Origin of the sequence: Bordetella parapertussis (genome assembly GCF_020735925.1) — a bacterium.
Lineage (GTDB): Bacteria > Pseudomonadota > Gammaproteobacteria > Burkholderiales > Burkholderiaceae_B > Bordetella > Bordetella pertussis.
This window is the reverse complement of record NZ_CP085971.1, coordinates 170,122-226,570: the sequence shown is the minus strand read 5'-3', so window position 1 is coordinate 226,570 and position 56,449 is coordinate 170,122. Positions and strand designations below refer to the sequence as shown.

The 56,449-nt window shown below is 68.2% G+C and carries 50 protein-coding genes and 3 pseudogenes (2 of these 53 running past the window's edge); 21 read left to right on the top strand and 32 right to left on the bottom strand.

Going from position 1 to position 56,449, the window contains the following annotated elements; all coding sequences use genetic code 11:
* The 4 genes and pseudogenes from LK409_RS01095 to LK409_RS01080 all read right to left on the bottom strand — a co-directional run.
* A protein-coding gene (locus LK409_RS01095) for a cyclase family protein (RefSeq protein ID WP_003819337.1) crosses the window boundary here: on the bottom strand, positions 1-146 show its start. The gene continues 874 nt to the left of window position 1, outside the view; only the first 146 of its 1,020 coding nucleotides appear in the window; its start codon is at positions 144-146; its stop codon lies off the left edge, out of view.
* A gap of 31 nt (positions 147-177) precedes the next feature.
* Positions 178-1,686 (bottom strand): class I adenylate-forming enzyme family protein, encoded by a 1,509-nt coding sequence (locus LK409_RS01090; protein ID WP_010927612.1) that lies wholly within the window; start codon positions 1,684-1,686, stop codon positions 178-180.
* The gene (locus LK409_RS01085) at positions 1,683-2,378 is read right to left on the bottom strand and encodes an acyl-CoA dehydrogenase family protein (protein WP_229131178.1); all 696 of its coding nucleotides are present in this window, start codon (positions 2,376-2,378) and stop codon (positions 1,683-1,685) included. The genes LK409_RS01090 and LK409_RS01085 overlap by 4 nt, the downstream gene beginning before the upstream one ends.
* 169 nt (positions 2,379-2,547) lie before the next feature.
* Positions 2,548-2,868: pseudogene (locus LK409_RS01080) on the bottom strand (acyl-CoA dehydrogenase family protein); the annotation flags it as partial.
* A gap of 186 nt (positions 2,869-3,054) precedes the next feature.
* Here LK409_RS01080 and LK409_RS01075 point away from each other — a divergent pair.
* The 3 genes from LK409_RS01075 to LK409_RS01065 all read left to right on the top strand — a co-directional run bounded on the left by LK409_RS01075 (position 3,055) and on the right by LK409_RS01065 (position 5,713).
* The gene (locus tag LK409_RS01075; RefSeq protein ID WP_010927611.1) at positions 3,055-3,840 is read left to right on the top strand and encodes an IclR family transcriptional regulator; all 786 of its coding nucleotides are present in this window, start codon (positions 3,055-3,057) and stop codon (positions 3,838-3,840) included.
* 143 nt (positions 3,841-3,983) lie between these two features.
* Positions 3,984-4,325 (top strand): helix-turn-helix transcriptional regulator, encoded by a 342-nt coding sequence (locus LK409_RS01070; protein ID WP_226376486.1) that lies wholly within the window; start codon positions 3,984-3,986, stop codon positions 4,323-4,325.
* Between the two features lie 11 nt (positions 4,326-4,336).
* The gene (locus LK409_RS01065) at positions 4,337-5,713 is read left to right on the top strand and encodes a type II toxin-antitoxin system HipA family toxin (RefSeq protein ID WP_010927609.1); all 1,377 of its coding nucleotides are present in this window, start codon (positions 4,337-4,339) and stop codon (positions 5,711-5,713) included.
* A gap of 26 nt (positions 5,714-5,739) precedes the next feature.
* On the opposite strand, the gene LK409_RS01060 is transcribed toward LK409_RS01065, so the two are convergent.
* The 4 genes from LK409_RS01060 to LK409_RS01045 all read right to left on the bottom strand — a co-directional run bounded on the left by LK409_RS01060 (position 5,740) and on the right by LK409_RS01045 (position 9,205).
* Positions 5,740-6,717, bottom strand: coding sequence for a Bug family tripartite tricarboxylate transporter substrate binding protein (locus LK409_RS01060; RefSeq protein ID WP_010927608.1), 978 nt, complete (start codon positions 6,715-6,717; stop codon positions 5,740-5,742).
* 67 nt (positions 6,718-6,784) lie between these two features.
* On the bottom strand, positions 6,785-7,534 hold the full coding sequence (locus LK409_RS01055) for an SDR family NAD(P)-dependent oxidoreductase (RefSeq protein ID WP_010927607.1): 750 nt from the start codon (positions 7,532-7,534) through the stop codon (positions 6,785-6,787).
* Between the two features lie 96 nt (positions 7,535-7,630).
* Positions 7,631-8,296: a Crp/Fnr family transcriptional regulator gene (locus tag LK409_RS01050; RefSeq protein ID WP_225665738.1), complete on the bottom strand. Its 666-nt coding sequence runs from the start codon at positions 8,294-8,296 to the stop codon at positions 7,631-7,633.
* A gap of 66 nt (positions 8,297-8,362) precedes the next feature.
* The gene (locus LK409_RS01045) at positions 8,363-9,205 is read right to left on the bottom strand and encodes an IclR family transcriptional regulator (RefSeq protein WP_225665741.1); all 843 of its coding nucleotides are present in this window, start codon (positions 9,203-9,205) and stop codon (positions 8,363-8,365) included.
* A 230-nt stretch (positions 9,206-9,435) separates the two neighbouring features.
* Here LK409_RS01045 and LK409_RS01040 point away from each other — a divergent pair, with 230 nt between their 5' ends.
* From LK409_RS01040 to LK409_RS01000, 9 genes are read left to right on the top strand one after another with little or no spacing between them, the layout of a single operon-like run.
* Positions 9,436-10,542 (top strand): LLM class flavin-dependent oxidoreductase, encoded by a 1,107-nt coding sequence (locus LK409_RS01040; RefSeq protein WP_003808035.1) that lies wholly within the window; start codon positions 9,436-9,438, stop codon positions 10,540-10,542.
* 31 nt (positions 10,543-10,573) lie between these two features.
* On the top strand, positions 10,574-11,650 hold the full coding sequence (locus tag LK409_RS01035) for an ABC transporter substrate-binding protein (RefSeq protein ID WP_003819325.1): 1,077 nt from the start codon (positions 10,574-10,576) through the stop codon (positions 11,648-11,650).
* 27 nt (positions 11,651-11,677) lie between these two features.
* Positions 11,678-12,493 (top strand): ABC transporter ATP-binding protein, encoded by an 816-nt coding sequence (locus LK409_RS01030; RefSeq protein ID WP_003808032.1) that lies wholly within the window; start codon positions 11,678-11,680, stop codon positions 12,491-12,493.
* Positions 12,494-12,508: 15 nt separating this feature from the next.
* A complete protein-coding gene (locus LK409_RS01025; RefSeq protein ID WP_003808030.1) occupies positions 12,509-13,294 on the top strand; it encodes an ABC transporter permease in 786 nt (261 codons plus the stop codon).
* 7 nt (positions 13,295-13,301) lie between these two features.
* Positions 13,302-13,910, top strand: a complete 609-nt coding sequence (ssuE, locus tag LK409_RS01020) for an NADPH-dependent FMN reductase (RefSeq protein WP_003808029.1) — start codon at positions 13,302-13,304, stop codon at positions 13,908-13,910.
* Between the two features lie 7 nt (positions 13,911-13,917).
* Positions 13,918-15,375: an aldehyde dehydrogenase family protein gene (locus LK409_RS01015; RefSeq protein ID WP_010927606.1), complete on the top strand. Its 1,458-nt coding sequence runs from the start codon at positions 13,918-13,920 to the stop codon at positions 15,373-15,375.
* 38 nt (positions 15,376-15,413) lie between these two features.
* Positions 15,414-15,857 carry a hypothetical protein gene (locus LK409_RS01010; protein ID WP_003808024.1) on the top strand — a complete coding sequence of 148 codons (444 nt, stop codon included), beginning with the start codon at positions 15,414-15,416 and terminating at the stop codon, positions 15,855-15,857.
* 17 nt (positions 15,858-15,874) lie between these two features.
* Complete coding sequence (gene hutG, locus LK409_RS01005) at positions 15,875-16,708, top strand: N-formylglutamate deformylase (RefSeq protein WP_010927604.1); 834 nt, start codon at positions 15,875-15,877, stop codon at positions 16,706-16,708.
* 3 nt (positions 16,709-16,711) lie between these two features.
* Positions 16,712-18,193 carry an amidase gene (locus tag LK409_RS01000; protein ID WP_010927603.1) on the top strand — a complete coding sequence of 494 codons (1,482 nt, stop codon included), beginning with the start codon at positions 16,712-16,714 and terminating at the stop codon, positions 18,191-18,193.
* A 40-nt stretch (positions 18,194-18,233) separates the two neighbouring features.
* Here the strand turns inward: LK409_RS01000 and LK409_RS00995 are convergent, their stop codons facing one another.
* The 6 genes from LK409_RS00995 to LK409_RS00970 all read right to left on the bottom strand — a co-directional run bounded on the left by LK409_RS00995 (position 18,234) and on the right by LK409_RS00970 (position 24,267).
* Positions 18,234-18,992, bottom strand: a complete 759-nt coding sequence (locus tag LK409_RS00995; RefSeq protein WP_003808019.1) for an enoyl-CoA hydratase/isomerase family protein — start codon at positions 18,990-18,992, stop codon at positions 18,234-18,236.
* A 22-nt stretch (positions 18,993-19,014) separates the two neighbouring features.
* Entirely contained in the window at positions 19,015-20,199 is a 1,185-nt protein-coding gene (locus LK409_RS00990; RefSeq protein ID WP_226376485.1) for an iron-containing alcohol dehydrogenase family protein, read from the bottom strand.
* On the bottom strand, positions 20,196-21,167 hold the full coding sequence (locus LK409_RS00985; RefSeq protein ID WP_010927600.1) for a Bug family tripartite tricarboxylate transporter substrate binding protein: 972 nt from the start codon (positions 21,165-21,167) through the stop codon (positions 20,196-20,198). The genes LK409_RS00990 and LK409_RS00985 overlap by 4 nt, the downstream gene beginning before the upstream one ends.
* 98 nt (positions 21,168-21,265) lie before the next feature.
* Complete coding sequence (locus LK409_RS00980) at positions 21,266-22,528, bottom strand: CaiB/BaiF CoA transferase family protein (RefSeq protein WP_003808014.1); 1,263 nt, start codon at positions 22,526-22,528, stop codon at positions 21,266-21,268.
* Between the two features lie 57 nt (positions 22,529-22,585).
* Entirely contained in the window at positions 22,586-23,365 is a 780-nt protein-coding gene (locus tag LK409_RS00975; RefSeq protein WP_003808012.1) for an enoyl-CoA hydratase-related protein, read from the bottom strand.
* Positions 23,362-24,267: a hydroxymethylglutaryl-CoA lyase gene (locus LK409_RS00970; RefSeq protein ID WP_076879792.1), complete on the bottom strand. Its 906-nt coding sequence runs from the start codon at positions 24,265-24,267 to the stop codon at positions 23,362-23,364. Before LK409_RS00970 ends, LK409_RS00975 begins: the two co-directional genes overlap by 4 nt.
* Positions 24,268-24,542: 275 nt before the next feature.
* On the opposite strand from LK409_RS00970, the gene LK409_RS00965 reads away from it, so the two are divergent.
* On the top strand, positions 24,543-25,229 hold the full coding sequence (locus LK409_RS00965; RefSeq protein ID WP_003808010.1) for a TetR/AcrR family transcriptional regulator: 687 nt from the start codon (positions 24,543-24,545) through the stop codon (positions 25,227-25,229).
* Between the two features lie 79 nt (positions 25,230-25,308).
* Here LK409_RS00965 and LK409_RS00960 read toward each other — a convergent pair whose 3' ends face one another.
* Complete coding sequence (locus LK409_RS00960) at positions 25,309-26,070, bottom strand: nitroreductase (protein ID WP_010927599.1); 762 nt, start codon at positions 26,068-26,070, stop codon at positions 25,309-25,311.
* Positions 26,071-26,283: 213 nt separating this feature from the next.
* On the opposite strand from LK409_RS00960, the gene LK409_RS00955 reads away from it, so the two are divergent.
* Both LK409_RS00955 and LK409_RS00950 read left to right on the top strand, forming a co-directional pair.
* Positions 26,284-27,090 (top strand): enoyl-CoA hydratase/isomerase family protein, encoded by an 807-nt coding sequence (locus LK409_RS00955; RefSeq protein ID WP_041937102.1) that lies wholly within the window; start codon positions 26,284-26,286, stop codon positions 27,088-27,090.
* Positions 27,091-27,131: 41 nt separating this feature from the next.
* Positions 27,132-28,553: an MmgE/PrpD family protein gene (locus LK409_RS00950; RefSeq protein WP_010927597.1), complete on the top strand. Its 1,422-nt coding sequence runs from the start codon at positions 27,132-27,134 to the stop codon at positions 28,551-28,553.
* A gap of 52 nt (positions 28,554-28,605) precedes the next feature.
* Here LK409_RS00950 and LK409_RS00945 read toward each other — a convergent pair whose 3' ends face one another.
* The 4 genes from LK409_RS00945 to LK409_RS00930 all read right to left on the bottom strand — a co-directional run bounded on the left by LK409_RS00945 (position 28,606) and on the right by LK409_RS00930 (position 33,041).
* Positions 28,606-29,217, bottom strand: a complete 612-nt coding sequence (locus LK409_RS00945) for a TetR/AcrR family transcriptional regulator (protein WP_003808006.1) — start codon at positions 29,215-29,217, stop codon at positions 28,606-28,608.
* 150 nt (positions 29,218-29,367) lie between these two features.
* On the bottom strand, positions 29,368-30,357 hold the full coding sequence (locus LK409_RS00940) for a tripartite tricarboxylate transporter substrate binding protein (protein WP_010925895.1): 990 nt from the start codon (positions 30,355-30,357) through the stop codon (positions 29,368-29,370).
* 62 nt (positions 30,358-30,419) lie between these two features.
* Positions 30,420-31,391 (bottom strand): Bug family tripartite tricarboxylate transporter substrate binding protein, encoded by a 972-nt coding sequence (locus LK409_RS00935; RefSeq protein ID WP_003808004.1) that lies wholly within the window; start codon positions 31,389-31,391, stop codon positions 30,420-30,422.
* 225 nt (positions 31,392-31,616) lie between these two features.
* The gene (locus LK409_RS00930; protein ID WP_010927596.1) at positions 31,617-33,041 is read right to left on the bottom strand and encodes an MmgE/PrpD family protein; all 1,425 of its coding nucleotides are present in this window, start codon (positions 33,039-33,041) and stop codon (positions 31,617-31,619) included.
* Between the two features lie 110 nt (positions 33,042-33,151).
* On the opposite strand from LK409_RS00930, the gene LK409_RS00925 reads away from it, so the two are divergent.
* Positions 33,152-34,108 carry a LysR substrate-binding domain-containing protein gene (locus LK409_RS00925; protein WP_010927595.1) on the top strand — a complete coding sequence of 319 codons (957 nt, stop codon included), beginning with the start codon at positions 33,152-33,154 and terminating at the stop codon, positions 34,106-34,108.
* A gap of 111 nt (positions 34,109-34,219) precedes the next feature.
* Here LK409_RS00925 and LK409_RS00920 read toward each other — a convergent pair whose 3' ends face one another.
* The 4 genes and pseudogenes from LK409_RS00920 to LK409_RS00905 all read right to left on the bottom strand — a co-directional run bounded on the left by LK409_RS00920 (position 34,220) and on the right by LK409_RS00905 (position 37,977).
* Positions 34,220-35,068, bottom strand: coding sequence for an FAS1-like dehydratase domain-containing protein (locus LK409_RS00920; protein ID WP_010927594.1), 849 nt, complete (start codon positions 35,066-35,068; stop codon positions 34,220-34,222).
* Positions 35,069-35,131: 63 nt separating this feature from the next.
* Positions 35,132-36,070 (bottom strand): electron transfer flavoprotein subunit alpha/FixB family protein, encoded by a 939-nt coding sequence (locus tag LK409_RS00915; RefSeq protein WP_003808000.1) that lies wholly within the window; start codon positions 36,068-36,070, stop codon positions 35,132-35,134.
* Between the two features lie 9 nt (positions 36,071-36,079).
* Positions 36,080-36,792 (bottom strand): annotated as a pseudogene (locus LK409_RS00910) (electron transfer flavoprotein subunit beta/FixA family protein).
* An 18-nt stretch (positions 36,793-36,810) separates the two neighbouring features.
* On the bottom strand, positions 36,811-37,977 hold the full coding sequence (locus LK409_RS00905) for an acyl-CoA dehydrogenase family protein (RefSeq protein WP_010927593.1): 1,167 nt from the start codon (positions 37,975-37,977) through the stop codon (positions 36,811-36,813).
* A 112-nt stretch (positions 37,978-38,089) separates the two neighbouring features.
* Between LK409_RS00905 and LK409_RS00900 the strand changes: the two genes are divergently transcribed.
* Positions 38,090-39,019, top strand: coding sequence for a LysR family transcriptional regulator (locus tag LK409_RS00900; protein ID WP_003807997.1), 930 nt, complete (start codon positions 38,090-38,092; stop codon positions 39,017-39,019).
* A gap of 23 nt (positions 39,020-39,042) precedes the next feature.
* Here the strand turns inward: LK409_RS00900 and LK409_RS00895 are convergent, their stop codons facing one another.
* The 6 genes from LK409_RS00895 to LK409_RS00870 form a co-directional block, all read right to left on the bottom strand.
* On the bottom strand, positions 39,043-40,224 hold the full coding sequence (locus tag LK409_RS00895) for a CaiB/BaiF CoA transferase family protein (protein ID WP_010927592.1): 1,182 nt from the start codon (positions 40,222-40,224) through the stop codon (positions 39,043-39,045).
* A gap of 50 nt (positions 40,225-40,274) precedes the next feature.
* A complete protein-coding gene (locus tag LK409_RS00890; RefSeq protein WP_049788747.1) occupies positions 40,275-41,126 on the bottom strand; it encodes an IclR family transcriptional regulator in 852 nt (283 codons plus the stop codon).
* 13 nt (positions 41,127-41,139) lie between these two features.
* Complete coding sequence (locus LK409_RS00885) at positions 41,140-43,089, bottom strand: AMP-binding protein (RefSeq protein ID WP_010927590.1); 1,950 nt, start codon at positions 43,087-43,089, stop codon at positions 41,140-41,142.
* Between the two features lie 9 nt (positions 43,090-43,098).
* Entirely contained in the window at positions 43,099-44,304 is a 1,206-nt protein-coding gene (locus tag LK409_RS00880) for an acetyl-CoA C-acetyltransferase (RefSeq protein WP_010927589.1), read from the bottom strand.
* A 103-nt stretch (positions 44,305-44,407) separates the two neighbouring features.
* A complete protein-coding gene (locus LK409_RS00875; protein ID WP_003807992.1) occupies positions 44,408-45,157 on the bottom strand; it encodes an SDR family NAD(P)-dependent oxidoreductase in 750 nt (249 codons plus the stop codon).
* 25 nt (positions 45,158-45,182) lie between these two features.
* Positions 45,183-46,058, bottom strand: coding sequence for a MaoC/PaaZ C-terminal domain-containing protein (locus LK409_RS00870; RefSeq protein WP_010927588.1), 876 nt, complete (start codon positions 46,056-46,058; stop codon positions 45,183-45,185).
* 238 nt (positions 46,059-46,296) lie between these two features.
* On the opposite strand from LK409_RS00870, the pseudogene LK409_RS00865 reads away from it, so the two are divergent.
* The 4 genes and pseudogenes from LK409_RS00865 to LK409_RS00850 all read left to right on the top strand — a co-directional run bounded on the left by LK409_RS00865 (position 46,297) and on the right by LK409_RS00850 (position 52,821).
* A pseudogene (locus LK409_RS00865) lies at positions 46,297-47,444 on the top strand (acyl-CoA dehydrogenase family protein).
* Positions 47,445-47,486: 42 nt separating this feature from the next.
* The gene (locus tag LK409_RS00860; protein ID WP_010927587.1) at positions 47,487-50,990 is read left to right on the top strand and encodes a pyruvate carboxylase; all 3,504 of its coding nucleotides are present in this window, start codon (positions 47,487-47,489) and stop codon (positions 50,988-50,990) included.
* A 215-nt stretch (positions 50,991-51,205) separates the two neighbouring features.
* Positions 51,206-52,015: an IclR family transcriptional regulator gene (locus LK409_RS00855; RefSeq protein WP_010927586.1), complete on the top strand. Its 810-nt coding sequence runs from the start codon at positions 51,206-51,208 to the stop codon at positions 52,013-52,015.
* Entirely contained in the window at positions 52,012-52,821 is an 810-nt protein-coding gene (locus LK409_RS00850; protein ID WP_003807987.1) for an IclR family transcriptional regulator, read from the top strand. Before LK409_RS00855 ends, LK409_RS00850 begins: the two co-directional genes overlap by 4 nt.
* Positions 52,822-52,832: 11 nt before the next feature.
* Here LK409_RS00850 and LK409_RS00845 read toward each other — a convergent pair whose 3' ends face one another.
* The 3 genes in view from LK409_RS00845 to LK409_RS00835 are tightly spaced (at most 37 nt apart) and all read right to left on the bottom strand, a layout consistent with a single transcriptional unit that may run on beyond the window.
* A complete protein-coding gene (locus LK409_RS00845; protein WP_041937346.1) occupies positions 52,833-54,329 on the bottom strand; it encodes a class I adenylate-forming enzyme family protein in 1,497 nt (498 codons plus the stop codon).
* Positions 54,330-54,366: 37 nt separating this feature from the next.
* Positions 54,367-55,650 carry an acetyl-CoA hydrolase/transferase family protein gene (locus tag LK409_RS00840; protein WP_010927584.1) on the bottom strand — a complete coding sequence of 428 codons (1,284 nt, stop codon included), beginning with the start codon at positions 55,648-55,650 and terminating at the stop codon, positions 54,367-54,369.
* An 11-nt stretch (positions 55,651-55,661) separates the two neighbouring features.
* Positions 55,662-56,449: the 3' portion of a Bug family tripartite tricarboxylate transporter substrate binding protein gene (locus LK409_RS00835; protein ID WP_003819275.1), read on the bottom strand. 178 nt of this gene lie beyond the right edge of the window; 788 of the gene's 966 nt are visible here — the last part of the coding sequence; its start codon lies beyond the right edge, outside the window — the gene reads right to left on this strand; it ends in the stop codon at positions 55,662-55,664.

Sequence of the window (56,449 nt, the reverse complement as noted above, 5' to 3'; positions counted from 1 at the left end):
AGGCTGAACACGATCCCTTCCTGCACCTCGGCCACGGCCTCGCGCACCTTCTCGGGGGTCAGCAGGTTGAGCCGGCCGAGCTGGTCGTCATCGCCGAAATCGCCCCAGTTCGAGCCGGGGGGCCGTTGTTTCCATCGTCGGGTCATGGGTTGTCTCTCCTGTTATCGGTGCAAAGGGTCAGCGGCGCGCCACGGCCAGGTCCACGACCTGCGCCGGCAGGTCGGCCAGCAGATGGCGCTTGATTTTCTGGGTTTCGGTCTTGGGAATGGCGGGCACGAACGAGAAATAGCGCGGCGCCATATAGGCCGGCAGGCGCGCCTTCAGGAAGGCCTGCAGCGCGCCGGCGTCCGGCTCGCCCTGCAGCACCACGTACGCATGCACCTCCTCGCCCATGATGTCGTCGGGCACGCCGACCACCGCGCAATCGCGCACCTGCTCGTGCTTGAGCAGCTGCTGCTCGACCTCGGTGGGCGCGATCATCTCGCCGCCGCGCCGGATCAGTTCCTTCTGGCGGCCGTCGAAGTACAGGAAACCGTCCTCGTCCAGGTAGCCGCGGTCGCCCGTGTGCAGCCAGCCCTGCTTGAGCGTGCCGGCCGTAGCCTCGGGATTGCGCCAGTACTCCGAGAAGAACACGTGCGGGCGTTCGGAACGCGCCACGATCTCGCCCTTGGCGCGGATGGCCACCGGCGCGCCGGCCTCGTCCACCACGGCCAGCTCGATGCCCGCGCGCGCATGCCCCACCGAGCCGAAGCGCGCCCGCTGCGGCGTGTTCATCGACACCCAGCCGCCGGTTTCGGTCATGCCGTACAGCTCGCGCACCGAGATGCCGAAGCGCGACTCCACCGCCTCCCAGACGCGGGCCGGCGCACCGCCGCCCACGCACCAGCGCAGGGCGTGATCGCGGCGCGGCTCGGGATAATGCTTGTCGAGGATCGACAGCACGGTGCCCACATAGGTAAAGCCCGTGGCGCCGTGGGCCACCGCCTCGTCGAAAAAGCGGCTGGCCGAGAAGTTGCGCAGCAGCACCAGCGTGGCCCCGCAGCCCAGCACCGAGGCCACCGCGTACATCTGCGGGTTGGCGTGAAACAGCGGCAGGAACACCAGGATGCGGTCGGCGCGGGTCAGCGCCAGCGACTGCACCATGTCGTCGCTGGCGGCCACATAGGCGCCATGCGGCAGCGTCACGCCCTTGGGCAGGCCGGTGGTGCCCGACGTGAACAGGATGCTGTTCAGGTCGCGCGCGGCGCACGGCGGTCCGGCCCAGCGCGCCGGCGGCTCGGCCGGCGGCAGGTCCATCGCGGCGTCGATCTCCAGCACCGGCGGCGCGCCTTCCATGGCGGCCAGGGTGTCGCGGCGCGGCGCCAGCAGCTCGGGCTCGACGATCAGCAGGCGCGATTCGCTCTTGGCCAGCGAATAGCAGAAGCCCTCGCCCACCAGCCCGGTGTTCAGCGGCACGCACACCGCGCCCAGCTCGCCCAGCGCGAACCAGCAGGCCAGGAAGGCCGGGCGGTTGCCGCACATCAGGGCGATATGGTCGCCCGGCCGCACGCCGGCCCGGTGCAGGCGCGCCGCCATGGCGCTGACCATGTCGGCCAGCTCCCGGTAGCGGTACTGGCGGGTTTCGAAAACGAGCGCAATGGCGTCGGGCTGGCTTTCGGCCAGGGCATACAGGCGGTCGGTGATCACGTCTTGGTTCCGGACAGATGGTGGGCGGCGAAGGCAAGCAATTGCTTGCCGATGGTGTTCTTGAGAATCTCGGACGAGCCGCCGGCGATCTCGTAGGCCTTGGCGTCGCGCAGATAGCGGCCGAACGGCGCGCGCTCGGTCACGCCATAGGCGCCGCAGATCTGGATCGCCTGCTCGGCCGCGCGCGTGGCCACCTGGCTGGCGGCCAGCTTGGCTTCGCTGGCATAGCGGGCGATCTCGCGGTGTTCGTCCAGCGCCACGCAGGCCTCGTACACCAGCAGGCGGGCGGCGTCGATCCGGGTCGCCAGATCGGCGAAATACCACTGGATGCCCTGGAAGCCCAGCACCTTCTGGTCGAACGCCTCGCGCCCGGCCGCGTAGGCCAGCGCGTTGTCGAACGCGGCGCGGGCGATGCCCAGGCTGATGGCGCCGGCCATGGTGCGCGAGAAATCCAGCGTGGTCACTGCCTGGCGCACGCCCTTGCCCTCGACCCCGATTAGGTGGTCGTCCGGCACGACCACGCCGTCCAGGATCAGGTCGACGTGCGGACCGTTGCGCAGGCCGAACGTCCCCGACGTCGGGCCGTCGAACGTCGACACCCCCGGCATGTCGCGGCGCACGAAGAACGTGGACACGCCGTGGTCCGTCTCGGCCAGCACGATATAGGCCTCGGCGGCCGAACCCGAGGTGATGAACGACTTGCGGCCCTCCAGCGTCCAGCCGCCGGCGCCGCGCCTTGGTGTCCAGGCTGCGGATATCGCTGCCGTGATTCGCCTCGGTCAGCGCGTAGGCGGTGATCAGGCCCTGCGCGAATTCCGGCAGCACCGCCGCCTTCAGCGACTCGGCGCCGAACTGGTTGATCAGCGTCTGCGCCTGCAGGATGGTGATCAGGCTGATCCCCACCGCCGCGCTGCCGTACGAGGCCTCCTCGAACACCGCCGCGCAGTGCCCGTACGGGGCCGCGCCGCCGCCCCACTGGCGCGGCAGCGTCAGGCTGGTATAGCCGCGGCGCGCCATGGCCTTGATTATCTGCACCGGGTACACGTCCTGCCGGTCGATGGCCTCGGCCTCGGGCAGCACGGTATCGGCCACCACGCGCCGCAGCTCGCGCAGGAACGCCGGATCCACCCTGTCGCGCCACAGCGCGGGACTGCATTGGTATGACTTCGCGATATCGATCATGTCCTTGCCTCCTCCCCGAACGCGGCGACGCCGCCGGGACTGGGTTTGGACTCTAGAAACGAAACGCGGCAAAATCGCGGATACGCCTAAAAAGTTCCGCGATACGGAACACTAGTACCAACAGCCAGAAAAAATGGCGGCGCGCCCGGGCGGCGCGCCGCCGCAACGGACAGGCAGGAGACGGCAATGGCGGACAACGGCACCACGCGGGCCGGCGGCGGCGACACCGTGCAAAGCGTCAGGCGCGCCCTGGAGATTCTGCGCATCCTCTCCTACAGCTCGTCATCGAACGGCATGCGCTTTTCCGACCTGCAGGCCCAGAGCGGGCTGAGCAAGGGCACGCTGCACCGCTTCCTCAAGACCCTCAGCGCCGAAGGCTTCGTCGAGCAGGCCGCCGGCAGCCGCGTCTACTACCTGGGCCTGGAATTCCTCTCCATGGGCGAGCGCGCCTCCAACCGCCTCGACATCCAGGCCGTCACCCGGCCGGCGCTGGAGCGGCTGGCGCAAAGCACCGGCGACACCGTCATGCTCACCATACGCAGCGGGCTGGACGCCGTCTGCATAGACCGCAAGGAAGGCTCCTTCCCGGTCAAGGTGCTGACCCAGAACATCGGCACCCGCCGCCCGCTGGGCGTGGGCTCGGGCAGCCTGGCGCTGCTGGCCGCGTTCGGCGACGGCGAGGTCGAGAACGTGCTGCGCCGCATCCAACCGCGCCTGCAGCCCTATCCCAGCCTGGACGTGGACAAGCTGCGCGCCCAGGTGGCCGACACCCGCCAGCGCGGCTACGCGCTCAACCCGGGCTACCTGCTCAAGGGCATGTACGGCATCGGCGTGGCGATCTACCTGGCCCGCCAGCCCGTCGCCGCGCTCAGCATCGCCGCCCACTACGGCCGCATGGGCCCGGACCGCCGCAAGACCATCGCCGCCGCGCTCAAGCGCGAGGCCGACCGGGTGACCGAGGAACTGGGGTAGGCGGCGCGGCCGCAAAAAAATGGAAAATGACCACAATATCAGTCCTTAGTTGAATTAAGGACTGGAATTGCGGTCTTTTCATGGATTCAATAAAATGACGCCAATCTCAGTCATTACGATGTTTTAAGACTATGATTGCGGTCATGAAGCGTGACGAAACCCCTCTCCTGCCTGACAAGCGCCAGACCGAAACGCGGCAATTGGGAGCACGTATTGCCCAGATGCGCCACGGCCTCAAGCTGCGGCAGGCCGACGTGGCAGCGCGCGCCGGCGTATCGCGCTCGACCGCCGTGCTGATAGAGAAAGGCGACCCCGGCCGTACACTCGCGCAGGTGCTGCGCTACATCCACGCCATGGCGCCGGAAGTCTCCCTGCAAATGCTTCTGTCGGGCGACGTGCCCGCCTTGGTTGCCCTGAATGCCCGCCGGCGGCCTCAACGCGTGCGCGCCACGGCCAAAGCCGAGCTGCGCGACCTGGACTTCTAGGAGGCGCTATCTTGGCAAGCCGCACCCTGGACCGCGTCACCATCTTCGCGCACATCGCCGAACAAACGGAACCGCGGCACGCCTTCGTCCCGGCCGGCCTGCTTGACCGGGAACGCGCCGCCGACGGCCAGCAAGTACTCAGCTTCGCGTATGGCCTGCGCTATCTGAAACGCCCGGCAGCATTCGACGTGGATCCTCGCGCCCTGAGCCTGGAGCAAGCGCGCGCGAACCCCAGCATGCGCTGGTTTCCCTCACCGGAACTTGGGGAATTCGGCGGTATCCGCGACGCCGCACCCGACGCATGGGGCCGCCGCGTCATCGAAGCGCGCCTGAACGCGGCCCCCAATAGCCTGGATGAATTCACCTACCTGCTGGAGGCGGGCAACGACCGGGTCGGCGCCCTCGATGTACGTGACCGTCTGGACTCCCCACCGCGACACCCCGCCGGCGATCTGCTGAACCTTCCCTACCTGTTGCAAGCGGCCGCTGCCGTGGAGGCAGGGGAACCCGTACCGGCCAAGTTGATGCCGTACCTGGGCGGCGCGCCATCTGCCGGCGGCGCGCGGCCCAAGGCTTCCGTACGTGATGCCGACGGCGTGCTCTGGCTGGCCAAATTCCCCGCCGCGAACGACGCTTATGACATGGCGATCGTCGAAGCCGGCGCCATGGACCTGGCTCGCGCGGCCGGCCTGACGGTTCCGCCGCTGCGAATCCTTCTGGCAGGCAGCGAGCGCATACTGCTGGTACGCCGATTCGACCGCTATTGGGCCCCGCCCGGCCAGCCGCCGCCAGCGCTGGCGCGCGGTTACGACTCGCACCCGCAACCGGGCGCCACGGAAGGGCGCATACCCCAAGTCAGCGCATTGACCATGATGGGATGCCCCGAAATGGATTCCACCGCCAAGAGCTATCGGGATCTTGCGCAGACGATACGGGAGCGGGTCCACCCCTCTTGCATCGCCGCCGATACCGAAGAACTGTTCGCCCGGATGGTGCTCAATATCTTCGTCAACAATGACGACGACCATCTGCGCAATCATGCCTTCTCGTACGACGCGCAGCTACGCGGCTGGCGTCTAAGCCCCCTCTATGACGTCGTGCCGCGTCCGTCGGTCGCGCGGGAGCGTCGCCTGCATCTGAGTATCGGCGCCCAGGGCAAGCTGGCAACGCTGGACAATGCCATGAGCGAGTTTGCCGCATTCGTTGTCGACAAGCCTGCCGCGCTGGCGGTCATCCGTCGGGTGTGGGGCGCCACCCGCAATTGGAAAGCCGTCTTCGAAGCGCACGGCGCCAGGCCGGCGCTCATCGCGATCCTGGAACAAGCCATTCGCCCCTTGGGCGAGGTCGCCAGCCCGGCACTCGAACGCGAACTACGGCGCTCGACCTAGCAACCCCGCGACCGCAGTCGCCCGCCTCAATCCAGCTTGACGTTGGCCGCCTTGATCACGTCCGCCCAGCGCTGCATGTCCTGCGCCAGGAAGGCCTTGAACGCCGCGCCGTCGGAGACCTCCGGCACGAAGCCGGTGGCGGCGATCTTCTCGACCACGCCGGGATCCTTGAACGCGTCGATCGTGACCGCCGAGACCTTGGCCAGCACCGCCGGCGGCGTGCCGGCCGGCGCGAACAGCGCCGTCCAGGCATCGGCCTCGACATCGCGCACACCCTCCTGCGCCAGCGTGGGCAGGCTGTCGAGCTGCGGCGCGCGATCCCTGGAAGCCACCGCCAGCGCCACGATCGAACCGTCCTTGATGAAGGGCAGGACGCTGGGCAAGGTGGCGAACGACACGTCCACGAATCCGCCCAGCAGGCCCTGCGCGACCTCGCCCGAGCCCTTGTACGGAATATGGGCCATCTTCACGTCCGCGCTGCGCATGAACATTTCGGCCACCAGGTGCGACGCCGAGCCATTGCCGCTGGAGCCCACGTTCAGGTTTGCGCCAGGCTTGCTGGCCAGCTCGATCAGCCCGCGCACGCTGTCCACGCCCAGGTTCTTGCGCACCACCAGCACGTGCTGCATGCGCGCCAGCCCGGCGATGGGCGTGAAATCGCCCAGCGCGTCGTACGGCAGGTTGGGATAGAGCGCCGAGTTCGCGCCATGCGTCTGGTTGGTGCCCAGCAGCAGCGTATAACCGTCGGGCTGCGCGCGCGCCACTTCCTGGGTGCCGATGATGCCCGAGCCGCCAGGCTTGTTCATGATGACGGCCGGCTGGCCCAGGTTGTCGTTATAGGTCTGCGACACCGTGCGCGCCACCGACTCCAGCGCGCTGCCGGCCGGATACGGCACCACGATGCGGATCGGCCGCGTCGGATAGGCGTCTTGCGCCAACGCCTGGGGCGCCACCACGGCCAGCGCAAGCGTCGCGGCGGACAGGGAACGGAACAGCGATTTCATTGCAGGTCTCCTCCAGTGCTTGCCCGCCTTCCAGGACGGGCTTCGATATCGGCGCGCACGCCGGTGTTCATACAGCCAGAAATCCGCCGTCGACCGCCAGCACCGCGCCGGTGACATAGGCCGACATCGGCGAAGCCAGGAATGTCACGGGTCCGACCAGGTCCTGCGGGCTGCCGAAGCGGCGCATCGGGATGCGCGCCATCAGGGCGCCGCGCCGTTGGGGATCGTCCCGGCTGGACTGGGTCATGGCGGTTTCGATCACGCCGGGCGCCACCGCGTTGACGCGGATGCCGCAAGGCGCCAGCTCCAGCGCCAGCACCTTGGTCAGCATCTGCGCGGCCGCCTTGGACGTCGAATAGGCGATGGACTGCGCCGACGCCCGGCTGGCCGCGATCGAGGTGATGTTGACCACCGCGCCGCGGGTGGCCGCCAGACCCTCCAGGCAGGCCAGCGTCATGTTGCGCACGCCGTCCACGTTCACGTCCATGGCCTGGCGCCACAGCGCGTCGCGCTCGTCGCCGTCGAAGGCATGCCTGGGACGCACCCCCGCGTTGTTCACGAGCACGCCGAGCGCCCCCAGGTCCTCGCCGACCTGGCGGGCCACCGCGGCGCAGCGCGCCGCGTCGCGGACATCGAGCTCATAGGCGGCGGCGCGCGCGCCCTCGGCGCGCAAGGCCTCGGCCGTGCGCCGCGCGCCGGCCAGGTCGATGTCGCACACGGCCACCGCGGCGCCCTGCGCCGCCAGCCCGCGCGCAATCGCCGCGCCGTTGCCCTGCGCGGTGCCCGTCACCAAGGCGATTACATTGTCCAGCAGCATGCCGCCCGCTTCCCCGTGAAAACCATCACTGTAGAAACAAAGCAGGCAGCGGGTTGTATCGCGCGCTACAAAACCGCGGGGATTCTCACGCCGGCCTCAGAACGGCCCCAGCCGCGCGCGCAGGCGCTCGGCGTCGCGGATCTCCACGCCCTTGCCGCGCGTGTCGACCAGTCCCTCCTCGGCCATGGCTTTCAGCGCGCGGGTCACCGTCACCCGGCTCAGGCCGGTCATGCGGGCCAGCTGCTCGTGCGTCAGGCGCAACGCGCGGGTCTGCTCCGAGCCCGCCGCGATGCGGCCCAGCAGGCCCTCCAGCCGCTCGCGCGGACTGGCCGAGGTTGCCCGCAGCAATTTGCCGATGAGAATACGGTGCTTGATGCCCAGCAACTGGATCAGCGACACCGCCAGCCCGGGCTCGCCGGCCAGCACCGGCAGCAGTTCGGAGACGCGGTACTCGGTCACGACCGCGGGCGTGACCGCCCTGGCCGTGACATAGCGCGGCTCGTCGACGAAGGCCGAGGCCTCGCCGAAAATCGCGTCCGGCCCGAAGATCTCCAGCAGCAGGACGCCGCCATTGGCGCCGTGCACGACCGTATGCAGGAATCCCGATCGCACCAGGAAGAAGCTGTCGTGCACATCGCCCTGCCTGTAGAGCGCCTGGCCCTCGGCGAACGCGCGCACCCGCCCCAGATCGGTGCGCAGCAGCCAGCCCGCGCCGAATTTGCGCGACGTATCCCAGGACGAATAATTGACATCGATGGCCACGGCCCTTCCTGCGTGCAAGCGCGCCGGGCGGCGCGCCATCGCAGGTTACCCGAAAAGCCGCGCGGCTCAGCCGCCGCGCCGCTGGTTGGCGATCTGCGCGCCCAGGCAGGCGGAGATCCTGCCCGCGGCCTCGACCGCGCACTCGATCATCGACTCGACGGTCGGACCGCTGCTGATCTGCGTGGGCCGGCCGACGCTGACCGCGGCGATCACGCGGCCGGTGAAGTTGTAGACCGGCGCCGCCACCGACACCGTGCCGCGAAACGAGCCGTCCTCGGAAACGGCATAGCCCTGCTGGCGGATCTGCACGATCTCCTCGATGACCGTGTCGCGCCTGGAGATATCGAAGGCGGAGAAGCGCTTCTCGGCATATTGCCCCAGCTTCTCCAGGATCTCGTCGTCGGCCAGGTCGGCCAGCAGCACCTTGCCCATCGCGGTGGTGGCCAGCGGCACCTCGGAGCCTGGCGCGATGCGGATGTCGTAGTGGCCATAGTCCTGGATCGTGATCAGGTAGATCACGCTCAGGTCGCGCATCACGCCCAGGAACGCATTGAGCCTGTGGGCATCGACCACGTTGCGCAGCACCGGCGGGGCGCAGGTTTCGATGCGCGCCGAGCGCAGATAGGTGCGCCCCACTTCGAAGGCTTCATAGCCGATCCGGTACTTGCCGGACTCGGGGTTCTTTTCCAGGTAGTTGAGCTCGGAGAGCGAACTCACCAGCCGATGCACCACCGCCACGGGCAGGCCCACGTCGCGGGCCAGTTCGCGCACGCCGATCTCGCCGCCGCAGTGCGCGACGTGGCTCAGCACTCGCAGGCCCTTGGTCATCACCTGGCTTCCGCCCGACTCGGCCCCGCCTTCCTCCTTGCGGGTTTTGCTCCCGTCTGCCGCCACTGTGGCTTCCTCCATCTTATGTTTCGCAAAATCGTTCCGATTATAGAAACAATCGTTCCGCCTTTCAAATCATGAGGCGTAGAGCCAGCACACAAGCCCCTTTTCCCTGTCCAGGGTGAAGTAATGGGAAACCCTATATTGACGCCGGCAGGCGCAGCGGCGATGATGCGCTCATCTTATTCGGAACGATGTTCCTATATTAGGAACACTCAACACAAGCCACACCATTTATAGCAGGAGTTGCCATGAAGGTCATTCTTTTCCATGAGGCCATCTGCCCGGCGGGCACCACGTGGGCCCAGCGCATGAAGGAAGTGGTGGACGAAGCCGTCCATGCGGAAGCCTGCGGCTTCGACGGCTACGCCATGTCGGAACAGCACTTCGCCAGCGGCGAGGCCATCACCTCGGCGCCGGAAATCGTGCTGCCGTACGTGGCCGCGCGCACCACGAAGATGCGCCTGCGCATTGCCTCGGTCAATCTGCTGCCCTACAACCACCCCATCCGCATCGTCGAACAGATGGCCACGCTGGACCTGCTGTCGGGCGGCCGGGCCGAACTGGGCGGCGCGCGCTCGAACAACCCCTACACGCTCGACGCCTTCGGCGTGGATGCCAAGCTGACGCGCGAGTACCGCGACGAGTTCCTGGCCATCATCGGCAAGGGCTTCACGCAGGAAAAACTGGAACACCAGAGCCCCTACTACAACATCCCGCCGCGCCGCATGTCGCCGTGGCCCGTGGGCCGGCGCCCGGTGCCGGTGCACCTGTCGGCCACCAGCCTCGAATCGCACGAGGAAGCCGGCCGGATGGGCGTGGGCGCCATGAGCGGCCTGAGCATCCTGGGCTGGGAGTACGCGCAAGCCTGCATCGACGCCTATCGCAAGGGCGCCGAGAACGCGCAATGCGTGGCCGGCTCCATCACCAAGCGCCAGGCCCTGTTCTCGGTCGGCGTGAACTGCCACGCCGATCGCGCCACGGCGCTGAAGCAGACCGAGGAAAACACCCTGCGCTTCGTCGAAGTCATCATGGACTGGATGACCAAGCTGGCCAAGCGCTCGGAAGGCTATGAGTACTTCGCCCAGATCGAGCGCATCCGCGCCAACATGGACAACCTGCAATACCTCATCGACAACGCGCCCTACATCATGGCCGGCACGCCCGACGACCTGATCGAACGCTGCCGCCGGCTGCACGAAATGGGCATCGACGACCTGATCTGGCGCATCGACGGCATGGGCCACGAAACCAACAAGAAGGCCCTGGAGCTGATCGGCAAGGAAGTGCTGCCGGTCGTGCAGAGCTGGCCCGAACACGAGTACTCGACACCCAGCTCGACCTGGAACCAGAGCTGACTTCACGCCGGCACACGGCCAAGGGGAAGAAATGAAAGCATCGAAACTATTCATCGCCGCCGGCGTGGCCGCGGCACTGGCCGGCGCCGCGCCGGCGGCCGCCAGCGCGGCCGACAAATTCGTGTTCGCCTGGCCGTCGGCCATCAACTCGGGCGTGGCGCCGCTGTCCTATGCCAAGAAGCTGGGCTACTGGCAGGACGAGCGCATCGACCTGACGGTGCAGGTGCTGACCGGCTCGGGGGTCATCGTGCCCCAGCTGCTGGCCGGCAACATCCAGGGCGCCTACTCCAGCCTGGAAACCCTGGTCGTCGCGCGCCAGCCCGGCAAGCCGGATTACCCGATCCTGTTTCCCTATAACTACCTGCGCAACTCGATCTGGGAATTCGCGGTGCTGAAGGACTCGCCCATCCAGTCCTTCGCCGACATGAAGGACGCGACCATCGGCGTGCTGGGGCTGACCTCGGGCAATATTTTCATGTCGCGCGCCATCCTCGCCAGCCAGGGCGTGCCGGCCGGCGACGTCAAGTTCCTGGCCGTGGGCACCGGCGCGGCCGCGTTCGACGCCCTCAAGACGCGCCAGGTGCAGGTGCTCAACCTGTTCGACACCGCGCACGTGCGCGTCGAGCAGAACGGCATCCCGATCCGCCGCGTGCCGCTGCCCGCCGCCTACCAGGGCCTGTCCAGCCACGGCATCTCCGTCACCCGCAAGCTGTACGACCAGAACCCGGACCTGATCGCACGCTTCGGCCGCGCCCTGACCAAGGGCACCGTGGCCTGCCAGGCCAACCTCGAGAGCTGCATCCGCGCCTATTGGGACGACTACCCGGCGATGAAGCCGCGGCCCGACCAGGAGCAGGCCACGCTCGAGCGCGAGAAGGAAGTGCTGAAGGTGCGCATGGCCAACCTCAACTACTTCCGCGACGGCCAGCCGCGCCAGTACGGCGCGTTCTCGCAGGAAGACTGGACCATGCTCATCGAGGCGCTCAAGCTGGGCAACGAAGTCACCAAGACCGACATTCCGCTGGACACGCTTTATTCCAACAAGCTGGTCGGCGAATACAACAAGTTCGACGCCGATGCCGTGGCCAGGCAGGCCCGGGAGCATTGAGAACGCCGTACGTCAGGAAGCACGCCCATGACTGAACAATCCGGGGGGCCGTCGGTCCCCCAGCTCCAGATCGACGCGCTGTCGGTCACTTACGAAACGCGCCGCGGCAGCCTGCTCGCCGTCGACAACATGACGATGAGCGTCGGCCGCAAGGAATTCGTCGCGGTGCTCGGCCCCTCGGGCTGCGGCAAGTCCACGCTGCTCAAGATCGTCTCGGGCCTGCTGCGGCCCAGCGGCGGGCAGGCGCTGCTGGACGGCAGCCGGATCGAAGGCCCGCGCCGCGACGTCGGCATCGTCTTCCAGCAGCCGGTGCTGCTGCCCTGGAAGACCGTCGTCGAAAACGTGCTGGTGCCGATCCGCGCCTTGCGCCTGAACGAGAACGAACACCGCGGCATCGCGCTGGACCTGCTCAAGCTGGTCGGGCTGGAGAAATTCGCCGACCACTATCCGCGCGAACTCTCCGGGGGCATGCAGCAACGCGTGGGCATCGCGCGCGGCCTGGTGCACAACCCCCGCCTGCTGCTGATGGACGAACCGTTCGCCGCGCTCGACGCCATGACGCGCGAGCAGATGTCCGAGGAGCTGCAAAGCATCTGGATGGAAACGGACAAGGCCGTGCTGTTCATCACCCACTCGATCCACGAAGCCGTCTTCCTGGCCGACCGCGTCATCGTCCTGTCCGAACGCCCGGCCAAGGTCATCGATGATGTCGTCATCGACCTGCCCCGCCCGCGCCAGTCGAACATCGCCTCCAACCCGCGATTCGGCGAACTGTGCGCGCATCTCAAGAGCCACTTCACCACGGCTGCCAATCGCACGGAAAGCCCCGTCGCGAATCATTGACGGGAACACACACCCATGGCAAATCGATTCTCCAACGTCCTGCTGCCCCTGGTCACGCTCGTGCTCATCCTGGGCCTCTGGGACATTTCGGTACGCTGGCTGGGCATGCCGGCCTATCTCCTGCCGCCGCCGCTGGACGTCTTCCGCGCGCTCTGGCATGGCTACTCCACCGGGCTGCTGTGGCCCCACCTGCTGACCACCACCGCCGAAACCATCGGCGGCTTCGTGCTCGGATGCAGCGTGGCGGTGGTCGTGGGCGGGCTGGTGGCGGAATTCCGCCTGCTCGAACGCATGGTCTACCCCTACGTCGTCGCGCTGCAGTCCATGCCCAAGGTCGCGCTGGCTCCCCTGCTCATCGTCTGGTTCGGCTTCGGCCTGATGTCCAAGGTGGTGCTGGTCGCGCTCATCTGCTTCTTCCCGATGTTCGTCAACGTCGTCACGGGACTGCGCGGCGCCCGCCAGGAACTCATCGACCTGTACACCGCCTTTTCCGCCAGCCGTTTCCAGATCTTCCGCGACATCAAGCTGCCCTCGGCCCTGCCCTCCATCTTCGCCGGGTTGCAGATCGCCCTGGTGCTGTCGCTGCTGGGCGCGGTGGTGGGCGAGTTCGTGGCGTCGCAGAAAGGGCTGGGCAGCCTGATCCAGGCCGCCTCGCTGAACTTCGACCTGCCCATCATGTTCGCCTGCATCCTCACCCTGGCCTTCATGGGCGCCATGGCGACGCTGGTGGTGAACTGGGCGCAACGCCGCCTGCTGTTCTGGCACGAGACCACGGCCGGACAGGACCGCAAAGCAAGGTAAGACCATCATGATCGACGCAAGAATCGTGGCCATCTCGGCCAGCCCCTCGCCCACCTCCAAGACCGCGCTGTTCGTCGACCACGTACTGGCGCAACTGGGCCCGCGCGGCCAGCAGGCCCGCCACATCCGCGTGCGCGACATCGACCCGCGGGCGCTGCTGGCCGGCGACTTCGGCAACGCGGCGCTGCGCGAGGCGGCCGCGCTCATCGAGCAGGCCGACGCCGTGATCGTGGCCACGCCCGTCTTCAAGGCGTCCTACTCCGGCCTGCTCAAGGCCTTCCTGGACGTCCTGCCGCAGTTCGCGCTGGCCGGCAAATCGGTCCTCCCGCTGGCCACCGGCGGCAGCGTCGCCCACGTCCTGTCGGTCGACTACGCGCTGCGGCCCGTGCTGCAGTCGATGGGCGCGCGCCACGTCATCCAGGGCTTCTTCCTGGCCGAAGGCGACGTGCTCGCCGCGCCCGCGCCATTCCGCATCCACGAGACCGCCGACGAGAAACTGGCCGAAGTGCTGCACCATTTCCGTTGCGTGCTCGACGCTCCCGTGGCCGACACCCTGCTCGGGCACCCGCGCCCCAACCGCTCGCCGGGCACGGCGGCCCAGTTCGGCTGCGCCTAGGAACACCATGACCTCCTCCCCTGACATCGGCGCCTACGCCTACATCGGCGGCCGCTGGGCACAGACGCCGGCCGCGCGCACGTTCCGCACCGCGCTGCCCCATGACACGCGCCAGAGCGGCCGGGAGTTCGGCTGCGCCACGCCGGCCGACGCCGAGGCCGCCGTTGCCCGCGCCACGGCCGCCGCCGCCCCCTGGGCCGCCGTGCCGGCGCTGCAACGCGCCGAGCCGCTGCGCAAGGCCGCCGCGCTGCTGCTCGAACGCCTCGACGAACTGACCCGCCTGCTCGCCCTCGAAGCCGGCAAGCCCCTGCAGGAGGCGCGCGGCGAAGTGAGCGCCGCCGCGGGCTTCCTGCACGCCTACGCCGGCTGGCCGGCCTGGGGCGGCCAGGGCGCCGTCAAACGCAACGGCGCGCTGCGCATCGTCCAGGAGAAATTCCCGCGCGGCGTGGCGGCCATCATCACGCCGTGGAACTACCCCCTGTCCAATCCCTGCCAGAAAATCGGCGCGGCGCTAATAGGCGGCAACCCCGTCATCTGGCGGCCTTCGGTCTCCACCCCCGCCGTGTCGCTGGCGTTGATCGAAATCATGCACCAGGCGGGCTTTCCCGACGGCGTGTTCAATGCGCTCATCGAGGACGGCGACGCGGTCTCCCGCGCCCTGGTGGCCAGCGAGGCCGTCGCCGCCGTCAGCTTCACCGGCTCGACGCGCGTCGGCCTGCAGGTGGCCGCCGCCGCAGCCGGCCGGGGCGCGGCCGTGCAGTGCGAGATGGGCGGCAAGAACGCCGCCGTGGTCATGCCCGACGCCGACCTCGACCTTGCCGCCGAACGCATCGCCTTTGGCGCCTTCGGCTTTGCCGGCCAGAAATGCACCGCCGTCAGCCGCGTGCTGGTCCACCGCCACGTCGCCGACGCGTTCCTGAAACGCCTGCTGGACATCGTCCGCGACCTGCGGCCCGGCCTGCCCCACCAGGAAGAGTCCTGCCTGGCCCCGCTCATCTCGGCGCGCCAGCACGACCTGCTGGTCGACGCCATCGCCCAGGCGCGCGAACGCGGCGCCCGCCTCATCGAAGGCGGCGCGCCGATCGAACAGGCGCCCTATGCCCACGGCAACTACCTATCGCCGGCGCTCATCCAGGTCCATGACCTCGATGACCCGCTGTGGACCGACGAGTATTTCGGCCCGGTCCTGGCGTTGCGGGTCTGCGACGACCTGGACCAGGCCATCGCCGAAGTCAACGCCACGCGCTACGGCCTGGGCGCCGCCCTGTTCAGCCACGACGCGCGCGCGATCGGCCGCTTTACCGACCAGGTGCAGGCCGGCGTGGTGAAGATCAACGACGTCCCCCCCGGGCTGTACCCGCACGTCTCCACCGGCGGCTGGAAAGCCTCCGGCCTGGGCCCCAACGAACTATCCGAAGACGGCGTCGATTTCTTTCTGCACAAGAAATCCGTCTACCTGGCCTGATGCCGTCCCCCACGATCCGTATTGAAGGAGAACACGCCATGGCACACGATCCGATCGAAGTCTGGAAAAAGATGCCCATGAAGGTCTGGCCCGAGCGCTACTGGCTCATCGACGTGCCGGCCGAGCACGGCGAGGCCGTCGCGCGCGCGCTGGCCCACAGCCAAAGCCGGTACGTGGCCGTCATCCGCGACCAGACCGGCTTTTCCCTGGTCGTCGACGAGCAGACCTGGGAAGGACACGGCAGCGCGCAGGCCGAACGGCAGAAATTCGGCCCGCTCAAGGTGATCTCCACCGACGGCCCGCTGCCGTTCGACGTCACCGGCTTCATCAAGGCCGCCCTCGAACCGGTCAACACGCTGGGCATGAAGGCCGCCCCGCAATGCGGCGCCGCCGCCGACCATTTCTTCTGCGCCGAAGCCGAGGTCGACCAGGTGGCCGCCGTCTTCGAACGCTTCACGGCCGGCTTTGGCGCCGCCCGATGACCGGACCGCAGACGGCCATGGCGCCGCCATGGCTGACCATCCACGAAGGCGGCTCGCCGCTGGTGTGCAGCATCCCCCACGCCGGCAGCTGGATCCCCGACGAGCTCAGGCACGACTTCGTCTCCGACTGGGATGCCGTGCGCGACTGCGACTGGTGGGTCGACCGGCTCTACGATTTCGCGCGCGACCTGGACGCCACGCTGGTGTGCACCAAGGTGTCGCGCTCGGTCATCGACGTCAACCGTCCCGCGGACGGGCGCTCGCTCTACCCCGGGCAGGCCACCACGGGGCTGTGCCCCACCACCAACTTCGACGGCGCGCCGCTTTACCGCGTCGGCCGCGAACCCGATGACGCCGCCATCGCCCGGCGCAAGGCGCAGTACCACCAGCCCTTCCACGCGGCGCTCGCAAGCCAGATCGCGCGGCTGCGCGAGCGGCACTGCGCCGTCGTGCTGTACGACTGCCACGCCATCCGCTCGCGCATCCCGCGCCTGTTCGACGGGCAGCTACCCGCCCGGAACATCGGCACCAACGACGGCGCCAGCTGCAGCCCGGAACTGCAGGCCATCGTCGCCGACGCCTGCCGCGCCAGCGGCCGTGACTACGTCGTCAACGGCCGCTTCAAGGGCGGCGCCATCACGCGCCAGTACGGACAGCCCGACGCCGGCGTGCACGCCATCCAGATGGAACTGGCCTGCCGCGCCTACATGCATGAACCCGCCGACGCCCCCAGCGAGGAAAACTGGCCCTCGCCGTGGTCGGCCGACGCATCCGCCGCATTGCGCGCCACCCTGCAAACCCTGCTGCAGGCCCTGCGGGATTGGGCCGTGCGCCAGAAACCGAATCGCTGATTTATGCACGCAAGCCACATCATTGACTACCTGAAACTCGATGCGGTCGAGCTGTCCGAGCACATTGCGCGCGGCGACATGACCGCCGAGCACGCCATGCGCTGCGCCCTCGAACTGGCCGGCCGCTACGACGAACCCTACGGGGTGCTGTGCCACGCCCATCCCGAGGCCGCGCTGGAAAGCGCGCGCCAGGGGCGCCCCGGCACCCGCTTCGCCGGCGTTCCGTTCCTGCTCAAGGATTCGGGCCTGCCCTCCACGCGGCTGCCCTCCAGCGTGGGATCGCGCCTGTTCTCCGATACCCGCTACGCCCAGGACTCGACCCTGGCCAGCCGCCTGGAGCAGGCCGGGCTCATACCCTTTGCCCGCACCCGCGTCTCCGAGCTGTGCATGGCGCCGACCAGCGAAGCCGTGCGCTACGGCGGCCCCACGCGCAACCCCTGGGCGCCCGAGCGCTCCGCCGGCGGTTCGAGCGGCGGCTCCGCCGTCGCCGTCGCGCTGGGCATCGTTCCCATGGCGCACGGCAGCGACGGCGGCGGATCGGTGCGCATCCCCGCCGCCTGTTGCGGCGTGTTCGGCTTCAAGCCCTCGCGCGGCCTGCTGCCGGTCGGCCCGCTCAAGGGCGAGAGCCTGGGCGGCATGGCCACCGACGGCGTGCTCAGCCAGACCGTGCGCGACAGCGCCGCGCTGCTCGACGCGGTCAGCGGCTACGAGCCGGGCAGCCCCTATGCCTCTCCGGTATGCGCCAAGCCGCTGAGCGCCAGCGTCGTGCCGGCCATCGGCCGGGCGCGCCTGCGCGTGGGCGTGTGGCGCGAAGCCTGGAACGGCGTGCCCATCGCCCAGCCCTGCCTGCAGGCCGTGCAGCAGGCCGCCGACCTGTGCCGCGAACTCGGCCACGAGGTCGTCGACCTGCCGCTGCCCAATTTCAACTACGACCAGTTCGTCGACGCGCACGCCACCATGCTGGCGACCACCATCGCCCGCCTCGTCGACGCGCGCCTGCGGCAAACGGGCCAATCGCTCGCCGACGGCGACCTCGAGCCCGCCATCGCCGACGGCTACACCCTGGGCAAGCGGATCGACGCCATCACCTACGCCGGCGCCGTCGATTGCTTCCACGGCGTGGGCCGCGCCATCGAGCGCGCCATGGCATCCTGCGACCTCATTCTCTCGCCCGCGCTCACCACCCTGCCGGTCAAGCTGAGCACCCTCACCCCGGTCGGCGGCTTCCTGGACTTCCGCCGGCGCGTCTCGGAATACACCACCTTCCTCGCCATCATCAACGCCTCCGGCCAGCCGGCCGCCAGTGTTCCGCTGCACTGGACGGCCGACGGCCTGCCCGTGGCCGTGCAGCTCATCGGCCACTTCGGCCAGGACGATCTCGTCATGCGCCTGGCCGCGGAATTCGAGCGCGCCGCCCCCTGGCATGGCCGCCTGGCGCGCTTTCGCGGCGACGCCTACACCCAGGCCCTCGAACGCGCCGCCTGAACCGGCACCCGGCAAGGCGGGCGGCCACGCGCCGCCCGCCTCACTTCTTCAGGAAGGCGCCGATCGCCTGGCGGGTTCCCTCGGTCGAAAAGAGGAAGCTCTGCGCGGCCGCCTCCATGTCCAGCGTGGCCTCCAGCGTCGACTCGAAACTGCGGTTGAGCATGCGCTTGATCATCTGCAGCGCCTGCGGCGATTTCAGGCTCAGGGCGCGGGCCTTGCCGCGCACTGCGTCCATCAGGGCATCGGCCGGAAACACGCCGTTGATCATGCCCCACTCCAGGGCCTGCGGCGCGCTCACGCGGTCCGCGAAAAAACACATTTCCTTGGCGCGCGCCAGGCCCACCCTTCTGGGCAGGTGATAGGCCGACCCCTGGTCGGGCGCCAGGCCTATGGCCGAGAAGCTCTGCGTGAAGTACGCCGACTCGCTGGCGTATATCAGGTCGCTTCCCAGCGCCAGGCTGCAGCCGGCCCCCGCGGCCGGCCCGTTGACCGCTGCGATGACCGGCTGCGGCAGGTTGGCGAAGGCCCTGAACCACTGGTGGCTGACGCGCGTGATCAGGTCATTGAGCTCTTCGCTGCTGCACTCGAACTCGCTGATATCGCCGCCGGCGCAGAACGCCCGCCCCGCGCCGGTCAGCACCACGACCCGGATCGCCGTGTCGCCGGCAATCCGCTGCAGGCACGCGGTCATCTGCTTGCGCAGCGCCAGGCTCATGGCATTGAATTTTTCCGGACGGTTGAGCGTCACCTGGCAAATGCCGTCCTCGACGCTGACATCGAGATTGTCGAAATCCATCATGTCTCCAAATTTCCAGCCCGGCTTACCAGGCATCGCGCAACACGGCCTCGATCTGGCCCGGGTGTTCGAGCCGGACCGGGTTGTTCCGCAAGTACCAGTCCCGCATGGCCACGGCGGCGATATCCGGCAGGCGCTCGCGGGCGACCCCGGCATCGCGCAAGCGCGACGGGTACGCCGTAGCCGCCGCCAGCTGCGTCAGCGCCCGCGCGACGGCGGCCACGCCGGCATCCGTGCCGCCCCCATCCACCCGCAGGGCCGAGGCCAGCAGTTCGATTCCCCGCCTGGCCGACGGCGCATTGAAGCGCAGCACATGAGGCAGCACGATGGCGTTGGCGATACCGTTGTCGATGTCGAACATCGATGAAATCGCGTGCCCGATGGGGATGCACATGCCCGCGCCGGTATGGTCGCTGCCCTGCCCGGCCTGGATCGCATACCAGATCAGGTCGCGCCGCTCGGCCGGCGACGCCAGGGCGCCGCCTTGCACCAGGCTGCGGTAAAGCCCCCCGGCGGCATGCACCAGGGCCGCGTCCGACAAGGGATGAGCCGTCCTGGACAGCAGCCCCTCGACCGCCAGCGCCAGCGAATTGAAGGCCGCGCTGTGCAGCAGCGCCAGCGGCGCGCTGGCGGTGAATGCGGGATGCAGGAACACGCTGCGGGCCCGGGTCTTGGGATCGAACAGCGCCATCCGCGCCCCGCTCGCTTCGTCCAGCATGGCGCTGCCCGCCTTGGGGATGGCGGTGGTCGGCGTGCTCGGCACGACGATCTGCGGCATCTTGTCCGCCGCCAGCCGGGGGCTGCGCATGCTCCCGTCGGCCAGCCATTGCGTGCACAGGGACGCGACGTCCCCGTCCTCGGCGCGGAGAATGCTGGCGGCGCGCGCCGTCACGATGGCCGAGCCGCCCCCCACGGCGATGACGCACTGCGTACCGCTGGAGCGCAGGTACCGCGCGACGGCCTGTACGGCCGACAACGGGCTGTGCGGCCTGACGTCGGCGCATATGCCGTCCAGCCGGCTTCCCAGCGGCCGGCGTATCAGCGCGAGCAGGCGCTCGTCCCTGGCCATCGAGCGCCCGCAGACGATCACCGCGCTCGCGCACCCCAGCCGGTCCAGCTCGGCCGGCAGCGCCTCGAAACACCCCTCGCCCTCGAACGCCCGCATCTCCGGGGTGTGGTACCTGGCATAGGATGGCATCTTCTGCCTCACTGCACCGTCATGCCCGTCGTTTCCACGATCTTGCGCCATTTCGCGATCTCGCTCTTCTGGAAGTTGTCCATCTCTGCCATGCTGCCCGGCTGGACGATCCAGCCATTGCGGGCCAGGAAGTCGGCCACCGCCTGCTCCTTCACGATGTCGTTGAACATGGCGTTCAGGTCCTTGCGCCGGTCCTCGGGCACGCCCTTGGGCGTATAGGCCGCGATCCATTCCAGGAATTCGTAGCCCTGCACGCCCTGCTCGGCGATGGTCGGCACGTTCTCCAGCCCCGGGATCCGGGTCCTGGTCGACACCCCGATGGGCTTGACCTGCCCGCCCGTGATCATGGGCTGCGCCGCGATGGAGTCCGCGAACACCACGTCCACCTGGCCGCCGACCAGGTCCGTCAAGGCCGCCGGTACGGATTTATAGGGCACGTTCATCAGGTCCACGCCGACGTACGACTTCAGAAGTTCGCCGCCCGCCTGCGACGACGAATTGCCCGAGCCGAACGTCATGGGGCGCGGGCTGGCCTTCGCCGCCGCGATGAAGTCCTGGACATTGTTGATCCTGGAGTCGGCCTTCACCACCATCACGACGCCGCCGACGCCGACCAGGCCTATCGGATCGAAGTCGGCCACCGGGTCATAGGGCAGCGACTTGTACAGGCTGGGGTTGGCGCCATGCGTGGTGCTGGTGGTCAGCAGGATGTTGTAGCCGTTGGCGGTTGCCTTCTTCGCATGCTGCGCGCCGATGATGCCATTGGCGCCAGCCTTGTTTTCCACGATCGCCGCGAGCCCCGTCTTCTCGGTAATGGCCTTGCCGATGTGGCGCGCCAGCAGGTCGGTGCCCCCGCCCGCGCCGAACGGAACGATCAGCGTGAATGGCTCGCTGGGATAGGGCTTGGTCTGCGCCTGGCTCGCGGCGCCCGCCAGGCAGGCCAGGGACGCCGCGATCAACGCGACAACTTTGCGATGCATTTTTTTCGTCATGTTCATGATATGGATACGGGGCAGGCTCCGGGCACCAGGTTCATGGGCGTACGGAACAGGCCGGCGTATTTGTCTCCTTGGTTGAATCAGATCACGCCTTTTTCTTCCAGCCGCCGGATCTCGGCGTCGGAAAGGCCCAATATGTCCGCGTACACCGATGCATTGGCCTGGCCGAGCGCCTGGGCCGGTACATCGAATTGCGCGTGGCATTCCGAGAAACCGATGGGCAGCCCCATGCCGCGCACCGTGCCGCCATCGGGGGTCTGCAAATCGGTGATGGCGCCGCTGCGGTGCAGGTCCGGATCGTCCAGCATCTCCAGCGGCGTGCGCACCCGCGCCGCCGGCACGCCGCGCTCCTGCACCAGGGCCTGCTCGACAAAGGCGACCGTCTTGTCCCGGGTCCACTCGGACACCAGCGCAGCGAGGTCGGCGGCATGGCGCATCCGCGTGCCGCGGTCGGCAAAGCGCGGGTCGCGCTGCAGGTCGGCCCGGCCCATGGCATCGAGCAGGCTGGCGAACCAGTCCGGGTGCACCGCCGCGATGGCGATGTGGCCGTCCACGCATTCGTAGGTCCCGAACGGCACCAGGCGCTCGTGGTTGTTGCCGGTGCGCATGCGGAAACCCGCCTGGGCCAGCACATCGAAATGCTCCTCGGCCACCCAGGACGACAGGCAATCGAGCATAGACACCTGGATCTTCTGCCCCTTGCCCGTCCTGCCCCGGTAGATCAGCGCCGCCAGGATGCCGTTGACCATGTACAGCGGCGCCAGCAGGTCCGCCACCGGCACCCCGCAGCGCATCGGCGGACCCGAGGCCTCGCCGGTCACCGCCATCAGGCCCGACAACGCCTGCACCAGGATGTCCATGCCTTTGAGGTTCTGGTACTTGCTGGGCTCGCCAAAGGCCTTGATCGACGCATAGATGATGCGATCGTTGATTTCCCGCACACGGGCATAGTCCACGCCCAGGCGCTCCGAGGCCCCTTCGCTCAGGTTCTCGATGAAGACATCGCTTTCGCGCAGCAGCCTGGCGAACAGCGCCCGCCCCTCCGGATCCTTGACGTTGAGCGTGATGCTCTTCTTGTTGCGGGCGCGGTTCAGCAATGTCAGCGACACATCGTCGCTGCCCTGCTGGCCGAAGTTGACCCCGCCCGGCCCCACGAACGGCGGATTGCTGCGGCCCAGGTCGCTGCCGCCCGGCGCCTCGACGCGGATGACCTCGGCGCCCAGACCGCCCAGCAGCATCGAGGCGTAGGGCCCGGCCAGCGCCACGGTCATGTCGAGGACGCGAATGCCTTCGAGCAGCCGATGAGATGAAATAGACATGAAATCAACCAGGTGCGTAAACAATCAATCGGCGGCGGGCCAGCCGGACGCCGGCATCGCCTTTCCGTCCACGTTCGGGCACTACCTGCCCAGCCATACCGGCTTCCTGCCTTCGGCGAACGCCCGCGGGCCTTCCTCGGCGTCCTCGCTTTCGTAGGCCGGACGATGGATGCGCCAGGCCATTTCCAGGCCGGCATCGCACCCCACGCTCATGGCGGCCAGGATGGACTGCTTGGCGCACGCCACGGAAAGCGGCGCGTTGTCGCGGATGGCGCGAGCCAGCGCCAGCGCCTTGGCCCGCACCGCGTCCGGCGTTTCGCCCAGGTCGTTGACGAAGCCCAGGTCGCGCAGGCGCTCGATGGGCATGAGGTTGCCGGTCAGCATCAATTCCATCAGCACCGGCTGCGGCAGCATCCATACCAGCGGCACGCCCCACGGCGAGCCGCGGCCCACCTTGCTTTCGGTGATGCCCGCCTTGGTGCCGGCCAGCCCCACCCGCAGATCGCAGTTCAGCGAAAGCATCATACCGCCCGCCATCAGGTGCCCGGTCATGGCGGCGACGATCGGCACTTTCACCCGGCGCATGCGCGCCTGGAACGGATCCTTGAACGACCGCACGACGTCCTCGCCCGTTTCCTCCCTGACGCGCGCGGCCTCCTTCAAGTCCATGCCGGCGCAGAAGGTGCCGCAATCCGCCGAGGTGAGAATGGCCACGCGGATGTCCGGACGGCTGTCGATGGTTTCCCAGGCCTCGTACAGCCGGCTGTTGACCTCGATGTTGATGGCGTTGCGCTGCGCCGGCCGGTTGATGGTCAGCGTGGCGATCCCGTCGTCCACCGAGAAAAGCAGCGCGTCGCTCATGCCGGCTCCCCCGCCTGGGCCTGGCGCAGGGCGGCGCGCTGGGCATCCAGCGAATCGCTGTGCATGACCTTGCCCGCCAGGGTACGCCCGATGATCTCCTCGGCCAGGCGCGATGCCCCGATGAGCCGGTCCAGGTCGATGCCCGTCTCGATGCCCAGCTCGTGGCACAGCTGCACCATGTCCTCGGTGCAGATATTGCCCGCGGCCTGCATATTGGCGTGATTGCAGAACGGGCAGCCGCCCAGGCCGCCGATGGAGCTGTCGAACAGATCCACCCCTTCCTGCAAGGCGGCATAGAAATTGGCCGCCCCCATGCCGCGCGTGTCGTGCAGGTGCAGGCCCACCCGCATCCCCGGCGCCCGTTCGCGCACGGCGTTGACGCGGCGCTTGATCTCCTCGGGGTTGCCCCAGCCCACGGTGTCGCCCAGGAAAATGCTGGGCAAGGGGCGCGACTGCTCCGCGCACAGGTCCCTGACGAAATCCACGATGTCCAGCACCGCCTGCAGCGGGACCTCGCCCTGCATCTGGCAGCCGAAGGCGGTCGCCACATAGACCGCCTCCAGCGGCAGATTCAGGCGGTCGTAGATCGCCAGCCACTCCAGCTGCCGCTGTTGCTGGTCCTTGGCGGAACAGCCATTGTTGGACCATGAGAACGCTTCCGACGCGTACAGCATCATCTTGCCGTCCAGGTCCACGCCGGCGGTGGCCGCCGCCTTCTCGATGCCCTTGGCGTTGAGCCACAGCGCCGTATGCCGCACGCCGGATTTTTTCTGAATGGCGCCAAACAGCTCGGCCGCGTCGGCCATGGCCGGCACCATCCTGGGGTTGACGAACGAGGCCACCTGGATTTTCTTCAGGCCCGTCGCGGTCAGCGCGTCCACCAGGGCGACCCTGCTGGCCAGCGGATACAGCGTCCTTTCGCTCTAGAAACCCTCGCGGGGCCCCTCTTCATGGAACTCGACAAACCTCGGATATGCCATTTCACCCTCCAATCTAACAATTATTCAATTAAAAAATAGACGGAATTCCATGCAAATAGCGATGGAACATATATTTTTCTTTTAAATTCAATCAATAACGCGATTAGAATCCATAAGCCGCAATGCCAAATGGCAATTATCGGCCGATCTATTTCAAACTATTATTCAGAAAAGAGATTTTGCTGTCAAGCTAGAATTTGCCCATGCCAGACACAACTTCATCGACAGAGCACATCGAGAGCCAGGCGTCGGAGAAAGGACGCTCCCGCGGCCAGCGCGGGGAAGGCAAGGCGTCGCCGGAGACGCGGGATCGCCTGCTGCGCGCCGCGGCGCATGTCTTCAGGCACAAGGGCTACGTGGCCGCCACGCTTGCCGAGATCGGGCAATTGGCGGACCTGCGCCCGGCCACCATCCTCTATCACTTCGCCAGCAAGGAAGCCCTGCTCGAAGAAGTGATGACGGTCGGCCTGGGAGCCCCGCAGCAGGAGGTGCAGCGGCGCCTGGCCAGCGCCCCCAGGGACGCGACGGCCGCCGACCGCCTCAGGATCGCCATCATCGGACACCTGTCCGCGCTGCTCATGCACAACGATTTCACGGCGGCCGGCGTGATCAACTTCCACCTGGCCCCGCCGGCGTTGCGCAAGCGGCACCACGAGAAGCGATCCGCGTACGGCGACGTATGGCGCGAACTGCTGCGCCAGGCGAAGGACGAGGGATACCTTGCCGGCGATGTCGACCTGACCGTGCTGCGGCTGTTCATGATCGGCGGCCTGAACTGGTCCCACGAGTGGTACGACCCCAAGGGCGGCCGGTCCATCGAAGCCATAGGCTCGGACATCGCGCGCATCGTGCTGGGCCAGACCGACACGCCGCTGCCCGCATGAGCCGGCGCCTTGCCCGCGCGAAAAAAAACCGCCCCGGTTGCGGGGCGGCGTGCACGCTCGGCCAGGCCGGGCGCAGGCGCTAATCCAGCCAGGCCGTGAACGACGCCGGATCAGCGCGATCCGGACGGAACGTGTTCACGGGCGCATCCACATCCGCGTGGCCCAGCGCCAGCGCGCACACCAGGCGCTCGCCTTGCGCGCCGATATGCGGCAAGACCACCGACGAGAAGCGATTCCAGGCCGCCTGCACGCAGGTATGCAGGCCTTCGGCCCGCGCCGCCAGCATCACGTTCTGCACGAACATGGCGGTATCCACCAGCGCGCCTTCGGCCAGTATCTCGTCGTTGGTGAAGAAAATCCCCACCGGCGCGCCAAAGAAATCGAAATTGCGCAGCAGTTGCTCGTTCATCCGGACCCGGTCGCCGCGGGCGATGTTCAGGACGCCGTACAAGCCGAAGCCGCAAGCGCACCGCCGTTCGATGTACGGCGACACCCACTCGACGGGGTAGTACTGGTACGGCTCGCGATAATTGTCCGCCAGCGCCGGATCCTGGCTCAGCGCATCCTGCGCGGCGCGCACCTTTTGCGACAGCGCGGCGCGGCTGGCGCCCTGCACCACGTACACCTTCCATGGCTGGTTGTTGGAGCCGGACGGCGCCCAGCTCGCGACCCGCAGGATACGCTCCAGCGTCTCGCGCTCGACCGGGTCGGCCAGGAACTCGCGGCAGCAGAAGCGGCTTTCGATGGCGGCATGCACGCTCTGCGGATCCGCCACGACCGTACGCACGGGCGGCGCCTGCAAGGAGGCGAGCATCAGGTTTTGAGGGGTTTCAGCATTCATCCTTGGGTCCGTTCTTCCTGGTTCGCTGCGTCGCCGAGGCACGCTGCGCCTCGAGCGAAACGAGCATACCATCGGCGCCCGGCCCGATGTACGGAACGCAAGCCCGCAGTCCCTTGCGCCTTCTTCGCGCGCGGACTCAAACTCGCCCCAGCCGGCCACGCCATGCGGCGTGGCGCAATCAATACGCATCAACGCTATGGAGCCGTATCGAACATGCGCTACGAAGACTTTGAATTCCTGCTGTGCGAACCCCAGGACGACGGCGTCATGCTGGTCACGCTCAACCGGCCCGACGCCATGAACGCCACCAACGACCGCATGCACTGGGAACTGACCCGGATCTGGGGCGTCGTCAACGACGACCCTGGCGTCAAGGCGGTCGTGGTCACCGGCGCCGGCGAGCGGGCGTTCTCGGCCGGCGGCGACCTGTCCGTCGTGGAGGCCATGTCCAACAGCCACGAAACCACCATGCGGGTCATGAAAGAGGCCTCCGACATCGTCTACAACATGCTGGCCTGCGACAAGCCGATCATTTCCGCGATCAACGGCACAGCCGTGGGCGCCGGCCTGGCCGTGGCCCTGCTGGCCGATGTGAGCGTCATGGCCGAGGATGCGAAGCTGACCGACGGGCACGCCCGGCTGGGCGTCTCGGCCGGAGACCATGCCGCCATCATCTGGCCGATTCTCTGCGGCATGTCCAAGGCGAAGTACTACCTGATGACCACGGACTTCGTCGACGGCAAGGAAGCCGAACGCATCGGGCTGGTGACGTTCTGCGCGCCACGCGCCGAGGTCCTGCCCAAGTCGCTCGCGATTGCCGCGAAGCTGGCGCGGGGCAGCCAGACAGCCATCCGCGCGACCAAGAAGTCGCTCAACAACTGGATGCGCACCGCCGGCCCCGCCTTCGACAATTCGCTGGCGCTGGAGATGCTGTGCTTCCTGGGCCCGGACGTCAAGGAAGGATTGGCCGCGCTGCGCGACAAGCGCGCGCCCGATTTTCCCTCGGCGCGCCTGCCCTGACCGTCAAGCCGCGCAAGCGACGCCCCCTTTCGAGAGACCGCATGAACGCGACCCCAAGCCCCTCCAACCCGCCCGGTAACTGCCCGCCGCTCGAACAGGCCGTGGTGCGCTTCATCCAGGACCTGAAGTACGAGCATATCGATGCCGCGGCGCTGGCCGGCGTGAACCGCCTGATGCGCGACCAGCTCGCGCTGCAGGTCGGCATCTCAGCCATGCCATGGTCCCGGCAATTGCTGGACTACGCCCTGACCCAGCAGCGTCCGGGCGCCAGCCGCGTCAGCGCCTCGACCCTGAAAATGAGCGCCGCCGACGCCGCTTTCGTCAATGGCTCGTACGGCCACGGCTTCGAGTACGACGACGCCCATGGCCCCAGCTACAGCCATCCGGGCAGCTGCGTCATCCCCGCCGCCCTGGCGATCGGCGAGGAGCTGGGCTCGTCGCTGCAGGACGTCATCACGGCAATGGTCGCCGGCTATGAGGTCTACACGCGCATCGGCCTGCTTGCCGCGCCCGACCTGCTGCGGCGCGGCTACCATCCCCACTGCACCCTGTCGAACTTCGGCGCCGCCGCCGTGGCGGCAAAACTGCGCGGCTTCGACGCCGAAACCACCCTCCACGCACTGGCGATCGCGCTCAGCCATACCTCGGGCACCACCGAATACTCTTCGACCGGCGGCTCCATCAAGCGCATCCACGCCGGCCTGGGCACCCGCAACGGCATGATGGCCGCCGACATGGCACGGGCCGGCATCACGGGACCGCGCGCCTTCCTGAGCGGCAACAAGGGATTCTTCAAGACCTTCCTGCAGCGCCTGGCGGGCGAGGCCCCGCAGCAGCGCTTCGCGCCGGGCGAACCCTTCCAGGTCGCGACCGTCTGGCTCAAGGCCTATTGCGCCTGCTACTGCACGCACGCCTACATCGACGCGCTGCGGCCCTACGCCGAGCGGCGCGGCGAGATCGCCGACATACACCTGAAGATCACGCCGCACTTCAACGTGGTCGTCGGCACCGCCAACGCCTGCGCCTACGCACCCACCAACATCGAACATGTCCAGTTCAGCCTGCCCATCCAGGCGGCGCTTGCCGTCCAGGGCCTGGGCAACGGCTACCGTATCCATCGCGACTACCTGGACGGCCGGGTGGACATGGCGCCGGTCATCGCCATGGCGCGCGGCATCCGCATCACCGAAGATCCCGGCCTCGAAACGCGCCATCCCGGCAAGTTCGTCGCCGACGTGACCGTTACCTTCCGCGACGGCAGCGCCGAGCACGTCTTCGTGGCGGACCCGATCGGCACGGACACGAATCCCATGCCCGAGCACGAGCAGGACGCCAAGTTCATGGAGCTGACCGCCGACGCCCTGGGCCAGGCGCGCGCGCGGGCGCTGCTGGCCGCGCTACGGAAGATGGATCCGGCGATGAAGGCCGCCGACCTGATGGCGCTGTGCGAACCCGCGCCATGACGCCGGGCCGGCGCCCGGCACGGCCCGCGGCCCGGGCCGCTTTGCGCGCCGCCTAGCCGCGCTGGCCCACGCCTTCGAAGAACAGGTCGCAAAGCTGCGCGGCGACCTTCTCCAGCGACCCCTTGCGCGGATTGAACCAGTATCGAATCGATTGCACGCTGCCCAATATGAACATGCGCGCCAGATGGAGGTCTACATCGCTGCGCAGCCGGCCTTCGGCGCGCAGGTCCTCGAGCAGGCCGGCCCATAGTTTCTGGTAGCTCTCGCGCCGCTTGCTCTGGCGTTCACGCACCTTTTCGGGCAGCTGTTCTATCAAGCTGCTGCTGGCCAGCGTGTACTCGCCATGCTTGACCATGCCGGCCATCTGCCCCAGCACGGCCGCGCGGAAGCGCTCTTCCGCCGTGGCGCCGTCGCCCAGGGCCTCGATCCGTTCCGTCATGTGCTGGATGATGGCAGTGGCACCAATCTCCATCACCTCGTCGACCAGGTCTTCCTTGGACGGGAAATGGTAGTAGATGCTGGCGGTTTCTATGCCGGCCTGCTGCGCAATGCTGCGCATCGTCGTTCCGGAATAGCCTTGGGCGCTGAAAATCCGCGCTGCGAGCCGCAGCAGATTCTCGCGCGTTTCGCCGGCGCCGTTGGAACTCGTCTGCCTTCTTGCCATTGCTCTGACTAGTGTAGGTAAGGTGCATAAATTCTAACACCTGGAAGGTAAAAAAACCCAGTGGCAAAGCGCTTTGGAAAGCCGCTCAGGCGTTCGCCGCGGCGCCGGCCGCAAGCCATTGCAAGCGCGGCGCGCCACGCGCCGCACCGCCTATTGCACCTGGATGCCCCCCTCCTTGACCAGCGTCGACCATTTGGCGATTTCCTTGCGGTTGAGCTCCAGCAGATCGGCGCCCGCAAGCTGCAGCGGCTCGTGGCCATACGTGGCCAAGGCCTCGACAAAACCCGGCGTTGCATAGGCAGCCTGCAGGATCTCGCGCATCTTCGCCACGGTCTGCGGCGGGGTCCTGGCGGGAAAATAAGCCGCGAACCAGGCGACGAACTCGTAGTTCGCCGCGCCTTGCTCGCGCAAGGTCGGCACCTGCGGCAAGGCCTTGGCGCGGGCGCTGCTGGTCACGGCGACCGGACGCATCTTGCCGGCCTGCCAGAACGCCCGCGCCGAGCCGATATCGATGAAGAAGACGTCGGCCTCGCCGGAAGCCACGGCCGTCAGGGCGCTGGCGGAAGTGCGGTAGGGAACATTGAGCATTTCGATGCCGGTCGTGCCTTCGAGCTGGGCGCAGGCAAGGCGCGTGGCCGTCGTGGCGCTGGCGCATGTGTACTTGCCCGGGCTGGCCCGGGCGGCGGCGATGAAGTCGCCGGCCGAGCCGAACCGCGTGCTCGCCCCCAGGTTCATGTACAACGGAGAGGTGCTGATGGCTTCCAGCGGAATATAGTCTTCCAGCGGGTTGTACGGCAGGTTCGGCAGCATGACAGGATTGATGGACTGGCTCGAACTGCTGGTAACCAGCATGGTGTAGCCGTCGGGCGGCGCGGCCATCAGCGCCTGCACGCCGATGATGGTCTCCGCGCCCGGCTTGTTCTCCACGACGACGTTGATGCCCGCCACCTCGCTCATCGCCTTGGCCTGGGCCCGGGCAAGCAGGTCGACGATGCTGCCCGCCCCTGACGGTACGATGATGCGGACCGGCCGCGCTTGATCGGGGTAATCCTGCGCTGCCGCCGCCCACGGCGGCAACAGCGCGAGCATCGCGCCCAGGGCACAGCGTACGAGTGCGCGCGAGCGCAAGTTGCGGTTCATTGCCAGTCTCCTTTTTTATGAAATCCGTCTCGCGATCGGGCGCACCGGACGCGCCGCCGGCGTCACGACCGCTTGATCAGCTCGGCCACCCGTTGCCAGCGCTTGTCTTCAGCGGGGATGCTGGCCTGGAATTCGCGGTACTCCATCAGATCGACATACATCGACTGGTTGGCGCAGAAGTCCTTGAACTCGGACGAACGCACGATCCTGGCAATCGCGTCCGACAACTGCACGACGATGGGATCGGGCGTCTGCGCCGGCGCGAACGCGGCCATCCACGACGACACCTCGAAACCCGGAATGCCGCTCTCCACCCCGGTCGGAACGTCCGGCAACGCATCCCAGCGGCGCGGACTGGTCACCAGGAGCGCGCGCAGCCGGCCGGCCTGTATCAGCGGCAGCACGCCGGCCGCCCCCTGGCAGGTAAACGCCACGATGCCCGCCGCGGTGTCCGTGACGGCCTGCGTATTGCCCTTGTACGGGATGTGCCTGGCGCGCGTGCCGGTCAGGTCGTTCATGATGGCGGTGCACAGGTGCGATGTGCTGCCCACGCCGCCCGAACCGTAGTCGATACCCTCCGGGTTGGCCTTCATGGCGGCAAGCAGATCGCCAAACGTCCTGTACGGCGAGTTGGCCGGCACGACCAACGCCAGCGCCGCGCTGCATGCGCGCGCCACGCCCTTGAAGTCCCGTACCGGATCGTAGGTGGCCGCGGCCTCGCCCGAATAGAGCGCCGAGAAGTGCGTGATGCCGGTCATGAGCAGGGTATGGCCATCGGCGGGCGCCTTGGCCACCGCCGCGCTGCCCAGCGCGCCGCCCGCGCCGGGCCGGTTCTCGACCACGACGGGCGCGCCGACCAGGCCGGCCAGTGGCGGCGCCAGGAAACGGGCCACGGTGTCGACCGTCGTCCCGCTCGAGGCGGCCACCAGGAGCCGGATCGGCTTGTCCGACAGTTGCCGGGCCAGTACGTGTTGCGACTGCAATGCCACGGGCAGCGCGGCCCAGGTCTTGAGGAAGTGGCGGCGTGTAAACATCAGTTGTCTCCGATGGGGCAGACTTGTCGCAGCGCGAGCGTCCGACTGGGTTCTGAAGCACGACTCGATTTCCGTGAATCGGCGCCGCACCGGACGCCGGCGACGGCAAACCGGCGCACGGTGTCACGGAGCATTCAATCCAATCGCGCCAGGACGCGTCAACGCAGGCGCCGCATTGTTCCGTACATCGACGGGGACGCAGCGGCGCCCCTGCCGCCCTTGCGTTCAGGCGCCCGGCGCCCCGGCCAGCAGCGGCGTCCAGCTCGCCACGCCGCGGCCATCGTCCAGCCGCATCACCGCCTCGACGATGGCCTCGGCGCCGTCGCGCGGCACCACGCCTTCGGCGTTGTGATGGAACTTGGCGATCAACTCGTCGGTGGACATCAGGTTGGCGGGATCCGGCGCGGGACTTCCCTTGGGATACAGGCGTTCGGCCACGAAACGCTGGCCGCGCGCCTCGACCTCGACCCGCGACGGACGCGCCGACGCGTGGGCAGACAGCTGTTGCAGGTAATCGGGATGGACTTCGTAGCGGACCTTCTCCATCAGGCCGAGCACGGACGGGCTGAATACATGCTTGGGGTCCTGCCAGTCGCGGCCGGGCTTGAGGCGATGGGCCGCGATGGCCATCCCGTGCGCGATGCTGAACTGCCCGTCGTGCACATGCTGGATGTCCCGCGTCTGCCAGGTGGGCTTCTGCACGAACCCTTCGACGAACAGGTGGATGCCGTCGATTTCCTCGGGCCGGAGATCGTGCCTTTCCACGATTTCGATCAGGCAATCCAGCGGGCCGTGCAGAATCCGGCAATGCGGATAGGGCTTGTACAGCTGCTCGGTGGTGAATCCCCAGTGCGCGCCGAGATCGCTGACTATCCGGTCCGTGTCCCAGCGCCGGGTGCCGATGAACTTCGCATAGCCGTTCTCGGCGTCGTCCAGCAGCTGCACATTGCCGCGATGCCCCAGCACCGGCATGTGGGCAGCCATCATCGCCGCCTGGATCAGCGCGGCGGCCATCTGGTACTTGATCGTGGTGCTGGGGGCATGATGAAAGAACGCCATCATGGACTGCACGGGAGAGATATAGCCGGCGATGCTCAAGGCATGCGCCAGCGTGGACGCCGATTGGCCCTGCAACATGGCGATGGCGGCGGTGGCGCCGAATATCGTGCTGTTGAAGCCGTACACCTTGGGCGTGTCGAGCTGCCCGTTGCGCGCATCGCGCAGATAGTCCATGGCCTTGCCGATACGCCACGACATCTCGTGGGACACCGCCACCGCGCGGATGAGGTCGCGGCTCGAGGCGTTCGCCAGCTCCGCCGTGGCAAGCGCGCCGGGCAGCACGTAGGGCGTGACGTGCCCCGGCGGCACGACCGCGTCCATGTCCAGTGCATTGATCAGCTCGCCGTTGGCCATGGCTGCGCCCAGCGCGGAGGCCTGGTGCGGCGTTCCGATGATCGTGGCGCCGCCGTTGCCCGCCATCGACCTGCTATATTCGACGCCGATGCGCCCCTTGGGATGGTCCACCGCGGCGAACGCGCAACCGATGGAGTCGAGTATCAACCGTTTCGATTCCTCCACAACGTGGGCCGGTATGTCCTCGAACGCCGTGTTGACGCTGAAGTCCGCCAACCTCTCGATAATCGTGCTCATGCTTGCCTTCCTCGGGTAATGGATGCCGCGCGCAGCGCCGCCCGGCTCTGCGGCCATTACATGCCCGAGGCGCATGACAGGAAAGCGCCTGGCGCTTATGGGGAACATAATTGACGCTTATGTCCGCACCTAGACCGAACAAGCCCGCCCGCCTGCATCGTGTCGACCCGAACCTGCTGGTGTCGCTGCTGGCCATTTTCGACACCGGCAACGTCTCCAGGGCGGCCGAAGCCCTGGGCATCACCCAACCCGCGGTCAGCCAGAACCTGCGCAAGCTGCGCGAACACTTCGGCGATCCGCTGTTCGTGCGGGGCGGGAACATCCTCCAGCCGACGCCGCTCATGCTCGGCATCCGTCCCGTGATCGCGCGCCTGATCCAGGACCTCGATACCTTGTCATGCCCCGCGGGCAGCTTCGACCCGGCGAACGCGGACCGCGAGTTCAGCCTGTGCATGTCCGACTCCGCGGAATTCGCGGTGATCCCCTTCGTCGCGGCGGAGTTCGGCCGGCGCGCGCCCGGGTGCCGCATCCGCGGCATGCGGATCCATCATTCGCAGTTGCTCGCCATGCTCGAAAAGGGCGAGGCCGACGTGGCGCTGGGCAGCCTGGCCGGCGCGGCGCCCTCGCTGCGCCAGCAGCGATTGACGGACCACGGCATGGTCTGCCTGGTCTCCGGCCAGGGCCGCTGGGCGGACACGCCGCCGACCCTGGACGATTATGCGCAGGGCCGGCACGTGGCCGTGCGGCGCGTATCGGACAATCTCGCCCCGGTCTCCGAGCGCCTGCGGCTCAACGGCATCGAGCGCAACATCATGATTACCGTCTCCAGCGATTTCGTCGCCGCGGCCACCGTGGTGCAGACGGACGCGCTGTGCACGGTGGCCAGGGCCGTCGCACGGCAACTGGCCGCCTTCCTGCCCGTGCGCATCCAGCCCCTGCCCTTCGACGTCGGAACGCTCGCCACCCGCATGATCTGGCATGAACGCTACCAGCATGACGCCAGCCATATCTGGCTGCGCAAGCTGGTCAGAACGGCCTACCGCAACTGGGATGCCGGCGGGCCCTGAACCGCGCCGGCCCCCGCATGCCCGCCTGGCAGCCGGGACCGCCGTCTTCCGGCGCCGCCCAGGGCTGCCCCATCGCGGCGCTCCTGCACGGCGCGCCGCGATGGGCGGGGCTCACTCGATTTCCGCGCTGGCCCGCATGGCCAATTGCCCCTGCGGGCCGCGCGCCCACAGCTGGGCGGTATTGCCCGCCACCTTGCCGTTGACCGAGAACGCCGCCGTGTCGAACAAGGGGCTGACCGCCTTGAACTCGAACCCGCGGACGGTCTTGCCGGGATGGTTGCGGCGCAGTTCCTCCATCAGCAGGGTGGCGATCAGCGGGCCATGCACCACCAGGCCCGGGTACCCTTCCTCCTGCATGGCGTAGGGGCGGTCGTAGTGAATGCGATGGCCATTGAATGTCAGGGCCGAAAAACGCATGAGCAGCACCGGATCGGGCGTGATGACCCGCGAATACTGTTCGTCCGCCGGGGCCGGCGTGGGCTGCGGCGCGGGCGCGCCCGCGGCGGGCGCGTCGCGGTACACGATGTCCTGCTCCTCGCGGATGGCCACGCCCGCGTCGTCGCCGATCTCGTGCAGCACCGTCACGAAAACGAGCTGGCCGCTGCGGCCCAGCTTGACCTGGACGTGCCTGATCGTGGACAGGCGCGTGACCGCCGCCCCCACGGCCAGCGGGCGCAGGAACCGCAGGCGGCCGCCGGCCCACATGCGGCGCGGCAAGGCAATGGGCGGCAGGAAGCCGCCGCGCCGGGGGTGGCCATCGGGGCCGATGCTGGACTGGCGCTCGCCCGGCAGGAAGTACAGCCAGTGCCACAGCGGCGGCAGGTGCGCCGGCAGCGCCGACGCATGCTCGTCGTCCAGCGTGCCGCGCAGCAGGCGGATCGGCGTCGGGCCGATCTGGTCCGCGCTCGTTTCGGTGCGGCCGATCCAGGCGTCGTAGGATGGCGGATTATCTGGGTGCATGCCAACTCGCTCAAAAAAAACCGGCCGCGCATGCGCGCGACCGGCGATTGCGACCGTCGCGCCTCAGAGGGCGCCGATCAGCTCCGGAACCGCCTGGAACAGGTCCGCCTCCAGGCCGTAGTCCGCCACCGCGAAGATGGGGGCCTCGGCATCCTTGTTGATCGCCACGATGACCTTGGAGTCCTTCATGCCCGCCAGGTGCTGGATGGCCCCGGAAATGCCCACCGCGATATACAGCTGCGGCGCCACGATCTTGCCGGTCTGGCCGACCTGCAGGTCGTTGGCCGCATAGCCGGCGTCCACGGCCGCGCGGCTCGCGCCGATCGCCGCGCCCAGCTTGTCGGCCAGCGGGGTGATCACGTCGGCGAACTTCTCGGCCGAACCCAGCGCCCGGCCGCCCGAGACGATGATCTTGGCGGCCGTCAGTTCGGGACGGTCGCTCTTGGTGACTTCGCGGCCCACGAAGCGGCTCTTGCCCCCATCGGGAACCGCCGCCGCCGTCTCCACGGCGGCCGAGCCGCCGGTCGGCGCCGCGGCGTCGAAACCGGTGGTGCGCACCGTCACGACCTTGACGGCATCGGCGCTTTGCACGGTGGCGATGGCATTGCCCGCGTAAATGGGGCGCTCGAACGTATCGGCGCCGACAACCCTGGTGATGTCGCTGATCTGGGCCACGTCCAGGCGGGCCGCCACGCGCGGCGCCACGTTCTTGCCGCTGGCGGTGGCGGGAAACAGGATGTGGCTGTAGTTGCCGTCCGCCTGCGCGGCCAGCACCTGGGCGGCCAGGCTCTCGGCCAGCCCGTCCTTGAGGCTCGCGCCATCGGCATGGACGACCTTGGCCACCCCCGCGATCTGCGCCGCGGCCTGCGCCGCGCCGGCGGCGTTGTCGCCGGCCACCAGCACGTGCACATCGGCGCCGCACGCCAGGGCGGCCGTGACGGTATTCAGGGTGGCCGGCTTGATCGAAGCGTGGTCGTGTTCTGCAATAACGAGTACGGTCATTTCTCTCACCTATCCTTGGATCACTTTTGCTTCGTTCTTCAGCTTTTCCACCAGGGCGGCGACATCGGGCACCTTCACGCCGGCGGCGCGACGTCCACACCCAGGTCCTCCGGCTTGATCGTGTCGAGCGGCTTCTTCTTGGCCTTCATGATGTTGGGCAAGGTGACATAGCGCGGCTCGTTCAGGCGCAGATCGGTGGTGATGACGGCCGGCGTGTCCAGCGACAGGGTTTCCAGCCCGCCGTCGACCTCGCGCGTCACGCTGACCTTGTCGCCGGCGAGCTCGACCTTGGACGCGAAGGTCGCCTGCGGCAGATCGGCCAGGGCGGCCAGCATCTGGCCCGTCTGGTTGGCGTCGTCGTCGATCGCCTGCTTGCCCAGGATGACCAGGCCGGGCTGTTCCCGATCCACCAGGGCCTTGAGCAGCTTGGCCACCGCCAGCGGCTGCAGCTCGGCCGCCGTCTCGACCAGGATGGCCCGGTCGGCGCCGATGGCCAGGGCCGTGCGCAAGGTTTCCTGGCACTGCGCCACCCCGCACGACACCGCGATCACCTCGCTGGCCGCGCCCTTTTCCTTCAGCCGCACGGCTTCCTCGACGGCGATTTCGTCGAAGGGGTTCATGCTCATCTTGACGTTGGCGATGTCCACGCCCGTGTTGTCCGACTTCACGCGGACCTTCACGTTGTAGTCCACCACGCGCTTGACGGGAACGAGAATCTTCATGAGGGCCATCCTTCGGAATCAGTAGGAACGGGGCAGCTGCAGCACATGCTCGGCCACATACCCCAGGATCATGTTGGTGGAAATCGGCGCCACCTGGTAGAGACGGGTCTCGCGGAATTTCCACTCCACGTCGTATTCGCAGGCGAAGCCGAAGCCGCCATGCGTCTGCAGGCAGGCATTGGCGGCTTCCCAGCTGGCCTTGGCCGCCAGGTACTTGGCCATGTTCGCCTCCACCCCGGCGTTCTGGCGCGCGTCGATCTTGCTGCACGCCTGCCAGCGCATCAGGTTGGCGGCTTCCAGCTCGATGAAGCATTCGGCCAGGGGAAACTGGATGCCCTGGTTCTGGCCGATCGGCCGGCCGAATACCTTGCGCTCGTTGGCGTAGTCGCGCGCCTTCTCCAGGAACCAGTAACCGTCGCCGATGCACTCGGCGGCAATCAGCGTGCGTTCGGCGTTCAGGCCTTCGAAAATCACCTTCAGGCCCTTGCCCTCGGCGCCCAGCAAGGCGTCCTCGGGTAGCTCGAGGTTGTCGAAGAACAGCTCGTTGGTCTCGTGGTTGACCATGTTGAGGATGGGACGCACGGTCAGGCCGTTGCCGATGGCCTTGTCCAGCTCGACGATGAAGCACGACAGGCCGTCGCTGCGCTTCTGCACCTGCTCCACGGGCGTGGTGCGCGCCAGCAGGATCAGCAGATCGCTATGCTGCACGCGGCTGATCCAGACCTTCTGGCCGTTGATCACCCACCGGCCGTCCTTCTTCACGGCGGTGGTCTTCAGCTTGGTGGTGTCGCTGCCGGTGGTCGGCTCGGTCACCCCCATGGACTGCACGCGCAGCTCGCCCGAGGCGATCCTGGGCAGGTATTTGCGCTTCTGCTCCTCGGTGCCGCTGAACACGATGGTGTTCATCACGTACATCTGGCCATGGCAGGCGCCCGAGTTGCCGCCGCTGCGGTTGATCTCCTCCATGATGACCGAGGCCTCGGCCATCGAAAGCCCCGGGCCGTCGTATTCCTGGGGAATCAGCGCGGCCAGCCAACCGGCCCTGGTCAGGGCATTGACGAACTCCTCGGGATAGCCGCGCTTCTCGTCGACCTGCCGGTGGTACTCGGGAGGAAACTGCTTGCACAGGCTACGCACCGCATCGCGGATTTCCTGATACTGGTCGGGGGCAGAAAGTGCGCTCACGGTAGGTGTCTCCAGAGAATAGTGAGATTTGCAATAACAATAGTATTATTTGATCGATCTTAAAAAAATAGAATTTCCTGATCGAAGCATCAATTTTTTGCATTGGAAGGCCATGGACATCAAGCAATTGCGCGCGTTCGTCACCGTGGCGGAAACCGGCAACGTCACCCGCGCCTCCGGCCTGCTCAACCTGGTGCAACCCGCCGTCTCGCGCCAGTTGCGCCTGCTGGAACAGGACCTGGGAACCGAGCTGTTCGACCGCGGCCGCCACGGCATGCGGCTGACGCCCAACGGCAAGACCATGCTGGAATACGCGCGCCGCATCCTCGGCGAGGTGGCGCGCGCCAAGGCCGAGATCCAGCCCACCGAGGGGCCGGTGGCCGGCATCGTCAGCATAGGCCTGCTGGCCAGCACGTCGGACCTGCTTGCCACGCGGATCGCCGCCGAAGTGGCGCAGCGCTATCCGCAGATCCGCCTGCGGCTGACGATAGGCTACGCGGGCCACTTGCGGGAATGGCTGGAGGCCGGCGACCTGGACGCGGCCCTGCTGTATGGAAAAAAAGACATCCCGGCCCTGCACGTCAAGGCGCTGCTGGAGGAAAACCTCTGGGTCGTGGCGCCGCCATCGGCCAGGCTGACGCGCACGCGCGCGCAATCGCTCGAACGCATCAGCCGCCACCCCTTCATCCTGCCCGCCGCCCCCCAGGGGCTGCGCGCCGTCATCGAGCACGCGGCCGCCGAGGCCGGCGTAACGCTGCAGATCTTTGCCGAAACCAACGCGCTGAGCGTCCAGAAGGACCTGGTGACGCAGGGCCATGGCTGGAGCATACTGCCCGCGGCCAGCGTCGCGCCCGACGTGGAAAGCGGCCGGCTCAGCGCGGCGCCGCTGGCCGGCGGCGGGCTGAAGCGGACCATCGTGCTCGGCGCGGCCAGCAGCCGCCAGGCCACCGCGCCGGTGCGCTGCGTGGTCGGCGTGCTGATCGATTGCGTCAAGGCCACGCTCGATGAACGGCGCTGGCCGGACGCCCGCTGGCTGGGTTAGGCGCATCGCGATGCCCGTGGCGGCTATATGACCCGCCGCTGCCGCAGATCGGCGATGGCGCGCGCGTCGACGCCCAGCTCGGCCAGTATCGCCTCGGTATGCTCGCCGTTGAGCGGCGCGCGCCGATGGATCTCGGGCGGCGTGCGCGACAGCGAAACCGGGGTGCTGAAAATGGGCACCTTCCCGGGCGCGCCGGGGTAGTCCATCCACTGGATGAGGTTGGCCGCCCTGACCGTCTCGTCCTCCAGCGCCTGGCGCGGCGAATTGACCCGCCCGGCCGGAATGCGCGCCTTCTCCAGCTGCGCGAGCGCCTCGTCCAGGGTCTTGTCCCCGCACCAGTCGCTCATGATGGCGCTCAGCACCTCGCCATGCTCGCCGCGCAGCCTGTCGTCGGCGAACCGCGCGTCCTCGAACAATTCGGGGCGCTCCACCAGCCGTGTCCTGCGCTTGAACATGGCCTGGCCGATGACCTGGGTAATGAACCAGCCGTCGCGGGCCTTGAAGATATCGGATGGCGCATAGCCGGAGGCCCGGTTGAGCGTGGCCTGGCGGTCCAGGCCCAGCAGGGCCTCCTCGATCAGCGCGCCGCTGGCCATGTTCAGGCCCGTGCACAGCAGCGATGCGCTGACTTCCTGGCCCTTGCCGCTGCGCTTGCGCTCGTACAGGGCCAGCATGGTGCCCAGCGCGCAGGCGAACGAGGTGGCGAAGTCCACCACCGGCACCATGGCCTTCTGCGGCTGATCCGGCGTGCCGGCCATGTACACGGCCCCGCTCAGCGCCTGCCCCACGCCGTCGAAGCCCACCCGGTCGCGCACCGCCTCGGCGTCGCCGAACGCGTTGGAAGCCACCAGGATGATCCCCGGGTTGACGCCGCTGAGCGTTGCATAGTCCAGCCCCAGGCTTTTCAGCGTGCGCGGCGGCATGTTGGCGATGACCACATCGGCGCCGGCCACCAGCTTGCGCACGATCTCGCGTCCCTGCGGGCTGTCCAGGTCCAGCGTCATCGAGCGCTTGTTGCGGTTGAGCTGCAGGAACATGGCGCCCTCGCCGCCTTCGGTGACGGGCACGATGTAGCGGTCCTCGCCGCCCTCGACGCGGTCTATCCTGATGACGTCGGCGCCATAGTCGGCCAGCAGGGCCGCGCAATAGGGGCCGGCGATGAAGCGGCCAAAATCAAGCACCTTGATGCCTTCGAGTACCTTCATGAACTGTTTCTCGTTTTCCGTGAGTCCGGCGCGTGCGCGCCGCACAGGGCTCAATGCCCGATGACGTTGAATTCGGTTTGCAGGGCTTCCCGCATCGCGAGCAGGCGCGGCCCGAGTTCGCGCGCCACGCGCGCCCGGGTCATGGTCTGGCTCGTGCCGATGCAAGCCAGTACGAATGGGGAGCTCCCTTCGAGCAGCACCGGCGTGGCCAGGGCCCCCAGTTCGGGGTTCCATTCGCCGATGGACGTGCAATACCCGGTTTCGCCGACCTGCGCCATGCCTTCCCAGACGCGCCGCCGCAGGCGGCTCCAGTCGCGCGCCATGCGCCGCTCCACGTTGTCCAGCAGATAGCAGCGCTCCAGCTCGGGCAGGGCAGCCAGCATCGACCAGCCCATCGGAGACTGCGCGATGCCGACCCGCATGCCCACGTGCAGCGGCAGCGCCACCGGACACTCCAGGCTGCGCCGGCACTCGAGCACGACCAGGTCCAGCCGGTCGCGCGCGGCCAGGCACACATGGACCTTGTGCTGCCGCGCGAAGGCCGCCATGCGCTCGCCGGCCAGGCCCTGGATGGCCGAGTGCGCAATGGCGGCATAGCCCAGGCCCAGCACCGCCGGCGCGAGCCGGTACTTGCGCTCGGCCCCGTCATGCAGCAGGTAGCCCAGATGCACCAGCGACTGGGCGATACGCGACACCGTGGAAGGCGGCAATCCCGTGCGCTGCGCGAGCTGGCCATTGCCCAGCCAACGCTCCTGCGGCGAGAACGCCGAGATCAGCACCAGCGCGCGGACCAGCGGCGTCACCACCGTCAGGCCCGGCTCGGGCCGCAGCCAGGCGGACATGTTGAGCAGCGCGGGCTGCACAACGCCGGGCTTGCGGGCGGCGGGGGGACCGGAGCTCATCGCCAGCGCGGCGTCAGGCCGCGGCCGCACGCACTTCGTCGAGCGCGGCCGGGTTGTCCAACGAAGAAAGATCGCCCGGCGGCTGTCCGCAGTACACGCTGCGGATGACGCGCCGCATGATCTTGGAACTGCGCGTCTTGGGCAACTGGCTCACCACGTGCACCCGGCCGGGCCGGAACGGACGGCCCAGGCGCTTGTCCACGTGGCCGATCACGGCGGCCTGCAGCGCGTCGTCCGGGACGCTGACGCCGGGCCTGGGCACGACGAAGACCACCAGCTTCTGGCCCTTGGCGGCGTCGGCCACCCCGATGGCGGCCGCCTCGGCCACGTCATGCAGTTCCAGGACGACCTCCTCCACCTCGGCCGGACCCAGGCGCTTACCCGCGACTTTCAGCGTGTCGTCCGAGCGCCCCATCATGAAGAAATAGCCTTCGGGGGTGCGCAGGGCCAGGTCGCCATGCACCCAGATGCCGGGGATGGCCTGCCAGTAGGTTTCGAGATAGCGCGCGTCGTCGTGCCAGAACGACTGGGTCATGCCCACGAAAGGCGCGCGCACCGCCAGCTCGCCGACCTCGCCGGTCACGCTGTGGCCGTCGGGATCGACGACGTCGACGGCCACGCCCGGCGAAATGGTATTGAAGCCGCTGGGCGGGATCGGGCGGATCGGCACGCTCGAAAGCAGCGCGCCCGACACCTCGGTGCCTCCGGTGTAATTGACCAGCGGCGCCGAGCCGTCGCCGAAGCGCTGCTGGAACCAGATGAAATGCTCGGGCGCGATACCCTCGCCCGCCGTGATCAGCACGCGCACCGTGGCGCGATCGCCCGCCAGCGCCAGCGTCTCGTTGCTGGCCATGCCGCGGATCAGCGTGGGCGCCGAGCCGAAGTGCGTCACCTTGTGGCGCTCCACCACCCGGGACATGCGCGACCAGTCGGAATAGTCCGGCGCGCCGTCATAGCACACCAGCGTGGCGCCGCGCAGCAATGCGCAGCCGAGCACCAGCGTTCCGGCGATCCAGCCCATGTCGGCCGGCCAGCAATACACGTCGCCGGGATGGACGTCGAAATGGACCAGCGAATCGTGCGCGATCTTGATCGGGAAGCTGCCGTGCGGGTGCACGACGCCCTTGGGCTTGCCGGTGGTGCCCGAGGTGTAGATCACCATGAAGGGCGTATCGGGCGTCACCGACACGGGATCCTGGCCCTGGCCCTGCGCGGCCGTGGCGATCTGCTGCCAGTCCAGGTCCCGCTGGTCCTGGGCGCTTTCGCCGTCGGCGCGCTTCCAGACCACGTTCTTGAGCAACGGCAGCTGGCGCCATGCGTCGCGCAGCGCGCCCTGCACGTCCACGCGCTTGGTACGGCGCTGGAAGCCGGTGGACGCGATCACCATGCGCGCCTCGGCGGCCGACAGGCGGGCCACGATCGCATCGACGCCGAAACCGCTGAACAGCGGCACGACCAGGGCGCCCAGGTGCACGATGGCAAGCAGGGACACCGTGGCATCGACGCCGTTTTCCATCAGCAGGCCGATGCGGTCGCCCGGCCTGGCGCCGTGCCGCGCCAGGCCGGCCGCGAATTCACGCACGCGGGTCTCGAGTTCCTGGTAGGTCAGCGAACCGACGCTGCCGTCCTCGCGCTCGCCGATCACGGCGGTCTGCCCCGCGGTGGCCGGGTTCCTGGCCCAGGCGTAGATGGTATTGACCCAGTTCAGCCTGCCGCCGGGAAACCAGCTGGGAAACTGCGGCCCGCGCGCCAGGTCCACATAGCCCGTGGGCGGCTCGTCCCACGCGATCGCGCACTCGCGCATCACGGTGTTCCAGTAGCGCTCGGGCTCCTCCACCGACACCCGCATGAGGTCGTCGTACGTAGCGACGCCCAGGGTACGTATCAGGTGCGCGATGCCGGAATCCTGCAGTTCGCGCTGGCCCGGCTGCCAGACATGGGAAGAATCGTTGGTATGCATCATCTTGTCTTCTCAGGCGCGCTCGACAATCATGGCTATGCCCTGGCCACCGCCTATGCACATGGTCTCCAGGCCGTAGCGGGCCTTGCGCCGCTGCATTTCGTGCAACAGCGTGGTCATGATGCGCACGCCCGTCGCGCCGACGGGGTGGCCCAGCGAAATGCCCGAGCCGTTGACGTTGAGCCGGTCCTCCAGCGCGTCCATCGAACTTCCCCAGCCCTTGACGCAGGCCAGCGCCTGGCAGGCGAACGCCTCGTTCAGCTCGATCAGGTCCATCTGGTCGAAGCCCAGGCCGGTGCGCGCCAGCACCTTGCTCACGGCCGGCACCGGGCCGATGCCCATGCGCGCCGGGTCGCAGCCGGCCGCGGCCCAGCCGACCAGCCAGCCCATGGGTTCGAGGCCGAGCTCCTCCAGCCTGTCCTCGGCGACGATCAGGCACGCCGCCGCGGCGTCGTTCTGCTGGCAGGCGTTGCCGGCGGTGACCACGCCCTCTTTCATGATGGTGCGCAGCCTGCCCAGGCTCTCGGCGCTGGTCTCGCCGCGCACGCCTTCATCCTGGCCGACCAGCAGGGGCTCGCCCTTGCGTTGCGCAACCGAGATAGGAACGATCTCCGCATCGAAGTGGCCCGCCGCCTGCGCCGCGGCCGCCCGCTGGTGGCTGCGCGCGGCGAAGAGGTCGGCCTGCTCGCGGCTGATGCCGTACTCGCGCGCCAGCGTCTCGGCCGTCTCGATCATGCCGCTGATGCGGCCAAAGCGGCTCTCGGGCTGCGAGCGCTCGCGCCCCCGGTCCAGCCGGTCGTGCAGCGTGACCGAGCCGGCGCGCTTGCCCCAGCGCATATCGGTCGTGTAGTGCTCGACGTTGCTCATGCTCTCGACGCCGCCGGCCATGACCACATCGGCCGCGCCGGTCTGCACCATCATGGCCGCCGTGGCCACGGTCTGCACGCCGCCGCCGCAGCGGCGGTCCAGCTGCATGCCGGCCACTTCGATCGGAAATCCCGCCTGCAGGGCCACCCAGCGCCCGGTGCAAGGCGTCTCGCCGCTGGCGTAGCTCTGGGCGAACACCACGTCGTCGATGCGTGCCGGGTCCAGGCCCGTACGCTGCACGATGGCGCGCGCCACGGCGGCGCCCAGCTCTTCCACGGGAACCGCCTTCAATGCCCCGCCGAATGCCCCCACGGGCGTGCGCAGCGGAGAAACTATGGCTGCTCGTCTCATTTCAAACACCTATGCATATTGATGGAAAACCAGGTGCTGACGCTTGTCCGGAAAACGCCACACATTATTACCTTCTATCCCCGCCCGCGCGGCAAGGACGCGATCAACCGTAGCGTCCGCCCGTCACGTGCAGCACTTCGCCGCTGATGAAGCCGGCGCGCTCGCTGGCCAGGAAGGCCACCGCGTCGGCGATGTCATCGGGCTTGCCCACGCGCTTGATCGGCTGGGCCGCCACGGCCTGTTCCTTGATGGTCTCGTAGGTCGACAAGGCCTGGACCATCTCGGTTTCCATGAAGCCGGGGGCCACGCAATTGCAGGTAATGCCGTAGCGCCCCTCTTCCTTGGACAGCGCCTTGGCCAGGCCGATCAGGCCGGCCTTGGCGGCCGAGTAATTGGCCTGGGTCGGATTGCCCAGGTGGGCGCGGGAGCTTATGTTGATGACGCGGCCCCAGCCCTGCTCGATGAAATGCGGCATCACCGCCTTGGCCGCCAGGAAGGCGCCCTTGAGCATGACCGCCATCACGAAGTCCCAGTCGTCCTCGCTCATCTTCACGAGATACTTGTCGCGCGGCGCGCCGGCGTTGTTCACCAGGATATGCACGCCGCCGAAATGCGCCACCGTCTCCTCGACCAGGCGCTGCACGTCGGCGGCCTTGGTCACATCCCCGATGATGCAATGGGCGGCCAGGCCGTCGTCCTGCATGCGCCGGGCCGTCTCCTGCGCCAGTTCGGCGTTGATGTCGGTGATGACGACCTTGGCGCCTTCCTCGGCCAATCGCCGCGCCGTGGCGGCGCCCAGGCCGCGTGCCGAACCCGTAACAATGGCTACTTTGCCAGTCAGACCCAGATCCATTTTCTCTCCTGTTGAAATCGTTCGTTCAGCGCAGGTCGACCCGCGAGTTGTTCAGCACCACCACATCGCGCTCGACCGCGGTGGTGCGCAGCGATACCGTTTTGCCGTTGACCCACATCTCGGTGCGCAGCGTATCGCCGGGCCAGGCCGGCGCCGTGAACCGCACGCGCATGCCCTGAAAGCGCGTGTCGTCATAGTCCAGCACCGTGCGCAGCACGGCGTGGGCGGCCACCCCCATCAGGGCCATGCCGTGCAGGATGGGGCGCGCGAAGCCCGCCGCGGCGGCCACCGCCGGGTCGGCATGCAACGGATTGAGGTCCGCGCTCAGGCGGTAGATCAGCGCCAGCTGCGCCGGCGTCGCCAGCTCGCAGACATGATCGGGCGCGCCCTCCGGCATGGCATGGGCGGCCGGCGGCGCGCCCGCGCTGCCGCCCTCCCCGAAGCCCCCGTCGCCGCGCAGCAGGCTCAGCTGCACCACGGAGGCCAGCAGCTGGCCGGTCGCCGCATCGGTGATGTCGCGCGTCTGCTGCAGGAAGGCGCCTTTGCCCGGCCCTTTGTCCCACAGCCCGGTGATGCGCGTCGCGCCCGTGACGCGCCCGCTGGCCGGCAGCGGCGCGTGGATATGGATTTCCTGCTCCGCGTGCAGCAGCTTCTGCCAGGTGATCCCGGTATCGCTCTCGCGGGCCCAGAACCCGGGATAGGCCAGGATGTTGGCCATGGTGGGCATGGCGCGCAGCGACTTGCCATCCTGCCCTTCGTAGACATAGCGCAGCTGGCCGCCGTCCATGGGATCGGCGCCCAGCCCCAGGCCCAGGGCGTAGAGGGCGGTGTCGCGCAGCGAATAGGCATGCTCGATGACCGGGAAAGAACGGGCAAGCAGATGGCGAGGATCGATGGACATGGCAGGCAGGTAGGCTAGGAACTGCCGCATACGATGAAAGCGGCGCCGGTTCCGGTCAACCACTATCCGCACTTTGTTCCGTACATTGGCAAAGGCTCGCAGGGACATCCCCCGGGTCCGCCCATGCAGGGGTCGCCAATTCAATTCCATCTTTCGGAACAATCATGGCAAAGCGCTTGATCCACGCCGGCGCCGGGCGCAGCATCGGCGCATCACTTTCCTTTTCCCACGACCCGACATGATCCGCGACCAAGAAACGCTCAATGGCCTGCTCGACACCATCTCCCGCTTCGTGCGCGAACGCCTGATTCCCAACGAGGAACTCGTGGCCGAAACCGACGAAATCCCCGCAGACATCGTCGCCGACATGAAGGCCATGGGCCTGTTCGGCCTGACCATCCCCGAGCGGTTCGGCGGGCTCGACCTCACCATGAAAGAGGAAGTGCTGGTCGTGTTCGAGCTGTGCCGCGCCTCGCGGCCTTCCGCTCGCTGCTGGGCACCACGGTCGGGATCGGCTCGCAGGGCATTCTGTTCGATGGTACGCCCGAGCAGCAGGAAAAATACCTGCCTCGCCTGGCCACCGGCGAAATCATGGCGTCGTTCGCGCTGACCGAGCCCGAGGCGGGCTCCGACGCGGCGTCCCTGCGCACCACGGCCATCAAGGACGGCGACGCCTACGTCGTCAACGGCACCAAGCGCTTCATCACCAACGCCCCGCATGCCGGCATGTTCACGCTCATGGCGCGCACCAACCCGGCCGACAAGGGCGCGGCCGGGGTATCGGCCTTCATCGTCGACGCGGGCACGCCGGGCATCAGCTTCGGCAAGCGCGACAGAAAGATGGGGCAAAAGGGCGCGCATACCTGCGACGTCATCTTCGAGAACGTGCGCGTGCCCGCCGCCAACCTGATCGGCCTGAAGGAAGGCCAGGGGTTCAAGACGGCCATGAAGGTGCTGGAAAAGGGCCGGATCCACATCGCGGCCGTGTGCGTGGCCGTGGCCGAACGCATGCTGGACATGGCGCTGCGCTATGCGGCCGAACGCAAGCAGTTCGGCCAGCCCATCGGCACCTTCCAGCTGGTGCAGGCCATGCTGGCCGACAGCAAGGCCGAGATCTACGCGGCCCGCAGCATGGTGCTGGACGCCGCCCGCCGCCGCGACGACAAGCTGCCCAACTCGACCGAGGCCTCGTGCGCCAAGATGTTCGCCTCCGAGATGTGCGGCCGCGTGGCCGACCGCGCCGTACAGATCTTCGGCGGCGCGGGGTACATGAGCGAATACGCCATCGAACGCTTCTATCGCGACGTGCGCCTGTTCCGCATCTACGAAGGCACCACGCAGATCCAGCAGACCGTGATCGCGCGCAACATGCTGCGCGAGCTGTAAGCCCCGAGCCCGCGCGACACCAGCTAGCCGAGCCACCAGGCCATGACTACCGTTATCAAGAGCATCCTCGTCGCGAATCGCGGCGAAATCGCGATCCGGGCGATGCGCGCCGCTGCCGAACTGGGCATCCGCACCGTCGCCATCTATGCGAACGAAGACCGCTTTTCCCTGCACCGCTTCAAGGCCGACGAAAGCTACCCGATCGGCCAGGGGCGGCGGCCCATCGAGGCCTACCTGGACATTCCCGGCATTCTCGACATCGCCCGCCGGGCCGGCGTCGACGCGATCCACCCCGGCTACGGTTTCCTGTCGGAGAACCCCGACTTCGCCCAGGCCTGCGACGACGCCGGCATCGCCTTCATCGGCCCCAGCCCCGCGGTACTGCGCAGCCTGGGCAATAAAGTCGCCGCGCGCAACCTGGCCATCAGCCTGGGCGTGCCCGTGGTCCCCGCCACCGACGCCCTGCCCCACGACGACGCCGCATGCCTGCGCCTGGCGCGGGAAGTCGGCTATCCGCTGATGCTCAAGGCCAGCTGGGGTGGCGGCGGCCGCGGGATGCGCGCCATCCACGACGAGGCCGAACTGCTGCCCGCCATCGCCTCGGCGCGGCGCGAAGCCGGCGCGGCCTTCGGCAACGACGAGGTGTACCTGGAGAAGCTGGTCCAGCGCGCCCACCATGTCGAGGTGCAGGTGCTGGGCAACCAGCACGGCAACCTGGTGCATGTGTTCGAACGCGATTGCTCGGTGCAGCGGCGCAACCAGAAAGTCATCGAACGCGCGCCCGCCCCCTATCTCGGCGACGCCGGGCGCCAGGCCTTGTTCCAGGCCGCGCTCACCCTGACCCGGGGGGTCGGATACACCCATGCCGGCACGGTCGAGTTCCTGATGGACGCCGACACCGGGAACTTCTATTTCATCGAGGTGAACCCGCGCATCCAGGTCGAACACACGGTCACCGAGGAAGTGACCGGCCTGGACATCGTCAAGGCCCAGATCCGCGTGACCGAGGGCGTGCGCATAGGCGAAGACGACTATCTGCCCGCGCAGGAGCACATCCGCCTGTCGGGCCATGCGCTGCAATGCCGCATCACGACCGAGGATCCGCGCAAGGACTTCGCGCCCGACTACGGGCGCATCACCGCCTACCGCAGCGCCGCGGGCCCGGGGATACGGCTGGACGCCGGCACGGCCTATACCGGCGCGGTGATCACGCCCTACTACGATTCGCTGCTGGTGAAAGTGACCGCGCGCGGCCATACGCCCGAGGAAACCAGCCAGCGCATGGACCGTGCATTGCGGGAATTCCGCATCCGGGGGGTCGCCACCAACCTAGCGTTCCTGGAGAAGGTGATCGCGCACCCCCAGTTCTCGCAGGGCAAATGCACCACGCGCTTCCTGGACACCACGCCGGAGCTGTTCGAGATCGCCCCGCGCAAGGATCGCGCCAGCCGCCTGCTGCGGTTCATCGGCGAGGTGGTGGTCAACGGCCACCCCGAGATGCAGGGACGCACGCCCCCCGCCGCGCCGCTGGCGCGCCCGGCGCTGCCCAAGGCGGATCTCGCCGCGCCCCTGCCGGCCGGCACCCGCGACCGGCTGCTCGAACTCGGCCCCGCGGCGTTCTCGGCGTGGATGCGGACGCAGCCGCGCACGCTGCTGACCGACACGACCATGCGCGACGCCCATCAATCGCTGTTCGCCACGCGCATGCGCACGACGGACATGCTGGCCATCGCCCCCCACTACGCCCGGCTGCTGCCCGAGCTGTTCTCGCTCGAATGCTGGGGCGGCGCCACCTTCGACGTGGCGATGCGGTTTCTCAAGGAAGACCCGTGGGACCGCCTGCGCAAGCTGCGCGCGGCCGCGCCCAACATCCTGTTCCAGATGCTGCTGCGCGGCTCCAACGCGGTCGGCTACACCAACTACGCCGACAACGTCGTGCGCTACTTCGTCCAGCAGGCAGCCCGGGAAGGCATCGACCTGTTCCGCGTCTTCGACTCGCTCAACTGGGTCGAGAACATGCGCGTGGCCATGGACGCCGTCATCGAAAGCGGCGCGCTGTGCGAGGGCACGATCTGCTACACCAGCGATATCTTCGACGCCAGCCGCCCCAAGTACCAGCTGAAGTACTACGTGGACATGGCGCGCCAGCTCGAACGGGCCGGCGCCCACATCATCGGCATCAAGGACATGGCCGGCGTGTGCCGCCCGCCGGCCGCCCGCGCGCTGGTCCAGGCGCTGCGCGAAGAGGTCGGCCTGCCGCTGCATTTCCACACCCACGACACCAGCGGCGGCTCGGTGGCCAGCGTACTGGCGGCCGCCGAGGCCGGCGCCGATGCCGTCGACGGCGCCATGGACGCCATGAGCGGGCTGACGTCGCAGCCCAGCCTGGGCGTCATCATCGCCGGCCTGCAGCATACTGGCCACGAGACCGGCATGCGGCACGAAAGCATCGCGCCGTTCTCGCGCTACTGGGAGAATGTGCGCCGCTACTACGCCCCCTTCGAAGCCGACATGCGCAGCGGCACCTCGGACGTCTACCGCCACGAGATGCCCGGCGGCCAGTACACCAACCTGCGCGAACAGGCGCGCGCCATGGGGTTGGACGCCCGGTGGGACGACATCGCCCGGTGCTACGCGGACGCCAACCAGCTGTTCGGCGACATCGTCAAGGTCACGCCGTCGTCCAAGGTGGTCGGCGACATGGCCTTGTTCATGGTCGCCGGCGGCATCACGGCCGCCGATGTGCTCGACCCCGAACGCGAGCTGTCCCTGCCGGAATCCGTGGTGTCGATGATGCGCGGCGAGCTGGGCTATCCCGCCGACGGCTTTCCCCCGGCCCTGCAGCAACGCATCCTGAAGGGCGAGGCGCCGCTCGAGGGCCGCGCCGGCGCCCATATCCCCGACGTGGACCTGGAGGCCGAGCGCGGCCGGGCCGAAAAGGCCACCGACGGTCCGGTCAGCGACGCCGACCTGGCGAGCTGGCTCATGTATCCCAAGGTCTACGCCGACTATGCCGCGCACCAGCGCAGCTATGGCGACGTCTGCGCCATCCCCACGCCCGTCTTCTTCTACGGCCTGGCCGAGGGCGAGGAGATGGCCGTCGATATCGACCAGGGCAAGACGCTGCTGATACGCTTGCTGGGCCGGGCCGAAGAAAAGGGCGGCAGCGAGCACCGCCTGTTCTTCGAGCTCAATGGCCAGTCGCGTTCCGTGCGGGTCGCGCGCGCCGGCCTAGCGGGCGCGCAGGACCAGGCGCGCCCCAAGGCGCAGGACGGCAATGCCGGACAATTGGGCGCTCCCATGCCCGGCATGGTGTCGGCGGTCTCGGTCCGGGCGGGGCAGGCGGTGCGGCGCGGCGCGCCCCTGGTGACGATCGAGGCCATGAAAATGGAGAACACTCTGTGCGCCGAGCGCGACGGCGTGGTGTCGCGCATCGTCGTCGCGGTGGGCGACCGTATCGAGGCGAAAGACCTGCTGCTGGAGTTCGCGCCGCAAGCCGCCCAGCCCGCGGACGTCCCGCGCCAGCGCCCCCGAGCCGGCGCGTGACGCCACGGCGCCCGGCCGCGCCCGGCGTCGCCATCGACCGGTGGCATCCATCCCGCGCCGGCCGGCGAGCCTGCCTCCTCGCCAGGCGCCGACCGCCGGCGCTCCCGCCTTGCTGGCCCGCCGGTGCGCGGGTGGCGGGAAAACCCTAATCGATTTTCGGCGCCAGCGCTTTATTCTAATGAATGTTAGTTTGATAAGTGCGTTTCACGAACGGCATGCTTTCCCGATTCCCTGACCCTGCACCGGCTGCCCAGAGCCGTCGCCCGACCGTCGCGCCGTTTGCCAGGGCGCTGTCCGTCCTGGCGTCGTTCTCGTCCCGGGACCAATGGCTGAGCAACAGCGAGTTCGTCGCCCGCACGGGCCTGCCGGCGTCCACCGTGACCCGCATGACCAGCACCCTGGTCACGCTCGGCTACCTGCATTGCGCCCCCGATACGCGCCGGTTCTGCCTCAGTCCGTCGGTGCTGGCGCTGGGCTATGGCGCGGCGGTCGACGCCGAGATCCACCGGCCCACCAACCAGCTGATGCGCGTGTTCGCCGAACACCACCAGGTCAACGTGCAGCTGAGCTGCCGCGACCGCCTGGACCTCGTGGTCATGGACAGCTGTCTCACCGACGCCCTGCCCGCCTTGCTGCAGCCAGGCGTGGGCACCCGCCTGGGCATGGCGTCGTCGGCGGCCGGCTGGGCCCTGCTGGCCTGCCTGCCCGAAGCCGAGCGCGATTACCTGCTGCGCGCCCGGCCGCACGCGCCCGCCGAACCCAAAAGCGACTGGAACCCCATGCGCCGGCACGCCAACGAAGCCATACTCCAGGTTCGCAAGGACGGCTTTTGCGTGGCCCTGGGCGAATCGGGCCATCCCATGACCATGGTGGCCGCGCCCATCCGCCGGCCCGGCCTGGCGCCCCTGGCCGTCAGCTGCATGGGGCCCGCCACGCGCATAGGCCGGGCCCGCAGCACGCGCGAGCTGGGGCCGGCGCTGGTGCGCATGGTCGAGGAAATCCAACGTGTATGGAATACGTCATGACATCCCTGCCCGACACCGTCGACGAGCATGACTCGGAAAGCGCCGCGCTGATGACGGTGGAACGCGGCCTCAAAGTGCTGCGCGCTTTCCGGTCCGACCGCACGCCGCTGAGCAACGCCGAACTGGTCCGGCGCACGGGCCTGCCCAAGGCCACCGTATCCCGGCTGACGTCGACCCTGCTTCAGGTCGGTTTCCTGCGCCAGGTGCCCGGCCGCCGCGAGTTCGAGCTCGCGGCGGGATCCCTCGGCATCGGCCATGCGTACCTCGATACCAACGAAATGCTGCAGGCCGCGCAACCCCTGCTGCAGAATCTGGCCGACCAGCTCGACGTATCGGTCGCGCTGGGCATCCAGGACGGGCTGGACCTGCTCTATATCGGCTATCGGGTCAGCCGCAAGGTGGCGACCCTGCGCCTGGGCGTGGGTTCGGTATTGCCCATGAGCACCACGTCCATAGGACGCGCGTACCTGTGGGCGCTGCCGTGCGACCAGCAACGCCAGCTGATCGCCGAATACAAGCGCCACGCAGGCGACGAAGGCGCCGCCCTGGAGCGCTCCATCCACGCCTCCTTCGACGAACTGGCGTCCACCGGCACGTGCGCGGTCATGGGCGGCTATCAACGCCGCACCTTCGGCGTCGCCATGCCCATCTGGGCGGGCCGCCAGCGCATTCCGATCTCCATGAGTTGCGGCAAGGCCGATGTCGAACTCGACCTGCAGGCCGAACGCGAACGCATCGCCCCCGCGCTCAAGCAGACCGCCGCCGCGCTGCAGGAATTGCTGGCCGACTTCGACGGCCAGCTGTAGCCCGGCCAGGGCTACAGCTTCTCGAGCAGGCGCCGACGCTGCAGCTTCCCGTTCGCGCTCACCGGCAGCTCATCGATGGCGATGATGCGCGCGGGCCGCTTGTAGGGCGCCAGCTGCGTGCGCAGATGCTGCCGCAAGGCCGCCATGTCGGGCGGGTTGGCCCGATCCTGCACCACGAAGGCAATCACGGCCTCGTTGCCATCGGCTTCCTTCTGCCCCACCACCGCCGAACGCAGAATGCCCGCAAAGCCGTTGAGCGCCTGTTCGACTTCGGCGGGATAGACGTTGAAACCCGAACGGATGATCATTTCCTTGATGCGGCCGACGACGAGCAGCGCCCCGTCGGCATGCAGCTCGCCCAGGTCGCCGCTGGCGTACCAGCCGCCGTCGCGCATCGCTTCGGCCGTGGCCTGGGCGTCGCGAAAGTAGCCAGGCATCAGGCCCACGCCGCGCAGCCAGATTTCGCCGCGCTCGCCCGCGGGCAGCGGGCGGCCCGTGGCCGGGTCGACGATGCGCAGCTGCGCGCCGGCGAAGGCATAGCCGGAACTGGTGTCGGCGCGCGACTCGCCCAGGCGCGTGGCATGCAGCGACCCGGCGTACTCCGACAGGCCGTATCCATGATGCAGCGTCTGCCCGAAGACGGCCTCGACCTCCTGCTTGAGCGCCATGTCCAGCAGCCCGGCGCCTGCGTACAGGTAACGCAGCCGCGGCGCCTCGGGCCGCGCGATGCCGTGCTCGGCGCAATACTGCAGCAGCCGGGCGAACAGCGCCGGCGGGCCCTGCACCTGACTCACGCCCCGCTGCGCCAGCGCATCGAAGAGCTCCGCCGGATCGAACTGCGGACGCATTTCCAGCGCGGCGCCGGCATGCAGCGACGCCAGCAATACCGTGCCCAGCCCGAAAATGTGGGTCATGGGCGCGTACGCGTAGACCTTGTCCCGCGCATCCAGGGCGCGCGATTCGGCCGAGACGCGGGCAAAGTGCAGCACGCCGCGGTGGGTCATCATGACGCCCTTGGGCGTACCGGTCGTGCCCGACGTGAAGATGATGGCCGCCACCTCGCCCGCCAGCGAGCCGGTCTCGGCCACCGCCTCGGTGCGCAGCGCCGACCGCGCCAGGCCGTCGAGGCACGAGGGCCGCACGTCGTGGCGCACGGCATGGGCCGCGGCGGCCTGCGAAACGCCGGCGGTAAAGTAGGTCACCCGCGCGTCGGCCTTGGCGGCGTAGGCCTCGACCTCGCCCTGCGCCATGCGCGCGTTGACGCCACAGGACCATGCCCCCACGCGGCTGCAAGCCACCAGCAGCGCCGCGTGCTCGGCGCAGTTCTCGGCCACCACCAGCACGCGGTCGCCCGCGCGCACGCCGTCGGCGCGCAATTCGCGCTCCAGCCGCTCGGCCATGCCGCCCAGGTCGGCGTAGCTCAGGGTCCGGTCCGGCAGGTGGATAAAGGCGCGCTGCGGCGCCTCGATCAACCAGCGGTCCAGCAACTCATGGATGCGTTCGGCCATTTCCCGGTTCACCTCGCTTGCGATGGACGCCGCCCGCTCATGCGAAAGCGGCGCCGCAACGGGCCAGGGCCTCGTGCGCCTGGCGCTCCAGCTCGGCGCGATGTTCGGGCGCGGCGATATCCAGCATGCGTTGCACCCGGCGCGACAAGGACAGTCCACGCAAATCGGCCACGCCGTGCTCGGTGACGATCAAACCCGCATCGCAGCGCGGCGTGCTCACCGGCCCCGACAGCTGCGCCACGATGCGCGTGCTGCCCTTGGCCGTGGCCGGCAAGGCCACGATGGGAACGCCGCCCTTGCTGCGCGCGGCGCCGCGCAGGAAATCCACCGCGCCGCCCAGGGCCCCCACGTAGACCCCGCCCGCCACCTCGGCGTTGACCTGTCCGGTCAGGTCCACCTCGACGGCCGAGTTGATGGCGACCAGCTGGTTCAGGCTGGCCAGCACCTGCGGGTCGTGTGTGTAATCGGTACCCTGCAGCATGAGCCGCGGGTTGCGATGCGCCCACTTGCGCAGGCGCGCCCCGCCGGTCAGCACCCCCGCGACGCCCACGCCTTCGTCGCGGCCCTTGCGCGCATTGGTGAGCGCGCCCGCCTCGGCCAGCGCCACGATGCCGTCGCCGGCCGCCCCGGTGTGCAAGCCCAGGTCGCGCCGGTCGTACAGCGCGGACAATACCGCCTCGGGCAGCTTGCCTATGCCCACCTGCAAGGTGGCCCCATCCTGCACGTGGGCCGCGATATGGCCCGCGATCGCCCGCTCCACCGGGCCAGGCTCGGCGCTGGCGGCATCCAGGGGGGGATGCTCCGCGTCCACCAGCAAGTCGAAATCGCCGGCCCGCAGGTAGACGCTGCCGTGGGTCCAGGGGATCTCGGGGCTGACCTCGGCGATCACCACGCGCGCGCGCTGCAGCGCGGCGGTCAGGTACTCATGCACCAGGCCCAGGCTGTAGCGGCCGTCTTCGTCCGGCGGCGACACCTGCAGCAACACCACGTCGGCCGGCAGGACGCCGGCGCGAATCAGCGCCGGCAACTGGGAGTAATGGCTGGGCACGATGTCCAGCACGCCCGCCTGGGCCAGCTTGCGGTGCGTACCGCTGGCCGTGTAGCCGAAGAAATCGATCGCGTCGGCCAGGCCGGGATGCAGCGTGTCGGACGCGCCTATGCCGACGAATACTTTCAGCCGCCCGCCGTGCGCCAGGGCATGGCGATGCTCGGTGACTGCCCGCGTCAGCGTGAGCGGCTCGGCGGTCGTCTGCCCCCACCACAACGCATCCCCCGCCCTCAGCAGGCCCTGCAAACGATCGATCAAAAGGCGCTTTTCCATTGTTTTCCTATTCAGCGAGCCTGCACGCCTGCCAGTTCGGACAGGCGCCTGGCCTTGTCGAACTCCTTGGGAGCCGAAACCTTGAGTTCGGCCGGCCCCTGGATGGCCACGTCCAGCCCCTGCTTCAAGCACAGCTCCTTGAACTCCGGCTGCGCCGCCGCCGCCGTGAAGGCGTCGCCCAGGGTCTGCACGATGGGCGCGGGCGTGCCCGCGCGCACCAGCGCGAGAATGGGCGCGACGAAGTCGTAGCCCTTCAGGCCGGATTCATCCAGCGTGGGAACGTCGGGCAAGGACGCGGAGCGCTTGAGGCTGGTTACCGCCAGGATGCGGATTTTTCCCGCCTGTAGCAAGGGGAGCGTCACGCCCGTGCCATTGATGCCGACCTGGGCCTGGCCCGAAGCCACTTCCATCGCCGCCTGCGAGGCCGATTTGTACGGAATATGGCGCAGGTCGACCTTGGCCTGGTTGAACATCATCACCGCGGCCAGGTGCGACGAGGTGCCCACTCCCGGCGAGGAATAGCTGATGGTGTCCGGGGCCTTCCTGGCTGCCGCGACCAGATCCTCGATGCTCCGGAAAGGCGAGTCCGCCGGCACGAAAACCACCATGGGCGACTGGGCGAAGACGCCCACCGGTATGAAGTCCGCCTTGGCGTCGAAGTTCAGCTTGCTGTAGATCGCGGGCAGCATGAAGTGCGCGCCGGTGGAAAACAGGACGGTGTAGCCGTCCGGTTCGGTCCTGGCCACGAAATCGGTGGCCAGCACGCCGCCCGCGCCAGCCTTGTTCTCGACCACCGTCG

What these genes read in the sequence shown, in the direction of transcription:
- LK409_RS01075 (WP_010927611.1), top strand. Translation starts at nt 3,055, where the DNA reads ATGGCGGACAACGGCACCACGCGGGCCGGCGGCGGCGACACCGTGCAA.
- LK409_RS01070 (WP_226376486.1), top strand. Translation starts at nt 3,984, where the DNA reads ATGAAGCGTGACGAAACCCCTCTCCTGCCTGACAAGCGCCAGACCGAA.
- LK409_RS01060 (WP_010927608.1), bottom strand. Translation starts at nt 6,717, where the DNA reads ATGAAATCGCTGTTCCGTTCCCTGTCCGCCGCGACGCTTGCGCTGGCC.
- LK409_RS01055 (WP_010927607.1), bottom strand. Translation starts at nt 7,534, where the DNA reads ATGCTGCTGGACAATGTAATCGCCTTGGTGACGGGCACCGCGCAGGGC.
- LK409_RS01045 (WP_225665741.1), bottom strand. Translation starts at nt 9,205, where the DNA reads ATGGAGGAAGCCACAGTGGCGGCAGACGGGAGCAAAACCCGCAAGGAG.
- LK409_RS01040 (WP_003808035.1), top strand. Translation starts at nt 9,436, where the DNA reads ATGAAGGTCATTCTTTTCCATGAGGCCATCTGCCCGGCGGGCACCACG.
- LK409_RS01035 (WP_003819325.1), top strand. Translation starts at nt 10,574, where the DNA reads ATGAAAGCATCGAAACTATTCATCGCCGCCGGCGTGGCCGCGGCACTG.
- LK409_RS01030 (WP_003808032.1), top strand. Translation starts at nt 11,678, where the DNA reads ATGACTGAACAATCCGGGGGGCCGTCGGTCCCCCAGCTCCAGATCGAC.
- LK409_RS01025 (WP_003808030.1), top strand. Translation starts at nt 12,509, where the DNA reads ATGGCAAATCGATTCTCCAACGTCCTGCTGCCCCTGGTCACGCTCGTG.
- ssuE (WP_003808029.1), top strand. Translation starts at nt 13,302, where the DNA reads ATGATCGACGCAAGAATCGTGGCCATCTCGGCCAGCCCCTCGCCCACC.
- LK409_RS01015 (WP_010927606.1), top strand. Translation starts at nt 13,918, where the DNA reads ATGACCTCCTCCCCTGACATCGGCGCCTACGCCTACATCGGCGGCCGC.
- LK409_RS01010 (WP_003808024.1), top strand. Translation starts at nt 15,414, where the DNA reads ATGGCACACGATCCGATCGAAGTCTGGAAAAAGATGCCCATGAAGGTC.
- hutG (WP_010927604.1), top strand. Translation starts at nt 15,875, where the DNA reads ATGGCGCCGCCATGGCTGACCATCCACGAAGGCGGCTCGCCGCTGGTG.
- LK409_RS01000 (WP_010927603.1), top strand. Translation starts at nt 16,712, where the DNA reads ATGCACGCAAGCCACATCATTGACTACCTGAAACTCGATGCGGTCGAG.
- LK409_RS00995 (WP_003808019.1), bottom strand. Translation starts at nt 18,992, where the DNA reads ATGATGGATTTCGACAATCTCGATGTCAGCGTCGAGGACGGCATTTGC.
- LK409_RS00985 (WP_010927600.1), bottom strand. Translation starts at nt 21,167, where the DNA reads ATGCATCGCAAAGTTGTCGCGTTGATCGCGGCGTCCCTGGCCTGCCTG.
- LK409_RS00975 (WP_003808012.1), bottom strand. Translation starts at nt 23,365, where the DNA reads ATGAGCGACGCGCTGCTTTTCTCGGTGGACGACGGGATCGCCACGCTG.
- LK409_RS00960 (WP_010927599.1), bottom strand. Translation starts at nt 26,070, where the DNA reads ATGAATGCTGAAACCCCTCAAAACCTGATGCTCGCCTCCTTGCAGGCG.
- LK409_RS00955 (WP_041937102.1), top strand. Translation starts at nt 26,284, where the DNA reads ATGCGCTACGAAGACTTTGAATTCCTGCTGTGCGAACCCCAGGACGAC.
- LK409_RS00950 (WP_010927597.1), top strand. Translation starts at nt 27,132, where the DNA reads ATGAACGCGACCCCAAGCCCCTCCAACCCGCCCGGTAACTGCCCGCCG.
- LK409_RS00945 (WP_003808006.1), bottom strand. Translation starts at nt 29,217, where the DNA reads ATGGCAAGAAGGCAGACGAGTTCCAACGGCGCCGGCGAAACGCGCGAG.
- LK409_RS00940 (WP_010925895.1), bottom strand. Translation starts at nt 30,357, where the DNA reads ATGAACCGCAACTTGCGCTCGCGCGCACTCGTACGCTGTGCCCTGGGC.
- LK409_RS00935 (WP_003808004.1), bottom strand. Translation starts at nt 31,391, where the DNA reads ATGTTTACACGCCGCCACTTCCTCAAGACCTGGGCCGCGCTGCCCGTG.
- LK409_RS00930 (WP_010927596.1), bottom strand. Translation starts at nt 33,041, where the DNA reads ATGAGCACGATTATCGAGAGGTTGGCGGACTTCAGCGTCAACACGGCG.
- LK409_RS00920 (WP_010927594.1), bottom strand. Translation starts at nt 35,068, where the DNA reads ATGCACCCAGATAATCCGCCATCCTACGACGCCTGGATCGGCCGCACC.
- LK409_RS00915 (WP_003808000.1), bottom strand. Translation starts at nt 36,070, where the DNA reads ATGACCGTACTCGTTATTGCAGAACACGACCACGCTTCGATCAAGCCG.
- LK409_RS00900 (WP_003807997.1), top strand. Translation starts at nt 38,090, where the DNA reads ATGGACATCAAGCAATTGCGCGCGTTCGTCACCGTGGCGGAAACCGGC.
- LK409_RS00895 (WP_010927592.1), bottom strand. Translation starts at nt 40,224, where the DNA reads ATGAAGGTACTCGAAGGCATCAAGGTGCTTGATTTTGGCCGCTTCATC.
- LK409_RS00890 (WP_049788747.1), bottom strand. Translation starts at nt 41,126, where the DNA reads ATGAGCTCCGGTCCCCCCGCCGCCCGCAAGCCCGGCGTTGTGCAGCCC.
- LK409_RS00885 (WP_010927590.1), bottom strand. Translation starts at nt 43,089, where the DNA reads ATGATGCATACCAACGATTCTTCCCATGTCTGGCAGCCGGGCCAGCGC.
- LK409_RS00880 (WP_010927589.1), bottom strand. Translation starts at nt 44,304, where the DNA reads ATGAGACGAGCAGCCATAGTTTCTCCGCTGCGCACGCCCGTGGGGGCA.
- LK409_RS00875 (WP_003807992.1), bottom strand. Translation starts at nt 45,157, where the DNA reads ATGGATCTGGGTCTGACTGGCAAAGTAGCCATTGTTACGGGTTCGGCA.
- LK409_RS00870 (WP_010927588.1), bottom strand. Translation starts at nt 46,058, where the DNA reads ATGTCCATCGATCCTCGCCATCTGCTTGCCCGTTCTTTCCCGGTCATC.
- LK409_RS00860 (WP_010927587.1), top strand. Translation starts at nt 47,487, where the DNA reads ATGACTACCGTTATCAAGAGCATCCTCGTCGCGAATCGCGGCGAAATC.
- LK409_RS00855 (WP_010927586.1), top strand. Translation starts at nt 51,206, where the DNA reads ATGCTTTCCCGATTCCCTGACCCTGCACCGGCTGCCCAGAGCCGTCGC.
- LK409_RS00850 (WP_003807987.1), top strand. Translation starts at nt 52,012, where the DNA reads ATGACATCCCTGCCCGACACCGTCGACGAGCATGACTCGGAAAGCGCC.
- LK409_RS00845 (WP_041937346.1), bottom strand. Translation starts at nt 54,329, where the DNA reads ATGGCCGAACGCATCCATGAGTTGCTGGACCGCTGGTTGATCGAGGCG.
- LK409_RS00840 (WP_010927584.1), bottom strand. Translation starts at nt 55,650, where the DNA reads ATGGAAAAGCGCCTTTTGATCGATCGTTTGCAGGGCCTGCTGAGGGCG.